The organism is Streptosporangium sp. NPDC001681, from assembly GCF_040298085.1.
GTDB lineage: Bacteria > Actinomycetota > Actinomycetes > Streptosporangiales > Streptosporangiaceae > Streptosporangium.
Window position 1 is genome coordinate 1 of the sequence record NZ_JBEOZN010000084.1, and the last position, 45,250, is coordinate 45,250.

A 45,250-nucleotide genomic window follows, 5' to 3' on the forward strand; every position below is an offset into this window, starting at 1 on the left:
TCGCGCAGCCGGCGCAGCGAGGCCACGCACCGCTCTCGCGGCCAGAAGTCGTGGCCCATCATGAAACAGGTGAGCACCTCCACCTTCTCCAGGCGGGGGTCCGGGGCCAGGTCGCGCACGTCCGCCTCGATGAAGTCGAAGCGCCCGCCGAAGCCCTCGGCGGCCACGTTCTCCGCGGCGTCGCGGAGGGCGTCGGGCGCGATGTCGATCCCGATGCCCTGGACGTTGGGATAGCGGCTCGCGATCTGCGCCAGGCGCCCGCCGCTGCCGCACCCGAGGTCCGCGACGGTGCCGAAGTCGAAGTCGAGCGCCTCCATCGCCTCCCAGAAGACCGGGTCGAACGAATGCCGGTTGATGTCCTTGCAGGCGTAGCTGATGGCCACGGCGTTGCGCCGGTAGAAACCACCGACCCTGTTCTCGTTGCGGACGATGCCCGGCATGTTCGCGAACAGCTCGGCGCAGCCGATGGTCAGCCAGTGGAAGAACGCCTTGTCCCGGTAGACCTCGGCGAACGCCGACCCGGCACGCACCGTGTCCTCGTCGTCGCGGACCACCACGCCGGCCGAGCCGAGCGCGGCGAACATGCTCCGCATGGACGGCAGATGCAGGTTGTGCTTCTCACAGAACGCGGGGACGTCGATCACGCCGCGGTCGTTCAGGACGTCGAACGCGCCCACCTCCCACGCGGCGGCGATCGCGAACCCGGCCACGGTGGAGTTGAAGATGTCGGCGGACAGCCCCGTGCCGTCGGAGGACGGGCCGAATCCGGTCGCGTGTGCGGTCATCAAGCTCTCCTTCAAGCGGGCATCGGCGAAGGCGACACGACCGTCGCGTTCAGCGAGCCGGTACAGGCGGGAAAGGTCCCGGCTCGCGGGCCGGGGAGGGGTCACACGATCCGCACGTCCGGGACGTACAGGATCCACTTGCCGCCCGCGTCCCGGAACTCCTGCTCCTTCGCCATGATCTCCTCGGCGTGGTTCCAGGCGAACAGCAGGGCGTAGTCGGGGTAGGGCCGTGAGAAGTCCGCGGGCGTCCGCACCGGGATGTGCGTACCCGGGGTGAGCCGCCCCTGCTTGGTGGGGGTGCTGTCGCAGACGAAGGAGACCAGGTCGGGCCCGATGCCGCAGAGGTTCGTCACGGTCGCGCTCTTCGCCGTGGCGCCGTACCCGACCACCGACCTCCCCTCGTCGCGAAGGCGGCGCAGCAGTGACGTGAGGTCCTCGCGGATCTTCAGCACGTTCTCACCGAACCGGCGCAGCGTGGCCATCTCGCCGAGCCCGCGCGCGTCCTCCTCCGCCAGCAGTTCGGCCACCGCGGCGGACGGCTGCCGCGACCCGGCGGGAGCCAGCGTGTAGCGGACCTCCCCGCCGTGCACCGGGAGCCGCTCCACATCCACCAGTTCCAGCCCGTGTGCGGCGGCCATCGCGCCGACCGACCGCACGGTGAAGAAGAAGAAGTGCTCGTCGTAGATCTGGTCGAACGAGGTCCGTTCGACGATGTCGGAGAGGTAGGGGTCCTCGAAGACGAACACCCCGGTCGGCGCCAGCAGCGCGGCGACGCCGGACAGGACCGACCCGATGTAGGGGATGTGGCAGAGCGTGTTGGCCGCGTAGATGACGTCGGCGTGCCCCTCCGCGGCGAGGATCTCCTTCGCGGTCGACTCCTCGAAGAACGACTTGCGGACCCTGATCCCCTTCTCGGCGGCGAGGTCGGCCACGCCTCCGGAAGGCTCCACGCCGAGGTGCCGGACGCCGGCCTCCGCGAGCGCCTTGAGCATCACGCCGTCGTTGCACCCCACCTCGACGATGAACGGGTCCTCGCCGGTGAGCTCGGTGGTGAGCAGGCGCTTGGCCAGCCCCTCGAAGTGGTCGCGCATGTAGGCCGACCCGGAGGAGTAGTACGGGTACTCCTCGTGGAACATGCGGTCCCGCGGCACCTCCTCCATGAGCTGCACCATCGTGCACGCCTCGCAGAGGCCGGTGGCGAGGCGGAAGAAGAACTCCTGACCGAGGTCGGAGCCGGGGGCGAGGAAGGCGTCGGACAACGGCTGGCGCCCGAAGTCGAAAAACTCATGAACAGTGCCACCGCACACGCGGCATTGGGATGTGTTCGGCATATGAGCTCCTGACTGACCAAACCGACGGCGAGTTGAGTGGGCCGAGTGTCAATGGGCGGACTCATCCGCGGTGTCCTCGGCCAAGGAACGGGGAATCGCTCCGTACAAGTTTCCGCAAGCAATGCTCTTTCGGCAAACACTTCGTTCCCACAGCACCCTGTGGCGATGGTGTTTCGCCTTTCTTGAGCAGGCAGGGAACTGATTTAATTTCCGGAAGTCGGGCCGGTTCGCTGTCCCGCCAGCGGGACGAAGAGGCGGTTCGCATCGGGGTTTATCTGGTACGACGGGATCGCCCTGCGGTGCCACCCGCCGACGGCCGTCTAGCATTTTGCGTTGTTAATTCGCTATCAATGGCAGGCACGGCGCAACCGCGCGACGAATGCGGAGGAGACCGATGATTACTGCCGGGCTCAAGCTGACCAAGAGCGGCGGCCTCGCCCTGATCCGGGATGGCAGGCTCGAGTTCAATATCGAGATCCAGCAACTGGACAACAACCCGCGTTATAGCGGCGTCCAGGACCTGGAAACCCTGCCGAAATTGCTGGCCGACCGGGGATACGACGTGGACGACGTCGACGAATGGGTGGTCGACGGCTGGGCGGGCACGAAAAGCGGTCGGGTGCTGGATGTCGAGGTGGCGCCGTACCTGGAGACGGGGTCGGCGCCCGACCCCGCCCTGCCCGGCCACCGGGGCACCGTCCTGCTGGGCGGGAAGTCCAGACCATATACCAGCTATCCGCATGTGACGAGCCATATCGCGGCGGCCTACTGCACGAGCCCGTTCGCCCTGCGCGGCGAGCCCGCCATGGTCCTGGTGTGGGACGGCGACGCCTTCCCACGGCTCTACCACGTCGACGAGGGCGGGCGGATCGAGGCCGACGGCGCGCTGTTCCCGCTCATCGGCGACGTGTACGCCATGGCCACCCAGCATTTCGGACCGTTTCCCCGGGAGAGCGGGGAGGGCGAACCCGGCCCCCACGCGGCGGGGAACCTCATGGCGTACATCGCGATGGGCACCGTCAAGGACGAGATCCAGGCGGTGCTCCGCACGCTGTTCCACGAGCACTTCGAGGCGGACACGCCTCGGGCGCGGGAGTACCGGCAGGCGGTCGTCGGCTGCGGCGGCGCCGCCGAGCCGTCCCACCGGTACGTGCACGCCTACCTGGGCGAGCTCCGCGAGCGGATGGACCGGCTGGGGGTCGGCGACGCCGACGTCCTGGCCGGCCTGCACGACTTCGTGGAGAAGCTCCTCATCGAGCGGCTGGTGCCGCGGATGCGGGCGTGGCGGGGAGACGGGCCGTTCAACCTGTGCTTCGCGGGCGGCTGCGCGCTCAACACCAAGTGGAACTCCGCGCTCCGTGCGGAGCCGGCGATCCGCGAGATGTGGGTGCCGCCCTTCCCTGACGACTCGGGATCGGCGATCGGCGCCGCGGCGGCCCACCTGGGCCGCGCGGACGGTCTGCGCCCGCTCGAGTGGAACCTGCGGACCGGCCCCGCGCCGGTCCGCCACCCGCACCTGCCCCCGGGCTGGTCGGTGTCGCCGTGCCGGCCGGAGGAGCTGGCCCGCCTGCTGCACCTCACCGGCAAGCCGGCGATCGTGCTCAGCGGGCGGGCCAAGCTCGGCCCGCAGGCGCTGGGGTCGCGCAGCATCCTGGCCCCCGCCGTCGATCCGGGCATGCGCCGGCTGCTGAACGAGGTGAAGCAGCGCGACGAGCACCGGCCGGTCACCCCGATATGCCTGGCCGACCACGCGCGGAAGGTGTTCGATCCGGGGACGCCGGACCCGTACGCGCTGTTCGAGCACCGCCTCCGCCCGGAGTGGGTGGATCGGATTTCCGCCGTCCAGCACCTGGACGGCACGACCCGGTTGCAGACGGTCAGCGTGGACGACGATCCGACGCTGACCACCATCCTGCGCGAATACCACAAGTGGAGCGGGATCCCGGTGCTGTGCGGCACGAGTGCCGGTCTGAGCGGGAGCGGGTTCTTCCCCGACGTCGTCTCCGCGATGCGCTGGGGCCGGATCGACATCATCTGGAGCGACGGCGTCCTGTACCGCCGCGTCCGCAACGGCAGCGAGTGAAGGAGCCGGACACATGACCCGAGAACCGCGCGCGATGGTGATCTCGCTGCAGAAGAGCGGGACCCACCTGATGCAGGAACTCATGCTGGAGCTGGGCTTCAAGATGGTCGGCGTGCCCCGGCCCGCGCCGCACACCGTGCCCGTGTTCGACGAGGAGCAGAGCAAGGCCATCGCGGCGCAGGTCCTCTCCAAGCTCGACTACGACGAGTTCCTCGAACTTCAGGGCACCGAGGCGTTCGCCGAGCGCGCCCAGGAGCTCTGGGGGACGATGGTCTGGCACTGGCAGCGCCAGCTCGGCCAGCGGGTGGTCAACCGGTACGGGCGCACCAGGTACGAGTTCGCCGAGGGGCTCGCCACCAACCCGCACCTGTCCTACAGCCGGTTCGCCGACACCCCGCCCGGCCTGTGCTGGATCTTCCACGAGCTGGACATCGAGCGGGTGGACGGCACCTTCCTGAGCGAGTGGGTGGAGACCGCGAACCCGCCGCTCATCTTCAACTACCGTGACCCGCGCGACGCCGTCGTCTCCATGATCAACTTTCTGGAGGGACGGACCAGGGAGGGGTACGGCAACTTCTTCGAGGCCGACATCTTCAGCGCGATCCTGGCCAGCAAGCCCACCTGGGAAGAGAAGATCGACTACGCGTTGCGGGACCGGTCGTTCCTCGGCCGGGACCAGTTTGAGAAGGCGCTCTGGCTGCTCAATCACCCGAAGGTCTGCAAGGTGCGCTACGAGGACCTGGTCGGGCCGCAGGGAGGCGGCTCCCGCGAGCGGCAGCTCGACGCGGTGAACCGGGTGCTGCGCCATCTCGGCTCCGACCGGGACGCCGAAGAGGTCGCGGGCCGGGTCTACAACCCCGACTCGTGGAGCTTCTACAAGGGCCGCAGCGGCGGCTGGCAGGAGCGGTTCACCGCGCGCAACCTGGCCAGGTTCAACGAGCAGTTCGGTGACCTGCTGGAGCAGTACGGCTACGAGTGAGGCGAGATCCCCAGGCCGGCGGCGATGCCAGGAGCCGCACCGCCGCCAGGCCCCCGTGCCGCGTCCTAGACTTACCCGGGATGGATGAATTCGCCGTGTCACCCGCGTCCCGGCGCAGCGTGCGCGACTGGCTCGTGGACATCGGCCTGTTCCTCTTCGCGGCGGCCTTCGGCATCATGACGGCCGCCGAGCGTATTCAGATGCCCACCCAGGACGTGTCGCCCTGGGTGTTCCAGCTCGACCAGTTGATCGGCGTGCTCGGCTGTGTCGCGCTGTGGCTGCGGCGGCGCCGCCCGGTCGAGCTGGCCCTGGCCCTCGTCGTCCTGTCGGCCTTCTCCGAGCTGGTCGGGGGCCCGATGCTGGTGGCGCTGTTCACGGTGGCGGTGCACCGGGCGGCGCGGACCACGTTCGCCGTCTTCACGTTGAGCCTGATCGCCGCGCTGGTCTACGCCCTGCTCAGGCAGGAGGTCGGCGCGCCGCGCGAGTTGCTGTTCCTGCTGGGGGTCGCGACCCAGGGCTCCGCCATCGGCTGGGGCCTTTTCGTGCACCACCGGCGCAGGCTCGTGCTGTCGCTGCGGGAGAGCGCCGCCAGGGCCGAGGCCGAGGCCCAGCAGCGCGCCCGCGAGGCGATCGCCCGGGAGATCCACGACGTCCTCGGGCACCGGCTGTCCCTGCTGAGCGTGCACGCGGGCGCGCTGGAGTTCCGGCCGGACGCCCCCGCGGAGGACATCGCCCGCGCGGCCAAGGTGATCAGGCAGAGCGCCCATCAGGCGCTGCAGGACCTGCGGGAGGCCATCGGCGTGCTGCGGGCCCCGGTCGGCGAGCTGTTACAGCCCTCCCTGACCGACATCGAGGAGCTCGCCGCCGAGTCCCGGCGGGCCGGGATGCGGGTGAACCTCACCCAGGAGGTTCCCGGGAGCGTTCCCGGCCGGAGCGCCGGCACCGCCTACCGGATCGTGCAGGAGGCCCTCACCAACGCCCGCAAGCACGCCCACGGGGCACAGGTGTGGGTGCACACGACGGGGACGCCCGGCCAGTGGCTCTCGATCGAGGTGCGCAACTCCGCGCCCGACGCCCCTTCCTCGGCCGCCCCCGCCCCTGCCCCCGCTCCCGGCGAGGGCTCGGGGCAGGGGCTGGTCGGCCTGGCCGAACGGGTCGCCCTGATCGGCGGACGATTGGAGCACGGGCCCACCGCCGAAGGTGGCTGGTGCCTGTCGGCCTGGCTACCCTGGCCGGTATGACCTCCCAGCAGCCGCGGCAGGTCGGCGTGCTCATCGTCGACGACGACCCCCTGGTACGCGCCGGGCTGGTGATGATGCTGGGCGGCGCGCCCGATCTCAGCATCGTCGCGGAGGCGGGCGACGGGAGCGAGGCGCTCTCGATGGCCGCCCGGCATCGCCCCGACGTCGTCCTGATGGACATCCGGATGCCCGTCATGGACGGGCTGACCGCGACCAGGGAGCTCCGCGCCCGCCCCGGCGCCCCGGAGGTCATCGTGATGACCACCTTCGACGCCGACGACCACGTCCTGCGCGCGCTGCGCGCGGGAGCGGCCGGCTACCTGCTCAAGGACACCCCGCCCGCGGAGATCGTGGCCGCGGTGCGCCAGGTCACCCTGGGCAACCCGGTGCTCTCCCCCGCCGTGACGCGACGCCTCATCGCCCGGGTCGCCGACGACGGCGAGAACGAGCGCCGCACCCGGGCGCGGGAGCGACTGGCCCAGCTGGCCGGCCGGGAACGCGAGGTGGCCATCGCGGTCGGGCAGGGCAGGTCCAACGCCGAGATCGGCGCCATGCTCCACCTCAGCCTGGCCACGGTGAAGACGCACGTGTCCAGCGTCCTCACCAAGTTCGACCTCAACAACCGGGTCCAGATCGCGCTGCTCGTCCACGACGCGGGCCTGCTCGACGACCCGCGGTGACTCAGCCGGCGGCGCGCTTGGACTTCCACCAGGAGGGGTTGTCGGCGTACCAGCGGATGGTCTCCGCCAGGCCGTCCTCGAACGCGGTCAGCGGCCGGTAGCCGAGAGCGCGCAGCTTGGTGTCGTCGAGCGAGTAGCGGCGGTCGTGACCCTTGCGGTCGGTCACCCGCTCGACCATGGTCCAGTCGGCCTCCAGCGCGTCCAGCAGCCGCTGGGTGAGTTCCAGGTTGGTCAGCTCGGCGGTGCCCGCGATGTGGTAGACCTCGCCGGGCTCGCCCTGTTCGGCGACCAGGCGGATGCCCCGGCAGTGGTCGTCGACGTGGATCCAGTCGCGGATGTTGCCGCCGTCGCCGTACAGCGGGACCTTCCCGCCCTCCAGCAGGTTGGTGACGAAGAGCGGGATGACCTTCTCCGGGAACTGGTACGGCCCGTAGTTGTTGCCGCACCGGGTGATCGACACCGGCAGCCCGTGCGTGATCGCGTAGGCGCGGGCGATCATGTCGCCGCCCGCCTTGGCCGCCGCGTACGGCGAGCGCGGGCTCAGCGGGGCGTCCTCGTCCCAGGAGCCCGTCTCGATCGACCCGTACACCTCGTCCGTCGAGACCTGGACGACCCTCGGCGTACCCGCGTCCAGGCAGGCCTGCATCAGCGTCTGGGTGCCGAGCACGTTGGTGCGGACGAACTCGCCGGCCCCCTCGATCGACCGGTCGACGTGTGACTCGGCCGCGAAGTTGATCACGACGTCATGGCCGGGGACCACCCGGCTGAGCAGTTCGGCGTCGCAGATGTCGCCCTGAACGAGATCGTGCGGCACCCCCTCCAGGTTGGCCAGGTCCGCGGCGTACGTGAGCCGGTCGAGCACGGTGATCCGGGCGTCCCGGGTGGTTCTGACGAAATGGGACCCGATGAACCCGGCACCGCCGGTGACGAGGATTCTCATGAGCGAGACACACCTTTCTGTCTGGGTAGGGCGCAGAGGACACGCGCTACCGGGCCAGACACCATTCCAGCACCGCCATGGCGCTGTGGAGCTTGTTACGCGCCTGCTCGAAGGCGATACTCGCCGGGCCGTCCAGCACCTCGGCGGTCACCTCCTCGCCGCGATGCGCCGGCAGGTCGTGCATGAAGCAGGCGTCCGGGTAACGGGACATGAGTGACGCGTCCACCTGAAACGGTGCGAAGACCTGCCGCCATTGCGGGTCGGGCTTGCTGGTCCCGGTGGTCTGCCAGCGGGTGGTGTAGACGACGTCGACCTGGGCGGGCAGCGACAGCATGTCGTGGCTCTCGCGGACACTGCCGCCGGATCGCGCGGCCAGCGCGGCCGCCTCCGCGAGCACGTCCGGCGTGAGGCCGTACCCGCGGGGAGTGCGGAACTCCAGTTCGACACCGGGGAACCGGGAGAGCGCGAAGGCGAGCGCGACCGCGGTGTTGTTGCCCTCACCGACGTAGAGCACGCGCAGCCCCTTGAGACGGCCGAACCTGGCCGACATCGTGGTGAGGTCGGCCAGGGCCTGCGTGGGGTGCTCCTCGGCGCTCATCGCGTTGACGACGGCGGGGCAGTGCTCGGCGAACGTCCGCATCTCCCGCTGCGGCCCGGCGGTACGGATGACCAGGCCGTCCAGCATGCCACCGAGCACCCTCGCGGTGTCCTCCAACGTCTCACCGGTGTTGAGCTGCAGGTCGCCGGGCCCGTAGGTGATCACCTGCGCGCCGAGCCGCAGCGCGCCGGTGGTGAAGGAGGTCCGGGTTCGGGTGGAGGTCTTGCTGAAGTAGACGCCGACGATCCGGCCGCGCAGCGGGGCGTCGTGCGCCTCCGGGTCCGCGGCGAGATCGACGCCGCGCTGGACGATCGACTCGATGTCGGCGTCCTTGAGGTCGCGCAGCGAGATCACATCACGGGAACCGACCATGACTCACTCCTCGGGGTTGTCGATGACCGCGGTCAGCGCGGCCGCCAGAATGGACACCTGCGGTGGGAAGAGCGCCGTCCGGTGGTCGCCGGGGACGCGGCGGACACGTACCCCCGCGGCCTGCCGCCGCCACTGGTCCAGGTAGTCGTCGAACGACCGGCCGAGAATGGTCTGGTAGCCGCCCGCGGCGAGTTCCTCGCAAACGATCAGGTCGACCGTGCCCGGGTAGGCGGCGAAACGGTAGCGGGAGCGGGCCTCCAGCATCTCCCGCCAGGAGCGCAGCCAGTGCGTCCAGCCCTCGCCGAGGTCGAGGTCCGCACCGTCGACCAGCAGGTCGCCGTCGTCGATCACCTCGCGCAGCACGGCCATGATCTCGGCGCGCGCCTCCTCGCCGCCCGGCCCGTCCTGCAGGTCCGCGAGCAGCCCCTCGGCCCGGCGCAGCACCTCCAGGTTGGCCAGCAGCGGGTTGACCCCGGCCGAGGCGTACTCGAACGGGTCGATCAGGATCAGCCTGGGCCGTTCACCGATCTCGTGGAGCTGACGGGCCATCTCCCAGGCGATACCGCTGGAGGCGCACCAGCCGAGGATGTGGTACGGGCCCTTCGGCCGTGCCTCCCGTAGTTCCGCCAGGTAGGTGGCCGCGATCTCCGGCACGCTCGTGGCGTGACCGTGGTCGCCGTGCAGTCCGGGCCACTCGAAGGCCGCCAGGGGTCGTTCCGGCGCGTACACGTCGGCGAGATGCCGGTACCAGTGGGCGCTCCCACCACCGGGGTGGACGCAGAACAGCGGCGTGCCCTCGTCCTGGTCGTTGAGCCAGAGCAGCACCGACGGCCTGGCCCGCTCCGTCGCGGCGGCGGCCGCCAGGCCGCGTACCGTGCGGTGTTCCAGGAAGTCGCGGAAGGTCACCTCGACGCGGTGCTCCCTGGCCAGCCGGGCGACGATCCGGAGCATGAGGAGCGAGTGGCCGCCCAGCTTGAAGTAGTCGTCGTCGCGGCCCACCCGCTCGATGCCCAGCGCGTCGGCCCACACCTCGGCGATCGCCGTCTCGACCGGACCGTCCGGCGGCTCGTACCGCGTGGTCACCCTCGGCCGGTCGGAACCGGGCACGGGCAGCGCGGCCCGGTCGACCTTGCCGTTGGCCAGGCGGGGGAAGGACTCCAGGACCACGAAGTGGGTCGGCACCATGTACCCGGGCAGCACCCGGTCGGCGTGGCGGCGCACCTCCTCGACCGCGGCGCCGTCGCGGAGGATCAGGTAGGCGGCGAGCCGCTGCTCACCCTGCGGCCCGGGAACCGGGTGCACCACCACGGCCCGGACGTCCGGATGGTCGGCGAGGATGTTCTCCACCTCGCCGAGCTCGACCCGGAACCCGCGGATCTTGAGCTGGTGGTCGCGCCGGCCGAGGATCTCGATCCGGCCGCCGCGGTCGCGCCTGCCGATGTCGCCGGTGGCGTACATCCTGCCGCCCGGCTCGGCGAACGGGTCGGGCAGGAACACGTCCGCGGTGGTGGCGGGCCTGCCGAGATAACCCCGGGCCAGCCCGTCGCCACCGACGAAGATCTCTCCGGCCACCCCGTCGAGCACCGGTTCCAGGTCCCGGTCGAGCAGGTACACGGTGGTGTCGGCGGCCGGCACCCAGACGGGCCCGTCATCGGTCATCCGGGTGCCGAAGGCGAAGACGGTCGCCTCGCTCGGGCCGTACATGTCCCAGACCTGGGCGTCGGTGGCGCGCAGCCGGGTCATCAGGTCGGCGCTCATCGCCTCGCCCCCGGACAGCAGCCGGAATCCGGCGGGCGGGGACCAGCCCGACTCGGTCAGCATCCGCCAGGTGGTGGGCGAGGCCTGCAGGAACCTGGCGCCGCTGCCGCGCAGCAGCCCGGCGAGGGAGACCGGGTCCCGGCCGAGGTCCTCACCGGCCAGGACCAGGTGGCCGCCGCCTGCGAGGGTGGTGAAGACGGCGAGCTGGCACACGTCGGTCACCATCGGCACGACCGCGGCCGCCACGTCGTGGACGGCCAGGCCGAGGTTCCGCCACATCGACCAGACCCGGTCGGCAAGCGCGCCGTGCCGGACCATCACCCCCTTGGGGCGGCCGGTCGACCCGGAGGTGTACACGACGTAGACCAGCTCCTCCGGATCGGGCCGGTGCGGTTCGGCGACCGGCTCGGCGTGATCGATCCGGCCGGGAGTGACCACGACGGCCCCGGCGATCTCGGTGCCGCTCACCACGACCCGCGGCCCGGCGTCGTGCACCAGCGCGGCGATCCGGTCGGCCGGGTGCCCGGGGTCGATGGGCACGTACGCCGCGCCCACGGCGAGGACGCCGAGCACGGCCGCCACCAGGTCGGGTTCCCTGGGCAGGCACACCCCGACCAGGTCCCCGGCGCGCACGCCCGCCTCCCGCAGGCCGGCCGCCCAGCGCCAGGCGCGGTCGCGCAGTTCCCGATAGGTCAGCGTGGCCCCCGCCGCCTCGACCGCCACCGCGTCGGGGATCCGCTCGGCCTGCTCGGCGAAGAGCTCGTGGACACCCCGGCGCGGCCGGGGCGCCCGGGTCCGGTCCACCCCGCCGGTCAGCAGCCGTTCCCGCTCGCGCGCCGGGAGCAGTGACACACCGGCGTCGCCGTCGAGGTCGGCGATCATCAGGGTCAGCGCCCGCCGGTACATCCGGGCGAGCAGTTCGGCGTACGGGCGCCCGACCCACGACGACTTGGTGGCGATCACCAGCCCCTGGGCGCCCCTCATGACCGCCAGCGGGAACTCGTTCGGGCTGACGTCCGTGCTGCCGGAGGTGTCGACCGTCTCCCGGTCCAGTACGTGGAAGTCGAGGTAGTTGAAAGCCACGTCGAGCACCCGCTGCCCGTCGCCGAACTCGCGCTGCATCTCGGGCAGCGGGAAGCGACGGTGCGGCCACAGCTCGACCTCCTCGGCGAACACCGCCTCGACCAGCTCGCGCCAGGTGGCCGCCCCGGTCGGCGCGACGAAGGGCACCGGGTTGAGGAACATGCCGCGGACCCGGTCCCCGCCCTCGACCTCGGTACGGCCGTTGCACACCAGGCCGCAGTAGAACGGCCCCGGGCCGGCGACCGCCCGCCACACCGCGACGTGCGCGGCGAGCAGCACGCTCTTCAGCGACGTCCCCGCCGACGTGGCCACCCCCCGCAGCGCGGCCTCGATGTCGTGGAACGGCACGACCGTCGAGTACGCCCCCGGACCGTCCGGGTCGGCCCAGGCGGCGGGGATGGTCAGCCGGTTCGCGCCGCCCAGCCGGTCCCGCCAGAACGCCCGGTCGGCCTGGCCGGTCAGGCTGCGCCGCTCCTGCGCGATGAAGTCGGCGTACCTGACGGCGCTCGACTCCCCGGCGGGCGTGGGCCGGCCGTCGCGGATCGCCCGGTAGAGGTCGAGCACCTCCGTGATGATCGAGTTGTGGCTCCAGCCGTCCAGGATCGCGTGGCACTCGGTGAGCGAGAAGTACCACCGGTCGTCACCGGCCTGGTGCGCGTGGACGCGCAGCAGCGGCGCCGCAGCGAGGTCGAAGAGCCGTGCGCGCTCCGCCGCCCGGAACGCCGTCATGCTCGCCTCCCGCTCGTCCGGCGACTCCCCGCGCAGGTCCGCGTACCCGACCTCGACCTCCACCCGCTCGTGCACGAGCTGCAGCGGCTCGGAGAAGGTCGCCAGGTCGAACGAGGTGCGCAGGATGTCGTGCCGGGCCACGACCTCCTCGGTCGCGGCGGCGAACGCCGCGACGTCGAAGACGCCGGGATCACGGATCAGGTAACTGGTGATGTTGTGATACGGGTTGCCGTCCGGGTCGGCCAGCAGCTCGTAGACCATGCCGGCCTGGACCCGCGCCATCGGATAGGCGTCCACCACTCCGGCCGGCACCTTCGCCCGGTCCTCCGCGCCGATCAGCGCGAACGGCGGCGTGCCGGCCCGCTCGACGTGGGTGGCGTCGCCGTCGCCCGCCAGGATCAGGTCGGCGATGCTCTGATGCCGGAACAGGCTCTGCACGGAGTAGTCGAGGCCGCCGGCGCGCAGCGCCCCGACGAGGCGGACCGCGCGGATCGAGTCGCCGCCGAGCTCGAAGAAGTTGTCACCCACGCCGACCCGCTCGATGCCGAGCACCTCGGCCCAGATCCTGGCCATCGCCGTCTCCGCCTCGGTCCGCGGCGGGACGTAGCCGTTGCCCTGCTCCTGCCGCGAGCCGTCGGGAGCGGGCAGCGCCCGCAGGTCGACCTTGCCGTTGGCGGTCAGCGGCAGCTTCGGGACGATCACGAAGGCGGCCGGGACCATGTGGCCGGGCAGCCGCTCGACCGTGTACGCGCGCAGCTCCGCCGCGCCGATCCGCGCGCTGTCCCTGGGGACGGCGTAGCCGATGAGCCTCCGTTCGCCGGGCACGCTCTCGTCCACGGTGACGACGGCGTCGTCCAGGTCCGGATGGCCGGACAGGCACGCCTCGACCTCGCCGAGCTCGATCCGGAACCCGCGGATCTTCACCTGGTCGTCGAGGCGGCCGAGAAAGCCGATGTCGCCGTCCGGCCGCCACCTCGCCCGGTCTCCCGAGCGGTAGAGCCGGGAGCCCGGCGGCCCGAAGGGATCGGGCACGAAACGGTCCGCGGTGAGCGCGGGATGGCCGAGGTAGCCGCGGGCGACGCCGGCGCCGCCCACGTAGAGCTCGCCCGGCACGCCGACCGGCACCGGACGCATCCGCCCGTCGAGCACGTGCAGGGTGAGATCGCCGAGGGGCCGCCCGATCGGGCTGCGGTCCCCCGCCAGATCGGCCGGGCCGAGGGGCCGGTAGGTGACGTGCACGGTCGTCTCGGTGATGCCGTACATGTTGACGAGCCTCGGCCGCTCGGCGCCGTACCTGTTCCACCAGGGTTCGAGCATGCCGACGTCGAGCGCCTCCCCGCCGAAGACCACCAGGCGGAGCCGGAGCCGGTCGAGGGCGGCCTCACCGCGCCTGGCCAGATCGACCAGCGAGCGGAACGCCGACGGCGTCTGGTTGAGCACGGTCACGCCCTCGTCGGCGAGGAGCACGGCCAGGTCCCAGGGCGAGCGCGACACCTCGTAGGGGACGACGACGAGGCGGCCGCCGTACAGGAACGCGCCCCACATCTCCCAGACCGAGAAGTCGAAGGCGTAGGAGTGGAACAGCGCCCAGACGTCGTCCGGGCCGAAGCCGTAGTCGTCCTCGGTCACGGTGAACAGGCGGACCGCGTTGGCATGGGTCACCTGGACACCCTTGGGGCGGCCCGCGGACCCGGAGGTGTAGATGACGTAGGCGAGATCGCCGGGGTGCGTCCGGAGCGCGGGCGCCTCGGCGGGCAGCGCCGCGATGCGGTCGATCTCATCGGCGTCGTCCAGACACAGACAGTGTCCGGACACCCGTTCCGCCAGCGCGGTCTCGGTGACCACGACACGGGCGGCGGCGTCACGGACCAGGAAGTCGATCCGCTCGGCCGGATGATCCGGATCGAGCGGCAGGTAGGCCGCCCCGGCCTTGAGCACCGCGAGGACGGCGACCAGCATGTCGACGCCGCGCGGCAGGCAGATCCCCACGAGATCCTCGCGGCCCACGCCGAGTTCCGCCAGCCGGTGCGCCAGCCGGTTGGCCCTGGCCTCCAGATCGGCGTAGGTCAGGTGCCGTCCGTCGAAGGTCACCGCGATCGCGCCGGGCCGCTCCCGCACCCGGGCGGCGAAGCGCTCGTGCAGGCAGGGCTCGCCGGTCGTCTCGGCGCTCGGCGAGACGACCGGCCCGCGGACCAGCCGATCGAGCTCCGCGGCGCCCAGCAGCGGCAGTTCGCTCACCCGCGTCCCGGGGTCGGCGACGGCCGCGCCGAGCAGGCGGACGTAGTGCTCGGCCATCCGCCGCGCCGTGTCCGGGTCGAGCAGCGCGCGTGCGATGGTGGCCTCGCCCGCGACCGAACCGTCCGGCCTCTCCTCCAGCGTCCAGCTCAGGTCGAACTTGGCCTGTCGCGCCAGGACCGGGACCAGCTCGCCGGAGACCGCTCCGGCCGTGAAGCTCAGCGGTTCGTTGTTCTGCAGGGTCAGGTTGACGCTGACCAGCGGGTGGGTGGACAGGTCCCGGCCGGCCGCCAGCGCGTTGACGACGCGCTCGAACGGGACGTCCTGGCGGGCGAAGGCCTCAAGGGCCGTACCGCGGGCGCGATCGAGCAGCTCGGCGAACGTCGGGTCACCGGACAGGTCGGCTCGCAGCACGAGCAGGTTGACGAACACGCCGATCAGGTCGTGCGTCTGCGCGCGGGTCCGGCCGGCCACCGGGCTGCCGACGGCGAAGTCGGCCTGGCCGGTGTACCGGTGCAGCAGCGACCAGAACGCCGCCAGGTAGACCATGAAGGGGGTGGCCTGGTGCTCCCTGGCCAGGATCCGGACCTGGTGCCCGATCTCGGCCGGGATGTCGAACCGGACGGTCTCCCCCGCCGGGTCCCACACCGCCGGGCGCGGCCGGTCCGTCGGCAGTTCCAGCGCCGGCAGGTCACGGAGGGTCTCCGACCAGTGGTCGAGGTCGCGTTCCAGCCGCTCACCGGAGAGCTGGTCGCGCTGCCAGGCCGCGAAGTCGGCGTACCGCAACCTGGGCGCGGGCAGTTCCTCGCCGGTGGCCAGCGCGGCCAGCTCGCGTACCAGCAGGCCGCCCGACCAGCCGTCGACGGCGATGTGGTGCAGCATGAGGACCAGTACGTGCTCCTCGGGTGCCAGCCGTACCAGCCTGGCGCGCAGCATCGGACCCGTGGCGAGGTCGAACGGCGTGCCGGTCTCGGCTTCCAGGAGGGCGTCGAACTCGGCCGGGGTGAGGTCGTCGAAGGCCAGCTCCACCGGGCCCGGCGGGTCGATCGTCTGGATCGGTTCGGCGTCGGGCCCTTCGGTGGTGTAGCGGGTGCGCAGGATCTCGTGACGACGTACCAGCTCGTCGAGGGCCGCGCCCAGATCGACGCCGGAGAGGTCACCGCGTAGCCGGATCACCAGCGGCACCAGGTAGTCGGTGCCGCCCGGGCGGAGCCGGTCCAGCACCCAGAGCTGCCGCTGCGCGAAGGAGAGCGGCGGCGAAACGCCGGGAGGCAGGGGCGGGATGGCGCCCTCCCGCCCCGCCGCACGCCGGGAACGCAGGCGATCCCTCAGCAGCCCGGCGCCCGCGCTCGTCTCCGGCTTGGTCACGTCAGTGCTCATCGTCTCTTCCCTCGTACGATGTGGGGGCGGCGGCCTCGGCCAGTCTTTCCAGCGCGGTGGCCTGCGCGCGGACGGTGGTGGCCTCGAACAGGACGCGTAGCGGGATCTCCAGTCCGAACAGGTCCTGCAGCAGGGCCATCAGGCGGGTGGCGAGCAGCGAGTGGCCGCCGAGTTCGAAGAAGTCGTGTTCCACGCCGACGGCGGGCAGGCCGAGCACGTCGGCCCAGGCGGCGGCGATGGCCTCCTCCACCTCGGTGCCCGGCGGGACCGCCTCCTCCGGCGCGAGGGCGGTGCCCGGGTCGGGCACCGGCAGCGCGCGGCGGTCCACCTTCTGGCCCGCGGTCGCGGGTAGCCCGTCCAGCGTCACGAACAGCGCGGGCACCATGTACTCCGGCACCCGGTCGCGCAGGTGGGCCCGGAGCTCCGGCGACGACGGCGCGCCCCCGGACCCGGATGCCGGCACGACGTACCCCACCAGCCGGCGGTCGCCCGGCGCGAGTTCCTGAACCGCCGCGGCGGCGGCCTGGACGCCGGGGTGCGCGGCCAGCGCGGTCTCGATCTCGCCGAGCTCGATCCGGAACCCGCGCAGCTTCACCTGGGCGTCGATCCGGCCGATGAACTCGATCACCCCGTCGGGACGGTACCTGACCTGGTCCCCCGTCCGGTACAACCGTTCCCCGGGCTCCTCGCCGAACGGGTCGGGGACGAAACGATCGGCGGTCAGCCCCGGCTGCCGCAGGTACCCCCGGCTGACCCGCGGGCCGCCCAGGCAGAGCTCACCGACCACGCCGACGGGCACCGGGTTGAACGCCGCGTCCACCACGTAGGCCCGGGTGCCCGGCAGCGGGCGGCCGATCGGCAGGCCCGCGTCCGGGGCGGCGGCGGCCACCTCGGCCGGGGTCACCGGGTGGCACAGGCTGCCGATGGTGGCCTCGGTCGGGCCGTACACGCAGAGGAACCTGGCGGGCAGGCCGGTGGCCAGCCAGAGCCGGGCGTCCTGGTAGCCGACCGCCTCGCCGCCGACGGCCAGCACGCGCAGCGCGGCCGGCCTCGGGTCGCCGGGCCGGATGCCGGTCATCACGTCGCGGTAGTAGGTGGCCGCGAGCGCGACGTGGGTCACCCCGGTCTCGGCCAGCAGGTCCGGCAGGTCGGCGGGGGCGACGACGCCGGTGTCGCCGATCACCACGGTGGCGCCCGCCAGCAGGGTGGCGCCCATCTGCGCCATGGCCGGGTCGAAGATGAGCGGCGCGTGCAGCAGCACCCTGTCCCCGGGGCGGATGTCGTGCGCGTCCGCGTGGACGCGGCAGTGGTGGGTGTACGCGCCGTGCGGGACGACGACCGCCTTCGGCCGGCCGGTCGAGCCCGAGGTGTAGATCATGTACGCGGCGCGCCCGGGGTCCCCGGGTGGGAGGTCGATGAGCGGGAGGTCACCGGGTGGCGCGTCCTCCGCCTCGCCGACCGTCTCTCCGACGGTGAGGACCGGGGCCGAGCCGGGGAGGGAGCTCAGCCCGCGGTCGGTGAGCACCACCGCGGGCCGCAGGTCGCCGAGCATCGCCGCCAGGCGTTCGGTGGGTTGCGCGGTGTCCAGCGGCACATACACCCCGCCCGCCCGCAGCACGGCCAGCAGCGCGGTCACCGCCGCCGGTGACCGGTCCAGGTAGACGGCCACCGGGTCCTCGGGGCGCACCCCCGCGGCGTGCAGCCGCCTGGCCAGCGTGGTGGCCCGGTCGTCCAGCTCGGCGTAGGTCAGGCGCTCGCCGGCGTACTCGACCGCGGGCGCGTCCGGGGTGCGGGCGGCCTGGGCGGCGAACGCCTCGTGCAGGGATTCGTGCGTGATCGGCGTGGCCCGCGGGTTCCAGTCCCGCAGCAGCCGTCCGCGCTCGGCGGGGTCCAGCATGTCGAGGCGGCTGACGGGCCGGTCCGGTGCCGTCGCCGCCGACTCCACCAGGGTCCGGAAATGTCCGGCGAGACGGCGGATCGTCGCCTCGGTGAACAGGTCCGTCGCGTACTCCAGCTCGGCCAGGTAGCCGCCGTCGGTGCCGGCGGTGAGACCGAAGGTGAGATCGAACTTGGCCGTCGTCCGCTCGACGGCGACCGGCCGCACGTCGAGCCCCGTCAGGCGCGGCGGCTCGGGCGCCTGCTCGCGCAGCCCGAACGTGACGTCGCACAGCGGGGAGCGGGACAGGTCCCGCTGCGGGGCCAGCCCCTCCACCAGCCGGTCGAAGGGCAGCTCGTCGTGGCTGAAGGCGTCCAGCGCGCTCTCCCTGACCCGGCCGATCAGGGTCGTCACCGTCGGATCGCCGGCCAGGTCCACCCGCACCACGACGGTGTTGACGAAGAACCCGACGACGTCGTCCAGTTCCGCCTGGCCACGACCGGCGACGACCGTGCCGATCGCCACGTCGGTGGCACCGGTGTGGCGGCCGAGCAGCGCGGCGAACACGCTCAGGAAGGTCATGAACGCGGTCGCGCCCTGCCGCCGGCCGAGCGCCAGCAGCGGCTGCGCGACCTCGGCGGGGATGTCGCAGGTGACGGTCGCGCCGCGGCCCTGGCGGACCGGCGGCCGGGGCCGGTCGGCGGGCAGTTCCAGCGGCTGCAGTCCGGCCAGCCGATCGCGCCAGTGGTCCAGCTCACGGTCCAGCACGTCGCCGGTCAGCTGGGAGCGCTGCCAGGACGCGTAGTCGGCGTACTGCAGCGGGGGTGGCCCGAGCGTCGCCGGCCGGCCCTGCACCCGGGCCTCGTAGAGCTCGGAGAGCTCGCGCGCCATGATCTGCTCGGACCAGGCGTCGGCGACGATGTGGTGCATGACCAGCAGGAACACATGCTTCCGGGCGCCGAGCCTGATCAGGTAGGGCAGCGCGGGCGGCTGCCCGGCCAGGTCGAAGGGTCGCTCGGCGAGCGAGCGGACGAACGTGGTCACCCGTTCGGAGTCCGCTCCGGACAGGTCGATGACCGGCAGCGGAACGGGGGCGGCCGGGTCCACGATCTGGACCGCGCCGCCGTCCTGCCCGGTCACGTAACGGGTGCGCAGGGCGCCGTGCCGGGCGAACAGTCCGGTCAGCGCGCCGGCCAGGGCCTCGGCGTCCAGCTGCCCGGACAGCCGGAACGCCCAGGTCACGTGATACTGGCCGCCCTGGTCGAGGAGATCGAGGAACCACAGTCGCTGCTGGGCGAAGGAGAGCGGGACCGGTCCGGCCCGCCGTTCCGCGTCCAGCGGGACGATCTCGCCGGTGGCCTGGACGCCGAGTCCGTCGACCCTGGCCGCCAGCGCGGCGGCGGTGCGGTCCTCGAACACGGCGCGGACCGGCAGTACGACGCCGAACGCGGCCCGCAGCCGGGCCGCGATCCGGATCGCCAGCAGGGAGTGGCCGCCCAGGTCGAAGAAGTCGTCGCCCGTCCCGACCACGTCGAGCCCGAGCACCTCGGCCATCACATCCGTCACGATCTTCTCGGCCGGGGTGCGCGGCGCTGCGGGGACGGCCCGGCCGGCCCGCCGGACGCCGTCCGGGTCGGGCAGCGCGGCCCGGTCGATCTTGCCGCTGGAGGTCCGCGGCAGGCGGTCCACGGTGAGGAGCACCGAGGGCAGGTACGGCTCGGGCAGCCGCGCGAGCAGGAACTCGCGGATCTCCCGCTGCTCCGGCGCGTCTCCCCGCGCCACCAGGTAGCCGACCAGCCGGGGCAGGCCGTCGGGTCCCCGCCTGGCCTCGACCACGGCCGCGGCGAGCGCGGGGTGCCGGGACAGCACGGCCTCGACCTCGTCCAGCTCGATCCGGACACCGCGGATCTTGACCTGGCGGTCGGCCCGGCCGAGGAACTCCAGCGCGCCGTCGGTCCTGCGGCGCACCACGTCGCCGGTGCGGTAGGCGCGGGCACCCGGCGGTCCGTACGGGTCGGGTACGAACCGGTCGGCGGTCAGTCCCGGCCTGCCGAGGTAGCCGCGGGCCAGGCCGTCCCCCGCGGCGTGCAGCTCGCCCGGCGTGCCGATCGGGGCGAGCCTGCCGTCCGGCGTGTAGACGACCGTGCGGGTGTTGTCCAGCGGCCTGCCGATCGGCACGATGCCGGGTCCGTCGCCCGGCTCGTACTGCCACGCGGTCACGTCGATCGAGCATTCGGTCGGGCCGTAGGTGTTGACCAGCGCCGTCCCCAGCCGGGTGGACAGGCGGGCGGCGAGCTCGCCGGGCAGCGGCTCGCCGGCCGAGAAGAGCAGGCGGAGCGTGCCGCAGCGTTCCAGGCCCGGCTCGTCGGCGAGCGTCCGCAGGAAGGAGGGGACGCCCTGGAGCACGGTGATCCGGTCCCGGACCAGCGCCTCGACCATGCTCGCCGGGTCGCGCTCGGTCCCGTCCGGCGGGAGCACCACGGTGCCACCGGACACCAGCGGCCCGAGGAACTCCCAGACGGAGGCGTCGAACGTGACCGACGTCTTCTGCAGGAGCCGGTCCGAGGCGCCGAGCCCGTGCTCGTGGACCGTCCACAGCACCCGGTTGCGGATGCCGCGGTGCGGCACGGCCACGCCCTTGGGCCGGCCGGTGGAGCCGGAGGTGTACATGACGTACGCCAACCCGTCCAGGTCGGTGCCGACCGGCGCGGATTCGCCGGGGCGGGCGTCGATACCGGCCCGCTCGGCGGCCAGGCTCAGCACCGGCGTGCCGTGGCCGCTCGCCGGAGACGGCTCGGCGTCGACGACGACCAGCCGCGCCCGGGAGTCCTGGAGCATCCAGGCCAGCCGGTCGGCCGGGTGGGCGGGGTCGAGCGGGAGGTAGGCCGCTCCGGCGCGCAGCACGCCGAGCAGCGCCACGACCAGCTCCGGTCGCCGAGGCAGGCAGACGCCCACGACGTCGTCACGGCGGATGCCGGCGGCCCGCAGGTGGTGGGCGAGCCGGTTGGCGGCGGCGTCCAGGTCACCGTAGGTGAGCGCGGCTCCGTCACACTCCACCGCGCCCCGGCCGGGGGCCAGGGCCGCCTGGCGGGCGACCAGCTCGGGCAGGCCGAGGTCGGGCCTGCTCCGGACGGGGCCGCCGGCGCCGGCGGTGAGCGCGTGCCGCTCCGCGTCGTCGAGCAGTTCCAGCTCCCCGAGCGCGCCGTCCGGCCGGGCCGCCGCCGACTCCAGCAGGGTCAGGTAGTGGCGGGCGAGCCGGTCGGCGGTGGCCCGGTCGAAGAGCGCGGTCGCGTACTCGATCTCGCCGGTCAGGCCGCCGTCGGCACGCCGGGTCAGCTCCATGGTGAGGTCGAACTTGGCGGTGCGCCACGGCACCGGCTCGGGCGAGACGTCCAGCCCCGGCAGCCGGAACCGCTCCTCGCCCTCCTCCCGGAACGCGAAGAGCAGCTGGAACAGCGGGTGCCTGGACAGGTCGCGGCTCGGTGCCAGTTCCTCCACCAGCCGCTCGAACGGTAGCCCGTCATGCTGGTACGCCTCGGCGACGACGTCCTGGACCCGGCCGAGCAGCGTGCTGAACGACGGGTCTCCGGTGAGGTCGGCGCGCATCACGACGGTGTTGACGAAGAAGCCGATCAGCCCCTCGACCTCGGCGGAGTCGCGGCCGGACATCGGCACGCCGACCGCCAGGTCCCGCCGCCCGGTGTGGCGGGCGAGCAGTGCGTAGAACCCCGCCAGGTAGGTCGTGAACGGGGTGGCTCCGGCCCGCCTGCCGACCTCCTCCAGCGCCCCGGCCAGCGTGGGCGGCACGTCGAAGCGGAGGACCGCCCCTCGGTGGTCGCCGATCGGGGGACGGGGCCGGTCGGTGGGCAGTTCGGTCGGCTCCAGACCGGTGAGCCTGCCGCGCCAGTGCGCCAGTGCGCCGTCCAGCGCCTGCCCGGCGAACCGCTCGCGCTGCCAGGCGGCGAAGTCGGCGTACTGCAGAGCCGGCTCCGGCAGGTCCCGGCCCAGGTAGGCGTCCGCCAGCTCGGCCGCGAGGATGCCGCTCGACCAGCCGTCGGTGGCGATGTGGTGGGTCACCAGGACCAGCACGTGCTCGTCGTGCTCGCCCGTGCTGGCCCGTACCAGCCGGACTCGCAGGACGGGGCCGCGGGCCAGGTCGATCGGCGTGGCCAGTTCCTCTTCGAGCACCGCGGCCGGGTCCGCGTGCTCGGCGACCGGGCGGAGCCGCGACGGCGGGTCGACGACCTGCGCGGGCTCGCCGTCGGAGCCCGCGACGTAGCGGGTGCGGAGGATCTCGTGCCGCTCGGCCACCCGGGTCAGTGCCCGCCCGAGCGCGTCGACGTCGAGCTCTCCGCGCAGCCGCAGCGCGGTCACCACGAGGTACTCCGTCCCGCCCGGGCGCAACTGGTCCAGGACCCACAGGCCGCGCTGCGCGAAGGAGAGCGGCAGCGGGCGGGACCTGTCCGCGGGGGTGACGGGCGAGGAGAGGGCGGTCGCCTGCGGCGTCTCCGGCTGCCGCGCCCCGGCGGACGCCCCGAACATCTCCTCCATCTGGGCGCGCACCCGGGCGGCGACGAGGTCCGCGAGAGTGGCCACGGTCGGCGCGGCGAACACGTCCCGCACCGAGACCGGCACCGGGAACCGCTCGCGCAGCCGGGCCACCACCCGGGTGGCGAGCAGTGACTGCCCGCCGAGGTCGAAGAAGCGGTCGTGCCGGCCGACCCGGCCGGCTCCGAGCACCTCGGCCCACACCTCGGCGATCGCCTGCTCCGCCGGGGTGGCGGGCGCGGTGTAGGTCTCCGCGCCGCCCAGCGGGGCCAGGCCGGGCAGCGCCCGGCGGTCGAGCTTGCCGTTGCCGAGCAGCGGCAGCTCGGCGAGGGTCCCCCACAGGGTGGGCACCAGGTGACCGGGGAGCCGCTCGGCCAGGTAGGTCCGCAGCTCGGAGAGCGGCACGCCGGGGCCCGCCGGAAGGATGTGGGCGGCCAGCCTCGGGTTGCCCGGGTCGGACCGGTCGGCGACCACCGCGGCGGCGCGGACGGCCGGATGCTCGGCCAGGACGCCCTCGATCTCGCCGGGCTCGACGCGGAAACCGCGAATCTTGATCTGCTGGTCCGCGCGGCCCAGGAAGACCAGGGTGCCGTCGGGTCGCTGCCGGGCCAGGTCGCCGGTCCGGTAGAGGCGCGCTCCGGGCTCGGTCGCGTGCGGATCCGGTACGAAGCGGTCCGCGGTGAGGCGCGGGCTGCCGAGGTAGCCCTGGCCGACACCGCGCCCGCCGACGTAGATCTCGCCGGCCACGCCGGGCGGCACCGCGCGCATGGCGTCGTCGAGCAGGCAGACGGTGGCGCCGGGGATCGGCCGGCCGATCGGGACCGGACCCGGCACCGTCTCGCCCGCGGGCACGATGTGCACGCAGCAGGCGACGGCGGTCTCGCTCGGACCGTAGCTGTTGACGATCCGGGTCGCCGGGGCGTGCGCGGACCACACGGCGAGCTGCTCGCCGCGCAGTTCCTCCCCGCCGATCACCAGGCACCTGGCCGTGCCGGCCAGCACGTCGGCGGGGAGCGTCCCGGCCAGCAGGTCCAGGTGGGTCGGGGTCAGCTTGACGACGCCGTAGGGACCGTCGGCCAGCGCCCGCGCCAGCTGCTCGACGCCGGCCGGCTCCTCGTCCACCAGCCGCACCGGGGCTCCGGCGGCCAGCGTCGGGTAGAGCGAGGTGAGGGCGAGGTCGTAGGCGATGGAGGTGTGCAGCGGCGATCCCACGCCGTCACCCGGCCGCAGCTCCGCGCAGGCCCAGCGGGTGTAGCCGGCCAGGCCGCCGTGGGTGACCATGGCCCCCTTGGGGCGACCGGTGGATCCCGAGGTGTAGACCACGTACGCCAGGTCGTCCGGGTGCGGCCGGACGTCCGGCGCGGTCGGCGGGCAGGCCCGTATCCCGGCCCGCTCGGCCGGGTCGTCCAGCGCCACCAGCCGGACTCCCGCGGGGAGCAGCGGAGCGGCGTCGGCGGTCGCGATCAGCAGCGGCGCGGCGGAGTCCGCCAGCGCCTGTGCCAGACGCTCGGCCGGATGGGCGGGGTCGAGCGGGATGTAGGCCGCCCCGGATTTGAGCACGGCCAGGAGCGCGACGACGAGGTCGGCGGTTCTCGGCAGCCGGACCGCGACGAGCGTGCCGCGGCTGGCGCCGAGCGCGCGGAGGCGACCGGCCAGCCGGTTGGCCTCGCGGTCCAGTTCGGGGTAGGTGAGGGTGGTTCCGCCGCCGGTGACGGCGATCCCCTCGGTGACGGCCGCGCGGGCCGCGATCAGCTCCGGCACGGTGCCGGAGTCGTCCGGCACCGGCTCGCCCGCCAGGACGGGCGCCGCGGCCTCCGCGCCGGTGAGCAGCGGCAGCCGTCGCACGGGTGTGTCCGGCGCCGCGACGGCCGCCCGCAGCAGCCGCACGTAGTGGTCGGCGAAGCCCGCCATCGACGAGGCGTCGAAGAGCGCGGCCGCGTACTCGATCCGGCCGTCCAGGCCGCCGTCCGGCCGCCGCGTCAGATGGCAGCCCAGATCGAACTTGGCACCCGGCAGGTCGGGGAGCTCCACGCCGGACGGGCGGGCCGCCGCCTCGTGCGTCGCGAACATGATCGAGAACAGCGGGTTGCGGGACAGGTCGCGCTGCGGCGCGAGCTCCTCGACGACCAGCTCGAACGGCACCTCGGCGTGCGCGTACCCGGCCGTGGCGCTCTCCCGGACCTCCGCCAGCAGGTCGGTGAAGCCGGCCCGGTCGGCGAGAGACGCCCGTACCACGATGGTGTTGACGAAGAGGCCGACGAGATCGTCCAGCTCGGGCCGGTTCCGCGCGGAGACCGGCACGCCGACGGCCAGGTCGCTCTGGCCGGTGTAGCGGGCCAGGATCGCGAGGAAGCCGGCCAGCAGCGTGATGGACGGCGTCGCCCCGTGGCCGCCGCCGAGCTCGTCGAGGCGGGCCGCCAGCTCCGGCGGGACGGCGAACCTGACCGTACCGGCCCTCGGGTCGCGGACCGCGGCGCGCGGCCGGTCGGCCGGCAGCTCGGCCGGCTCCATCCCGGCCAGCCGCTCCCGCCAGAACCCCAGCTCCCGCTCGACGAGCTCGGCGGCGGACCCCGCCATACGGTCGCGCTGCCAGATCGCGTAGTCGGCGTACCGGACCGGGAGCGGCGGCAGCGGCCTGCCCTCCAGCGCCGCGACCAGCTCGCCGGCGAGCACCTCGTGCGACCGGTCGTCGGTCGCGATGTGGTGCAGCGTGAACAGCACGGTGTGCTCACCGCCGGGCCCGCGGACCACGCGGACCCGGACCGGCGGGGCCGCGGACAGGTCGAAGGGGCGGGTCATCTCCTCGGCGAGCACCTGCCGGGGGTCGCCGTCCTCGATCCGCACCGGGACCGGCCCGGCCGGCTCGACGACCTGCGCCGGCTCGCCGTCGCCCTCGGCCGGGTAGCGGGTGCGCAGGATCTCGTGACGCTCGAAGAGCCCGGTCAGCGCGGCGCGCAGCCGGTCGGGGTCCGGCGTGCCCGGCACCCTCACCGCGAGGGGCTCCAGGTAGGAGGTGCCCTCCGGGTCGAGCTGGTGCAGGAACCACATCCGCCGCTGCGCGAACGAGAGCGGCACGGGACCGGTCCGCGGCGCGACCGGCACCGGCGGGAGGGCGCGGCCGGCGGTCTCCAGCCGCGCGGCGAGGCGCTCGACGGTACGGGCCTCGAACAGCGCGGCGACCGGCAGCTCGATCCCTCGCTCGGCGCGCAGGCGGCCGACCACGAGGTTGGCCGAGAGCGAATGCCCGCCCAGGGCGAAGAAGTCCGCCTCGGCGTCGGCCACCGGACGCTCGAGCACCTCCGCGAACGCCGCCGCCACCGCGCGTTCCGCGGGCGTCCCCGGCTCGCGTCCCGCCGGGACCGCGTCGGCGGGCATCGCCCGCAGGGCCGCCCGGTCGATCTTCCCGTTGGGCGTCGTGGGGAACTCCGCCACCCCGAGGAAGTCCGCCGGGATCAGGTACGGCGGGAGCAGCCGCGCGCAGTGCAGGTGCAGTTCCCGCGCGGAGGGCGGCGCGGCCGGGTCGGCCGGCTGGACGTGGGCGACGAGGCGCGGTCCGGTACCGGCCTCGACCGCCTGGACCACCGCGAACCGCACCCCCTCGTGCGCCGCCAGCACGCCCTCGACCTCGCCCGGCTCGATCCGGTGTCCGCGGATCTTGATCTGGTCGTCAGTGCGGCCGAGGATCTCGATCCTGCCGTCCGGGTGACGCCGGGCGACATCGCCGGTGCGGTACAGCCGTCCGCCCGGCACCGTGCCGTAGGGGTCGGGGACGAACCTGTCGGCGGTCAGCGCCGGCCTGCGGTGGTAGCCGACCGCGACGCCGTCGCCGCCGATGCACAGCTCTCCGCTCGCCCCGGTGGGCACCGCGTTCAGTCCGTCGTCCAGGACGTGCAGCGTCGTGTTGGCCACCGGGGCGAAGTCGCGCACCTCGCCGTCCGCCAGGAACGCGACCGACGACCACACGGTCGTCTCGGTCGGCCCGTACAGGTCCCACAGCCGTGCGCCGCCCGCGCACAGGCGGCGCGCGAGCTCGGCGGGCAGCCGCTCGCCGCCGCAGAGCGCGGTGAACCCGGCGGGCGGGCTCCAGCCGGCGTCGAGCAGCAGCCGCCAGGTCGTCGGGGTCGCCTGCATCACGGTCGCGCCGATGCGGGCCAGCAGGGCGGCGAGCCGCTCCGGGTCGCGGGCGTCCTCGGGCTCGGCGACCACCACGCGCCCGCCGACGACGAGCGGCAGGAACAACTCCAGCGCCGCGATGTCGAACGACACCGTGGTCACGGCCGGGAAGACGGTGCCGGGGGCCAGCCCCGGCCGCTCGCGCATGGACCACAGGAAGTTGGTGAGCGCCCGATGCGAGACCAGCACGCCCTTGGGCCGTCCGGTCGATCCCGAGGTGTAGATGAGATAGGCCGGGTCGTCCGGCACCACCGCCCGCGGCGCGGGTTCCGGAGACCGCTCGGACCGCGGCTCCGCGAGGTCGTCGATCCGCACCACGGTGGCCGCGGCCGCCCCTCCGGCGCCGGCGCCGGAGGTGACCAGTACCCTCGCCCCGGCGTCGTCGAGCACGTAGGAAAGCCGGTCGGCCGGATGGGTGGGATCGAGCGGCAGGTAGGCCGCCCCGGCCAGGTGCACGCCGACCAGCGCCGCGACGAGTTCGACGCCGCGCGGCACGGCCACGCCGACCGGTTCGCCGGAACGCACGCCGAGCCGCCGCAGGCGACCGGCGAGGGCACCGGCCAGTGCCATGAGCTCCGCGTAGCTGAGCCGCCGGTCGCGGCACTCGACCGCCACCGCGTCCGGCGTCCTGGCCGCCTGTGCCGCGATCAGCTCGTGCACCGGAAGCGCGGGGTACGGCTCCGCGGCCTCCCTGCCGCTGTTCGGAGCGTGGTCCTCTGGCGGCGCGTGCCGTCGCGAAGGGGTGGGATCCACACCGGTCTGGTCAGGCATGCTCATCGTCCCCTCGGGATGGCTCGGCGGATCGTCAGCGAGCCTCGTCGGCCATGCGCAGCCGCAGGCTGAGCGGGCGCATGTCGGTCCAGACCCGCTCGATGTGGTCCAGGCACTCCTGCCGGGTTCCGGAGGCGCCCTCGGCCCGCCAACCGGCGGGCAGCGCACGGTCGGCGAACCAGACCGAGTACTGCTCCTCGTGGTTGACCACGACCAGGTACTTCTCGTCCGCGGACATCTCTCTCCTCAACGGTCGCGTTGTTCCGCTTCTCCCGGACCCGCCTCCGGGCCCGTGGAGAAGTCGGGAAGGTGGATCCCGAGCCCCCGCGCCGCGGCCTCGTCCATGACGTGGGCGGCGAGGGCGGCGTCGAGGGCGCCGAGCCCGAAAGGCGAGAACACCGTCACGGCTCCGGCGTCATAGGGCAGCGCGGTGCCCGGGGCCAGCAGGTCGCCGAGCTCGGCGGTGACGAATCCCCGGTTCCCGGCCAGCCGCGCGGCCAGGTCGAGCGAGGTCGCCTCGCGGCAGACGTGGTCGGTGTCGTCGACCACGTTCCTGGCCGCCAGGATCGACTCGGGGGTCAGGTCGCGCAGCGACACGTGCAGCACGACGGTGCCCGGCAGGCAGGAGTCCGTGCTCAGGTGCGGCTCGCCGGCGGTGGTGGCGAGGGAGACGATCCGGTGCGCGGCCAGCGCCTCCTCGACGTCACCGGCGATCTCGACCTTCAGGTCGGGCACCCGGGACGCGAACTCCCGGGCGCGCTCGGGGTCGAGGTCGAACACCGTGACCGTCGCCAACTCGGGGAGCTGTGACCGCAGGAAGCGGAGGATCTCGAAGTTGATGACCCCGCAGCCGATCAGCGTGACCCCGCTCCGGACGTCGGCGGGAGCGTCGGCGGTGAGCGTGGCCGCGGCCACGGCCGCGCCGGCCGCGGTGCGCCTGGCCGAGATGACCGCTCCCTCCAGCAGCGCCACCGGCCGTCCGTCCGTGACGGAGTTGAGCAGGATCGCGGCCGACGCCCGCTCCAGCCCGAGGGCCAGGTTCCCGGGGAACGACGCCACCCACTTGACCGCCGCGACCGGGCGCTCGCCCCCGACATAGGCGGGCAGCGCGATGATCCGGTCGCGTGTGTTGCCGGGGAAACGCAGGAAGACCGAGTGCGGCACCGAGGTCTCCCGCCGCGAATGGGCCAGGTAGGCGTCCCTGACGGTCCGGCAGACGGCGTCCTCGGCGTCGTCCAGCACCGCCAGCACGTCGCTCCTGCGGAGGATCAGCATGCCGTTTGCTCCTTCCAGAGGTGGGCGATGTCGCCGAACCTCTCTTCCACCCAGACGTCGGAGTAGATGGTGTCCAGGTACCGCTCGCCCCGGTCGGGCAGCAGCAGGACGCAGTTGGCTCCGGCCGGGATCTCCGCGAGCCGCTGCGCGACCGCGCTCACCACGGCGCCCGAGGAACCACCGCCCAGGATCGCCTCGACACCGACCAGCCGCCGGCAGCCGACCACGCAGTCCTGGTCGGTCATCCGGGCCACGGAGTGGGCGATGCCGTCGTAGTACAGCTCCGAGCGAATCGCCGCGCCGTGCCCCGGGATGAGCCGCTGGCAGGACGGCTCGCCGAAGATGGCGCTGCCCTCAGCGTCGACGGCGACGATGTGCGTGCCCAGCCCGTGGTCCGCGACGAACCTGGCGCACCCGTGAATGGTGCCGCAGGTTCCGGTGGCCACGAAGAGGTAGTCGACGTTCCCGTCGAGCTGCCGGACGACCTCCTGCATGATCGTTTCCTGGGCGCGGGCGTTGAGCGGGTTGGCGTACTGGTTGGGCCAGAACGCGTGGGGAATGTCGTGGACGAGTTCGCGGACGCGCCGGATCCTGGCGGACAGGAAGTCGCCCACCTCGTTGTCGGGCTCGCGCACGATGTCCAGCTCCGCCCCGTACGCGGCCAGGATCGCGAGGTTCTGGGCGGTCATCTTCGGATCCGCCACGCAGATGAACCGGAGACCGAACCAGCGGCACACCTGCGCGAGCCCGATGCCGAGGTTGCCCGAACTCGACTCGACGACCGTCGACTGGTTCGGGATGAGCTCGCCGCGCTCGATCGCACCCAGCACCATGCCCATGGCGGACCGGTCCTTCATGCTGCCGCCCGGGTTCAACGACTCCAGCTTGGCGTGGAACCGGACCTGGGAGTCCCCGAAGAGGCGCGTCAGCCGCACCAGGGGGGTCGCACCGACCGCGGAGAGGACGCCGTCACCGACCCGCGCGTTCACCGCCGGAGTCGTCCGGCCGGGGGGCGCACAGTCGATGGCCTCATATCCTGCGCTCACCGTTCCGCTCCGTCAGGAAATTCAGAAGATATGCTCCGCGAGACATTGGCACCTTTCCGGACGGCTTCATTCTCATGGGTTTCCGGCAGCACCCGCCAGAACCCGCCGAACATATTTACCGGGCCACCTCGAATGGCTGTCCACATCAGCGGGCCCCAAAACGTGGCCCGACCATAACCAGGGCGCCTCGACAGGGTCAATAGCGCAGGCCCCGGAAATGGTCATTGCCGCAAAAACTCCAGCCGTGCATGATAAGTCTCGACACCGCCGAATTATCGCACCGTATTCACCGAATGAACGGGCCGCCCGGCGCATTAATGTCGCTATTAGACGATGGCTGGGAGCTGTCCCGCCGGCGGGACAGCCGGGCGACGCGGACCGCCGGGGAGCGTGCCATGGCCGCTCCGACCCCCCGCACGCGAAGGAGAAAGCCGAGATGACCACCATTTTGCCCGCTCCGGCGGGCCCGCTGAATAATGTTCGGCCGATGACCGGTGAGGAATACCTGGAGTCGTTGCGCGACGGCCGCGAGGTATATATCGGGGGCGAGCGCGTGCCGGACGTTACCACTCACCCGGCCTTCCGTAACAGCGCGCGTTCCATCGCCCGGCTGTACGACGCGCTACACGAACCGGAGGCCGCGGATGTATTGCGTGTGCCGACCGACACGGGAAACGGCGGATTCACCCATCCGTACTTCAAAACGGCCCGTTCCGCGGCCGATCTGGTCGCCTCCCGGGACGCGATCGTCGCCTGGCAACGGCTCGTCTACGGCTGGATGGGCCGCACCCCGGACTACAAGGCCGGCTTCTTCGGCACCCTGGAGGCCAACGCGGAGTTCTACCACCCGTTCCAGGACAACGCGCTGCGCTGGTACAAGGAGGCGCAGGAGCGGCTGCTCTACTTCAACCACGCGATCGCGCATCCTCCCGTCGACCGGGACCGGCCGGCCGACCGGACCGCGGACGTGTGCGTCCACGTCGAGGAGGAGACCGACTCCGGCCTGATCGTGTCCGGCGCGAAGGTCGTCGCGACCGGGTCCGCGATCACCAACGCGAATTTCATCGCCCACTTCGGCCTCCCGCTCAGGGACAAGAAGTTCGGCCTGGTCTTCACGGTGCCGACGAACTCTCCCGGCCTGAAGTTCATCTGCCGCACCTCCTACGAGCAGGCGGCGGCGGCGCAGGGCAGCCCCTTCGACTACCCGCTGTCCAGCCGGATGGACGAGAACGACAGCATCATGGTGTTCGACCGGGTGCACGTGCCCTGGGAGAACGTTTTCATGTACGACGCCGGCGCGGCCAACTCCTTCGCCGCCGGATCCGGTGTCCAGGAGCGCTTCACCTTCCACGGCTGCGCGCGACTGGCCGTCAAGCTGGACTTCATCGCGGGCTGCGCGATGAAGGGCGTGGAGGCGACCGGCGTCTCGACGTTCCGCGGCGTGCAGGCCCAGATCGGCGAGATCCTCAACTGGCGCGACCTGTTCTGGGGGCTGTCCGACGCGATGGCCAAGTCGCCGACCTCGTGGCACGGCGACGCCGTGCAGCCGAACCTCAACTACGCCATGGCGTATCGCACGTTCATGGGCGTCGGCTATCCCCGCATCAAGGAGATCCTCCAGCAGACCCTCGGCAGCGGCCTGATCTACCTGAACTCGCACGCCGCCGACTGGAAGAACCCCGACGTGCGCCCCTACCTGGACCGCTACCTGCGCGGCTCGCGGGGCATCCAGGCCATCGACCGGGTGAAGCTGCTCAAGCTGCTCTGGGACTGCGTCGGCACCGAGTTCGCCGGACGCCACGAACTCTACGAGCGCTCCTACGCCGGCGACCACGAGGGCATCCGGGTGCAGACGCTGCAGTCCTACACGGCGAGCGGGCAGGCCCAGGCGCTGAAGGGCTTCGCCGAGCAGTGCATGGCCGAGTACGACCTCGACGGGTGGACCCGTCCCGACCTGATCGGTCCCGAGGGCCTGCCCGGCCACGCGCGTTGACGCCACCGCACGGAGACATCGCCCACACCGAAGGAACCATCATTGGCCATCATCGCGCTTGAGCCGTCGGCCCGGCCCCGCCGGGAGTACCACCCGCTCGCCTGGAAACCGTTGTCGCTGATCGTCGCGGCCGTCGTCGTGCCGGTGGCGCTGCTCATCGACGGCTACGGCTACAACATCGACGAGCTCTACTTCATCGCGGCCGGTCGGCAGCCGGCCTGGGGATACGCCGACCAGCCGCCGCTCGTGCCGCTGCTGGCCGCGCTGACCGACGCCCTGTTCCCCGGTTCGCTGCTCGCGCTCCGGCTGCTGGACCTGCTCGTGGTCGCGGCCGGTGTCGTGGTCACCGCGCAGATCGCGCGGGAGATGGGCGGCCGGGGGCGGGCGCAGGTCATGGCGGCCGCCGCCTACGCGATCGCGTTCCTCGGCCAGGCGGGCAGGCTCGACACCGAGACCTTCGACGTCGTGCTGTGGATGACGGCCGGCCTGCTGGTGATCCGCTGGGTCCGGCTGCGCGGCGAGGGCAGGACCGGCCGGAGCGCCGACCTGCCGCTGCTGTGGGCCGGGGTCGTCACGGCCGTGGCGTTGCAGGTCAAGTTCCTCATCCCGGTCTTCTGGGCGGCTCTGGCGGTGAGCGTGCTCGCGGTCGGCCCGCGCGACCTGCTGCGGCGGCCGGCGCTGTGGGCGGGGGCCGCGATCGCGGTGGTCGCCACGCTGCCCGGACTGGTCTGGCAGACCGTCCACGGATGGCCGCAGCTCCAGGTGGCCGCCGCGCTGACCGGAGAGAACGAGATGCTCTGGGGCGGCCGGCCGATGTTCCTGCCGCTGCTGCTGCTGGTCACCGGTATCCCGGTCGGGACGGTGCTGTTCTGCTACGGCCTGTGGGCGCTGCTGCGCTGCCCCGACCTGCGTGACCACCGCTTTCTCGGGTGGACCGTGCTCGGCGTGATCGCCATCCTGCTCGCGGCCGGTGGCCGCTTCACCTATGTCGGCGGGGTGTTCCCCCTCGTCTTCGCGGCGGCGGCGGTACGGATGGAGCGGCACCGGCCGGCCCGCTGGTGGCGCTGGACCGTCAGCTGGCCGGTCTTCGTACTGGCGGCGCTGCTGCCGCTGGTGCAACTGCCGATCACCCCGGTCGCGGAGCTCAGGCAGCCGACCACCCCGCAGGAACGGTCGGACATGCTGGAGGCCTTCCTCCAGCTCGGCTGGCCCGAGCTCGCGAACTCGGTCACCCGGGCCTACAACGCGCTGCCACCGGCCACCCGGGACCGGACCACGGTCCTCACCCGGTACTTCTGGCAGGCGGGCGCCCTGGAGGTGCTGGGCACCAGGCAGGGGCTGCCGCACCCGTACAGCGGGCACCGCGGGTACGGCTACCTGGCGACCCCGCCGGAGGAGCCGGGCCCGGTCCTCTACGTCGGCGGGATGGACGACGAGCTGCGGTCGATGTTCTCCGGCGTCCGGCAGGTGGGCACCGTCGAGGGCAGGATCGGCCTCGGGATCGGCACTCCGATCTGGTTCTGCGAGGGCCGTACCGCGGCCTGGTCGCGGATCTGGCCGCTGCTGAAGCGGGAGGACGCCGCCCGGCGGGCCAGACCCGGCTCCTGAGAACCGCATGGGTGAGGGCGGGCCGATCGCGGCCCGCCCTCACCCATGCGATCTCAGATCTCGAAGTGCAGCGCCACCTGCCGGATCCGCTCGATCAGGGCCGCCTGCTGCAGGCTTCCCTCCTGCTGCGGCCGGACGTCGCCGCCGTGCAGCACCGACCGCACGAAGGCGCCGATCACGTTCGCGAACTGGTGGTCGGCCGGCAGGATCAGTTCCTCGCGATGGTCCTGGCGCTCGACGCGCAGCACCGGCAGGTGCGTCTCCGGCGGGGTGAACACCCGGTCCAGCAGGATCCGGCCGGTGCTGCCCGAGAGCTGGTAGTCGTTCCGGTAGGAGTGCTCCATGCCGAAGGTGAGCTGCGCGGGGACGCCCTGCGGCGTACAGAGCAGGACGTTCCCGGACATCACCACGTCCTGCTTCTGGTCGTGCCGGAAGACGGCGCCGATGACCTGAAGATCTCCGCCGAGGAAGTGCACCGCCGCGCGGACCGGGTAGCCGCCGAAATCCAGGAAGGCGCCGCCGCCGACGTCACGCTGGTAGCGGATGTCGCCCTCCGGTTTGGGAGGGATGGTGAAGGCGGCGGCGAAGCCGCGCAGCTCGCCGATCACGCCGTCGGCGACCAGCTTGCGTACCGCGGCGTGCTGGGAGTGGTGCAGGAACATGTAGTTCTCCAGCAGCACCAGCCCGCGCGAGCGGGCCAGCGCGAGGAGCCTGCTCGTCTCCGTCTGGCTGTCGGTCATCGGCTTCTCGACCAGGACGTGCTTGCCGGATTCGAGCGTCCGCTCGATCCACTCCGCGTGCAACAGCGCCGGCAGCGGGATGTAGACGGCGTCGACGTCCGGACGGTCCAGCATCGACTCGTACCCCTTGAGCGGGACGCCGCCGAACCGGTCGGTGAACGCGGTCGCCTTCCGCAGGTCACGGCTGGCGACCGCGGTGACCTGCACGTCCGCGTCGGCCACCATCGCGGGAAGGGTCCGCCGCCAGGCGATGTCCGCGCATCCCATGACTCCCATGCGAAGCCGGTCGGTGCTGACACTGATCATTGGTGCGACTCCACTCGGCATAGGACGGACAGAAGGCGATCGCGTGAACCCACCGCGGCATCCCGGTTCAGCGCTGCGGACCGGCCTTCAGCGCCGCGTAGTGCGCCAGGCAATCCTCGTAGGTGGGGAGCAGCCCCTTGGCCGCCGCCTCAGCCAGGGTGGGCGCGCCCGCGTCCTTGTCCGACATGATCGGCGGCTCGGTGAGACCCCACGGGATACCGATCTCAGGGTCCCGTGGATCGATCTCAAGCATCGTGCCCGGTTCGTACGCCTCCGAGCACAGGTAGTTCATGCAGGCGTCGTCGGTCAGCGCCAGGAAGGCGTGCCCGAGACCGTCGGCGAGATAGACCGCGATGCCGGACTTCTCATCCTGCAGCGTCGTCTCGTACTTCCCGTACGTCGGCGAGCCCACCCTCAGGTCCACCACGACGTCCAGCACCGCGCCGCGCACGCAGGTGACCAGTTTGGCCTGACCCGGCGGGAGCGCGGTGCCGTGGATGCCGCGCAGCGTGTTGCGGCGGCTCGACGAGTAGTTGGCCTGGCCGACCGTGAAGGGATAGCCGATCGCATCGGAGATCACCTCGGAGCGGAACGCCTCGTAGAAGTATCCGCGCCGGTCGTCGTGTTTGGTCGGCGTCAACCGGTAGGCGTCCGGCACCGACAGCTCGGTCACCATCATCGAGTCGAACATCCGCCACCACACTCCTGAGTGAGAACGTCACGGCCGGCGATCGGCTCGCCGGCCTTCCGATAGCTACGCGGCCCGGCCCGCACGGGAGCCCGCGATCAGTACAGGCTGTGCATGCAGGCGAGCAGGCTGCGGGCCTCGATGTTGAGGTAGTGGCCGTGCCGCAGCAGGTCCGTGAGCTGACGGACGGTCATCCAGCGGAAGTTCGCCGGCACGTCGAGGGAGAAGTCCTCGCCGACCTCGGCGATCTGGTAGCGGGTCAGGGCCTGGTAGAAGCGCCCGCCCTCCTCGGAGAGCACCGCGTCGTAGCGCATGGTCGCGTCGGCCAGGGCGTCACGCAGCAGCAGGTCCTCGATCTCGGTGACCCCCGCCCCCGGCAGCAGCTGCACGGTCGGCGCCATCTCCACCATGTCCATCAGGCCGAACTCCGGCCTGGCCTGGACCAGCAGGTGCAGCACTCCGCCGATGGGGCGCGCGACGAACAACGCGCGCCCCTCCCCGCGGGGGAACAGCAGCGGCTGGGTCCACCGCTTGACCTCCCTGGTCCCGGCCTCCACCTCGGCCGCGATGATCCGGAAGTGCCGGCCCTCGCCGTCGGTGATCTCGTCGTCGGTCCGCTCCCAGCCGCCGACCTTCGCCAGCGGCACCAGGCGGGCCGTCCAGTCGCACCGGGTCTTCGCCTCGGTGAACCAGCTCAGCACCTCGCCGGCGCCGACGTCGTCCGGCCGGTACCGGTAGGAGCGGATGAGCGCGTCCCTGAACGAGTCTCCGGTCGACGCGTCCTCATCCTCCGGCAGCTCGACCGGCAGGCAGGACAGGACCGTGCGGGCGTCCATGTTGACCAGGTTGTCGACCTGGGTGAGCTCGCGGATCTGGGCCAGGGTGAGCCAGCGGTAGTCCTCGTGCACCGGCACGTCGCCGGTCATGAGCACCACCATGTTGCGGTTGCGCTTGCGCCAGAACCAGGCCCCCTGCTCCGACTGCAGGACGTCCACCAGCACCTGACCTCGGGCCGGTCCGACGAAGCACTCCAGGTACCTGGTGCCGGCGCCGCGGTGCACCTGGGTGTAGTTGCTCCGGGTCGCCTGGACGGTCGGCGACAGTTGCAGCGTGTTGATGTTGCCCGGTTCCATCTTCGCCTGCATCAGGCAGTGCAGGACGCCGTCGAACTCCTTCACCACGATGCCGAGAATCCCGATCTCCGGCTGGTTGATGATCGGCTGCGACCACGTCTCCCGGCCGCCGTCGCGGACCTGCAGGCCCTCGATGGTGAAGAAGCGCCCGCTGGCGTGCGCCAGGTTGCCGGTGTCCGGCTCGAAGTTCCAGTCGTCCAGCCGGGAGAAGGGGATCCGCTCCACCATGAAGCGACCGCTGCGGTGCCGGTCGGCCCACCAGTCGTGGAACTCCTCGGTGGACATGAGCGCCCCGTCGTCGGCCGCCGAGGCCCGGCGCGTCGGCACGCCGGCCGCCTCCCCGGTCTGCGCGCGCGAAGCCGCGAGTCGCGTCATGATGGGTCCCTTCCCGTCCTCGGTGCGATTTTCTTCAGACCTTCGCCAGGACGTCGCGGAGCGTGTCGATGACCCGTTCCTGGTCGATGTCGGAGAGCGAGGCGTACATGGGCAGGGAGAAGATCTCGTCGGCCACCGTCTCGGTGACCGGCAGGGAGCCCTTCCGGTAGCCGAGGTGCGCGAAGCCCGACTGGGTGTGCACCGGCCACGGGTAGCTGATGTTCAACACGATGCCGTGCGCCTTGAGCGCCTCAAGGATCCTGTCCCGCTTCGGGTGACGCACCACGTGGACGTAGTACACGTGGTCGTTGCCGGGAGCGGTCTTCGGGGTCACCAGGTCGGTGCCGGCGAAGGCCTCCGCGTAGCGGGCCGCGATCACCCGCCGCCTGGCGATGTAGTCGTCGAGCCGGGTCAGCTTGCGGCGCAGGATCTCGGCCTGCACCTCGTCCAGCCGGCTGTTGTATCCGGGCGTGGAGACGACGTAGTACTGGCTCTCCATCCCGTAGTAGCGCAGGCGGCGCAGGTTCGCGTCCACCTCCGCGTCCCGGGTCATGGTGGCACCGCCGTCGCCGTAGGCGCCCAGCACCTTGGTGGGGTAGAAGGAGAACGCCGCGACCTGCCCCATCGAGCCGGCGATCCGGCCGTGGTGGCGGGCGCCGTGCGCCTGCGCGCAGTCCTCCAGGATCGGCAGGTTGTGCTCGGCGGCGATCGCCTCCAGCGGCGCCATGTCGACGCACTGCCCGTACAGGTGGACCGCCACGATGCATCGTGTGCGGTCGGTGACGAGGGCGGCCACCTGCTCGACGTTCATCAGGTAGGTGTCGGGGTCGATGTCGGCGAACACCGGCGTCGCACCGACCGCGTCGATCGCGACGACCGTCGGGGCGGCCGTGTTCGAGACGGTGATCACCTCGTCACCGGCTCCGACGCCGAGGGCACGCAGGCCGAGCACGATCGCGTTGGTGCCGTTGTCGACGCCCACGCAGTGCGGGACGCCGTGGTAGGCGGCGAACTCCTCCTCGAACGCCTGTACGCTCGGCCCGAGCACCAGCCGTCCCGAACGGAACACCGTGTCGACCGCGTCGAGGATGTCGTCGCGTTCCTTCTCGTACTCCGGCAAATAACCCCACACGAAAAGGGTCATCGGGGCACGTCACCTCCAATGCGCGAGGGCCCGTCCAGCAGCTGGCCGCGGGCTCGGACGACGGGTTTCAGACGATGTTCTTGAGCAGGTCCACTCCGTGCACGTCCCAGGCCTCGCGGTAGATCGCGAAGACGTGGACGTCCAGGACCTGGCCGTGGAAGTACGTGTGCCTGGGCAGGACCGCCTCCGCCTCGACCATCAGCGCGTGCGGCTCGGCGAACCCGAGGCTCTCGATGCCGGGATCGGTGGCGTGGAAGTAGACCTTGCGAGTGCGCCACATCGCGAAGGCGAAGTTGACCGTGAGCGCGGCCGCGTCCGTCCGGATCTCGTCCGGCTGGCCGGCCAGATGGACATCGGCCTTGAGGTGGCCCGCCGGGGCGAGTTCGGACAGCGTGCTGAACCCGACGACCTCCCCGGTGTCCTTGCGATGCACCAGGAAACAGGCGGACAACCCCTGGCCGAAGGTGTCGACGAACCTGTCGATCACCGGCAGACCGCTGTGCCCCAGTCGGAACAGGATGTCGTAGACCTTGGCGGCGTCCTTGACGCCCGCGGGCCGCAACTCGATCTGCCTGGACTCGGTGTAAGGAAACAACATTTCTTGGTCATCCTCGTTTCGGAGCCGAGCTCCGGCGACATGAAATGGCATTCACGCGCCAATGGCACAGATTTTCGGGAAACGCGCACGGAACATCACCTGTCCCGCCGGCGGGACAGGTGGACACACACCGAATCAGTACGTCGGCCGGAAATCCTTCGGGTGTTCACCAGATCTATCACATCGGCCCGGTCACCGGCACCCCGCCGATTATTTCGGGTAGCCGGATAAGAACGGTGGACGGGGCTAACGCTATTGCCCCCACCATGAGGCCGTGACTACTGTCGTCGGCGTTTAGGCGTCCGCCGACAAAGCCTCGTTTAGGAGCGGGTCCGCGAAAGCACTTCCAAGCTTTGTCGATTCGGACCTCGCGTGGACATCACCGCGACCGCACGAAAGGACGAAAGATATGTCAGACAATGACCTGGCCACCGATGTCGACCTCACCCTGGTCGACGATGTGGAGCGCATGGTCCGGGGTACCGCCGAAATGATCTGCGCCGAGCAGCCCGATGTGCCGCAGCCGGAGTCGCTGCACGACCTCGACTCCTTCTCGATGGTCCAGATCCTGCTGGAGCTGGAGAACACCACACAGCTCAAGCTGCTGGAGCGGTTCGAGGGCTTCCAGGGCGAGACGTTCCGCGACCTCGCGGAGTTCATCGTCAAGTTCACCACGGAAGACGAGCAGGAGAAGCAGCGCCAGGCCGCGGAAGCGCCCCAGGAGCAGACGTCGCCGGTTTAGCCGCCGGCCCGTGCGCTGTCCCGCCAGCGAGACAGCGCAGTGGCGGCAGAACCGGAATCTCGGATGCCGGCCGGCCAAACAGTGCGTCTGGGGGAACGGGCGCAGAATAATCCACGGAATGACACCGGAGCCACTTTTACCGGCAGGCCGTTCATTGCGCCCGGAGTACCATTGACCCAGGATGACGATATGCCTGACACATTGCACGTGATCTCTCCCGAACCGGCCCGGGAACCGCTCAGGTTGCACCCGCCGAGGCATCGGATCGAGCGGCGGTCGATCCTTATGTGGACGCTCAACGCACTGATCTGGGGAATATTCGTCGTTGGCGCTCTCAGCGTGCTGTACGCGCTGGTTCCGGACACCCGGCCGTGGCTGGGCCCGGTGATCTGGATTTTCTCGGCGATTTACGCGGTGAACGTGGCGGTCATGCCGACCTGGCGTTATCTGGTGCACCGCTGGGAGATCAACGACCAGGCCGTCTACGCGCTCAACGGCTGGATCACCCGTGAGTGGCGGATCACCCCCATCTCACGCATCCAGTCCGTGGAGACCAGAAGGGGTCCGCTGCAGAACGTGCTGGGCCTGGCCACGCTCAAGGTGACCACCGCCTCCAGGGAGGGCGGGATCACCATCGACGGGCTGGACGCGGGGGTGGCCGAGGAGTGCTCGCGCCGGCTCACCGAGATCACCCAGGCCACTCCGGGAGATGCCACGTGAGCACCACCCGGTCGGCGGACGAACCGCTCCGGACGGACCCGCCGCCACCGCCCGCCGACCCACCGCCGCCCGCCGACCCACCGCCCGCCGACCCGCCGCCGGCCGCGAAGGCGGCGGCCGAGACCGTCGACGAGGTGGTCGACGAGGTGGTCGACGACGGGGTGGGCTGGCAGCGGCTGAGCAGCCGGGTGGCGTGGGTCGACGGGCTGCGATTCGTGCTCAGCCTGATCCCCAGCTTTCTCACCATGTTCGTCTTCGACCGGGGTTTCGACGCCTGGCCGGTCCTCATCATCAGCGTGGTCGGCACCACGGTCAGCATCCTGAACCTGCGGCGCTGGCTGACCACCAGGTACCGGCTGACCACCGACCGGGTCGAGATCCGCCGGGGGGTGCTGGTCCGCAAGTACCGCTCCGTCCCCAGGGACCGGATCCGCACGGTGGACACCACCGCGAAGTTCCGGCACCGGATCGCCGGGCTCCGCGTGCTGCACATCGCCTCCGGTGAGGCGCGCACCTCTTTCAAACTCGACGCCATCCCCAAGAAGGCGGCCGAGGAGCTCCGCGACGAACTGCTGCGCGATCGGGGAAGTGCGGATCCCCGCGAGGACGTGACTCCCGAGAACGACCGCCCGGCACCCCAGGAGACCGTCATCGCACGGCTCAGCTGGTCCTGGATCCCGTACAACGTGCTCAGTATCTGGTCCTTCCTGGCCGCGGGGCTGTTCCTGCTGAGTACCAGCCTGACGCTGCAGATGTTCGACGTCGACCTTTGGGAGATCATCGGTAACGCGGTCGGCTGGGAGGACCTCGGCCTGGGCTGGTCGATCGCCATCGGGGCCACGGGCTGCTTCGTCGTGGGCACCATCGGCCTGACGATCACCTTCTTCAAGGAGAAGTGGAACTTCGAGCTGGTCCGCACCACGACCGACGACGGCGGCACGGCGCTGCTCACCCGGCAGGGGCTGTTCGGCACCCGCGAGGTGTACCGCGACGACAGGCGCCTGCGCGGGGTCCACATCAGCGAACCGCTGCTCTCCCGATGGATGGGACTGGCCGAGACGGAGGTCATCTCGACCGGGCTGCGGTGGATCCCCGGGAGCGACGCGTCCAGCAGCATCCTGCCGCGCGCGCCCATCGGCGAGGCGCGCCGGGTGGCGGTCCTGGTCCTGGGAGACGAGCACCGGCCGCTGGAGGCGAAGCTCCGCGCCCACCCGCGCGCCGCGCTGTACCGCCGGCTGATCTGGGCCGTCTACGTGCCGGGGATCCTCGCCGGCCTGCTGGCCTGGCTGGGGGCGACCGGTGCCGTCCCCGGCCGGATCTGGCTGGTCCTCGTCGCGCTGATGCCGGTGACCTGCCTTCTGGCGTTCGTGGCGTACCGGTCACTGGGGCACACGCTGGCCGGGCCGTACCTGGTGATGCGGTCCGGGGTGGTGCGGCGCAACACGGTCGTGCTGCAGTGCCGGGGAGTGATCGGCTGGACGTTGAGCCAGTCACTCCTGCAGCGCGCGCTGGGGCTGATGACCATCCGGGTGTCGACCGCGGCCGGGGCTCGCTCGTACGAGATACCGGACGTCGCCGCGGACCAGGCCGTGACGTTCGCGCACGGCGGGACCCCGGAACTGGTGTCCGAATTCCTGGTCAACGACAACCCGTCCAGCTGACCCCGCTCACCTACCTGGTGGACAGGAGGTAGAAATGCGCCAGACCAACCTCACGGATGACTTTTCCGTGAGCGCGATCGGCCTCGGCTGTAGCTCGATGTCACACGGCTACGGGCCGGCCGACCGGGACGACGAGGAGTCCGTCCGGGTCATCCACCGGGCCATCGACTACGGCATCGACATCTTCGACACCGCGGACGTCTACGGGCCGTACACCAACGAAAAACTGCTCGGGCGCGCGCTCGGATCGCACCGGGACGACGTGACGATCGCCACCAAGTGCGGCCTGGTGGTCGGGCCGGACGGCAAGTTCCGTCGCAACGGCCGGCCCGAGTACCTGCGGACCGCCTGTGAGGGATCGCTCCGCCGGCTCAGGACCGACTCCATCGGGCTGTACCAGCTGCACCGGGTCGACCCGGCCGTCCCGCTCGTCGAGACCTGGGGAGCGCTGGGCGAGCTGGTCACCGAGGGCAAGGTCCGGGCGCTCGGCATCTCCCATGCCACCTGCGAGGAGCTGGAGCTGGTCCACTCGGTGTTCCCGATCACCGCGGTCCAGTACGAGCTGTCGGTATGGTCCACGGGCACCCTCGACGACGTCCTGCCGTGGAGTCAGAAGAACGGCGTGGGTTTCCTCGCCTTTGCTCCGCTGGGCCGCGGGTACCTGTCCGGCCACGTCGACCACACCGCCCTGGGCGCGGACGACTCCCGCAGCCGGGACCCGCGCTTCAGCCCCGACGCGATGAGCGTCAACCAGGCGATCGTCGAGGGCCTGCGCGCGATAGGCGCCCGGCACGGCGTCACCTCGGCGCAGGTGGCGATCGCCTGGACGATGGCCCAGGGCGGCAACGTCGTCCCCATCCCGGGAACGAGGCGACGGCACTGGCTCGGGGACAACGCGGCCGCGGTCGACCTGCTCCTCACCCCCGAGGATCTGCGCGACATCCACAACCTCCCATCGGCGGTGGGCGAGATGAGCTGGGACCAGTTCCGTTCCACCGGCTCGCCGACGCACCGGAGCTGACCCAGATGACAGGACCCAAGAAGTTGATCTTTCCGCATACGGCGTCACGCCGCGTCGTGCTCCACCCCGCGAGCGGTACCGACCAGGCCGGCTTCGCCCAGGTCTTCGTACGTACGGGGGTGGAGAGCGTCCGCCCGGCGGTACGGCCGGCCCGGGGAACGATGCGCGCCCACGCCGCGTTCCACGTCTCCACGACCGCCACCAACGAGCGTCTGGGCTTCGCCGGCCTGCACGCGCTCGACCCGGCCGGGCATGTCAGGTGCGCCGTCTACCTGGACCCCCAGCGGGCCCGGCTGGGCGTGGGCTCCGAGGCCATCCTGCTGATGATCAACTATGCCTTCGCCACCCTGGACGTCGAGCGGGTGATCGGGCAGACCACCGAGGCCAGCTTCACCTCCTTCGGGATCACCGGGAGCGACAGGGAGATCGGCGCCCTGCGCGATCACATGTACTTCCGCGGGCGCCTGTGGGACCTGCACAACTTCGAGATCGAGCGCCCGAAGTGGGAGGAGTACATCGACCGGAACGCCACCGGCGTGCTTCCCCCGCCGCTGAGCTGGCGGGCCGCGCCGCCCCGGCCTCTTGAGGTGTCCTGACGGTCCGCTGGACGTCGCCCCGTCCCCGTCGCGATCCGCTCCGGCAACGTGAAGGAGAACACATGGCCACCACGGCCGCGAAACCGCTGATCACCGTACTCGGCGCCTCGGGCCTGCTGGGCACGGCCGTCGCCCGCGAGCTGGCGGTCAGGCCGGTCCGGCTCCGGCTGGTCGGGCGCCGCCCCACTTCCGTCCCGTCCGGATCGCGCGCCGACGTCGAGGTGCGCATCGCCGACCTGACCCACGGCGACGCCCTCACCGCCGCGGTCGACGGCGCCGACGCGGTGATTCACCTGGTCGCGCACCGGGGAAACGCGAGCACGTGGCGGGCCGCCGCGGTCGACCCCGCCGCGGAGCGGGTCAACCTGGGCCTGGTGCACGACCTCGTCGACGCGGTCCGGGCACAACGGCCGGAACGGCCACCGGTGGTGGTGTTCGCCGGCTCGGTCTCGCAGGCGGGGCGCTCGTTGTCGGCGCGGATCGACGGCAGCCAGCCGGACGAGCCGCTGACCGCGTACGACCGGCAGAAACTGGCCGCCGAACGCGCGATCGAGGCCGCCTGCGCCGAAGGGCTGATCCGGGGCAGCACGCTGCGGCTGGCGACCCTCTACAGCCGGGGTACCGATCCCACCGCCCTGGACCGGGGCGTGGTCGCGGCCATGATGCGCCGGGCGTTCGCCGACCAGCCGCTCACCATGTGGCACGACGGCTCCGTCAAGCGGGACCTGCTCTGCGTCGACGACGCGGCCACCGCGTTCGTCACCGCGCTGGACCAGGCCGAGGTGGTCTCCGGCCGGCACTGGCTGGTCGGGACGGGGCAGGCGACCAGCGTCGCCGACCTGTTCGCGATGATCTCCAAGGCCGTCGCCACCCGCTCGGGACGGCCGCCGGTCCCGGTCGTCTCGGTCCCGCCCGCGGACCACTCCATGCCGACGGACGTGCTGGATTTCGTGCTCGACCCGGCCGCGTTCCAGGACGCCACCGGCTGGGCTCCGAGGGTGCCGTTGTTCGAGGGCCTGGACGGCGTCGCCGCCGCCATCGCCAGAGAGTTCCGAGAGGAGAGCCGTGCGCGTCCTGTTCGCCGTTAATCCGGAGAAGAGCATCTTCCAGTACCACGTGCCGCTGGCGTGGGCGCTGCGCACCGCGGGCCACGAGGTCCGCGTCGCCGGCCAGCCCGCCTTCGCCAAGGTGATCACCCAGGCCGGGCTCACCGCGGTTCCGCTGGGCAACGACCGCAGCTCGTGGCGGATCACGGAGAACCGGCAGGAGGCGCTCGACGCGCTGCGCGTGGGCATCATGGCGCCGTACGACGCCTTCGACGATCCGGCGAAGGCCACCTGGGAGTACCTCAAGCCCGGGATGGTCAAGGCCGTGCAGGGCTGGCATCGGGTGAGCAACTTCCCGATCATCACGGACCTGGTGGAGTTCGCCCGGCTCTGGGAGCCCGACCTGGTCATCTGGGAGCCGCTGACCTTCGCCGCGCCGATCGCGGCCAAGGCCTGCGGCGCCGCGCACGCCCGCCTGCTCAACGGCGTCGACGTCTACGGCGGCGTCCGCCAGATCTACCGGCGGCTGAAGGCCGAGCAGCCCCCCGAGGAGCGGGCCGACCCGATCGCCGACTGGCTGGGCGGCTATGCCCGCAAGTACGGTTTCGACTTCGGCGAGGACATGCTCACCGGCCACTTCACCATCGACCAGTTCCCCGCCAGCCTGCAGATCGAGGCCCCGGACCTGGACTACCTGCGCATGCGCTACGTCCCCTACGGCGGCCCGGCGGTCGTGCCCAAATGGCTGTCGGCACCACCGGAGAGGCCCCGGGTCGCCCTCACCATGGGGCTGGACGCGACCGAGGTCTACAACGGCTACACCGTCAACGTCCAGGACATCCTCGACAGCCTCGCCGACCTCGACATCGAACTCGTCGCCACCGTCGCCGAATCCGAGCAGCAGAAGCTCGCCCGTATCCCCGACAACGCCCGCCTGGTCTCCTACGTGCCCATGCACGCCCTGGTCCCCACCTGCTCGGCCGTCATCCACCACGC

General features: G+C 71.8%; 27 protein-coding genes. 13 read left to right on the forward strand and 14 right to left on the reverse strand.

Features of this window, described 5'->3' with window-relative positions:
- On the reverse strand, positions 1 to 785 hold a 785-nt coding region (locus tag ABT130_RS31235; protein ID WP_350961390.1), incomplete at its 3' end, for a methyltransferase domain-containing protein.
- A gap of 101 nt (positions 786 to 886) precedes the next feature.
- Complete coding sequence (locus ABT130_RS31240) at positions 887 to 2,116, reverse strand: methyltransferase domain-containing protein (RefSeq protein ID WP_350929990.1); 1,230 nt, start codon at positions 2,114 to 2,116, stop codon at positions 887 to 889.
- 394 nt (positions 2,117 to 2,510) lie between these two features.
- Between ABT130_RS31240 and ABT130_RS31245 the strand changes: the two genes are divergently transcribed.
- The 4 genes from ABT130_RS31245 to ABT130_RS31260 all read left to right on the forward strand — a co-directional run bounded on the left by ABT130_RS31245 (position 2,511) and on the right by ABT130_RS31260 (position 7,099).
- Positions 2,511 to 4,199 (forward strand): carbamoyltransferase N-terminal domain-containing protein, encoded by a 1,689-nt coding sequence (locus tag ABT130_RS31245; protein ID WP_350961393.1) that lies wholly within the window; start codon positions 2,511 to 2,513, stop codon positions 4,197 to 4,199.
- Between the two features lie 13 nt (positions 4,200 to 4,212).
- Positions 4,213 to 5,178, forward strand: a complete 966-nt coding sequence (locus tag ABT130_RS31250; protein WP_350929992.1) for a sulfotransferase domain-containing protein — start codon at positions 4,213 to 4,215, stop codon at positions 5,176 to 5,178.
- A gap of 80 nt (positions 5,179 to 5,258) precedes the next feature.
- The gene (locus ABT130_RS31255; protein ID WP_350961395.1) at positions 5,259 to 6,419 is read left to right on the forward strand and encodes a sensor histidine kinase; all 1,161 of its coding nucleotides are present in this window, start codon (positions 5,259 to 5,261) and stop codon (positions 6,417 to 6,419) included.
- A complete protein-coding gene (locus ABT130_RS31260; RefSeq protein ID WP_350961398.1) occupies positions 6,416 to 7,099 on the forward strand; it encodes a response regulator in 684 nt (227 codons plus the stop codon). The genes ABT130_RS31255 and ABT130_RS31260 overlap by 4 nt, the downstream gene beginning before the upstream one ends.
- Before the next feature lies 1 nt (position 7,100).
- On the opposite strand, the gene rfbB is transcribed toward ABT130_RS31260, so the two are convergent.
- From rfbB to sbnA, 7 genes are read right to left on the reverse strand one after another with little or no spacing between them, the layout of a single operon-like run.
- Entirely contained in the window at positions 7,101 to 8,039 is a 939-nt protein-coding gene (gene rfbB, locus ABT130_RS31265; protein WP_350961401.1) for a dTDP-glucose 4,6-dehydratase, read from the reverse strand.
- Positions 8,040 to 8,085: 46 nt separating this feature from the next.
- Positions 8,086 to 9,009: an ornithine carbamoyltransferase gene (locus ABT130_RS31270; protein ID WP_350961403.1), complete on the reverse strand. Its 924-nt coding sequence runs from the start codon at positions 9,007 to 9,009 to the stop codon at positions 8,086 to 8,088.
- Between the two features lie 3 nt (positions 9,010 to 9,012).
- Positions 9,013 to 16,194 (reverse strand): non-ribosomal peptide synthetase, encoded by a 7,182-nt coding sequence (locus ABT130_RS31275; protein WP_350961406.1) that lies wholly within the window; start codon positions 16,192 to 16,194, stop codon positions 9,013 to 9,015.
- Positions 16,184 to 27,562, reverse strand: a complete 11,379-nt coding sequence (locus tag ABT130_RS31280; RefSeq protein ID WP_350961409.1) for a non-ribosomal peptide synthetase — start codon at positions 27,560 to 27,562, stop codon at positions 16,184 to 16,186. The genes ABT130_RS31275 and ABT130_RS31280 overlap by 11 nt, the downstream gene beginning before the upstream one ends.
- Positions 27,563 to 27,596: 34 nt before the next feature.
- Positions 27,597 to 27,800 carry an MbtH family protein gene (locus tag ABT130_RS31285; protein WP_326645853.1) on the reverse strand — a complete coding sequence of 68 codons (204 nt, stop codon included), beginning with the start codon at positions 27,798 to 27,800 and terminating at the stop codon, positions 27,597 to 27,599.
- Positions 27,801 to 27,808: 8 nt separating this feature from the next.
- The gene (gene sbnB / locus ABT130_RS31290) at positions 27,809 to 28,837 is read right to left on the reverse strand and encodes a 2,3-diaminopropionate biosynthesis protein SbnB (RefSeq protein WP_350929999.1); all 1,029 of its coding nucleotides are present in this window, start codon (positions 28,835 to 28,837) and stop codon (positions 27,809 to 27,811) included.
- Positions 28,831 to 29,883, reverse strand: a complete 1,053-nt coding sequence (sbnA, locus tag ABT130_RS31295; RefSeq protein WP_350930000.1) for a 2,3-diaminopropionate biosynthesis protein SbnA — start codon at positions 29,881 to 29,883, stop codon at positions 28,831 to 28,833. Before sbnA ends, sbnB begins: the two co-directional genes overlap by 7 nt.
- Positions 29,884 to 30,370: 487 nt before the next feature.
- Here sbnA and ABT130_RS31300 point away from each other — a divergent pair, with 487 nt between their 5' ends.
- Together ABT130_RS31300 and ABT130_RS31305 are read left to right on the forward strand one after the other, a co-directional pair.
- The gene (locus ABT130_RS31300; protein ID WP_350961412.1) at positions 30,371 to 31,876 is read left to right on the forward strand and encodes a 4-hydroxyphenylacetate 3-hydroxylase family protein; all 1,506 of its coding nucleotides are present in this window, start codon (positions 30,371 to 30,373) and stop codon (positions 31,874 to 31,876) included.
- A 42-nt stretch (positions 31,877 to 31,918) separates the two neighbouring features.
- On the forward strand, positions 31,919 to 33,484 hold the full coding sequence (locus tag ABT130_RS31305) for a glycosyltransferase family 39 protein (RefSeq protein WP_350961415.1): 1,566 nt from the start codon (positions 31,919 to 31,921) through the stop codon (positions 33,482 to 33,484).
- 53 nt (positions 33,485 to 33,537) lie between these two features.
- On the opposite strand, the gene ABT130_RS31310 is transcribed toward ABT130_RS31305, so the two are convergent.
- The 5 genes from ABT130_RS31310 to ABT130_RS31330 all read right to left on the reverse strand — a co-directional run bounded on the left by ABT130_RS31310 (position 33,538) and on the right by ABT130_RS31330 (position 38,468).
- A complete protein-coding gene (locus ABT130_RS31310; protein ID WP_350961418.1) occupies positions 33,538 to 34,530 on the reverse strand; it encodes a Gfo/Idh/MocA family protein in 993 nt (330 codons plus the stop codon).
- Between the two features lie 67 nt (positions 34,531 to 34,597).
- Positions 34,598 to 35,221 (reverse strand): dTDP-4-dehydrorhamnose 3,5-epimerase family protein, encoded by a 624-nt coding sequence (locus ABT130_RS31315; RefSeq protein ID WP_326645859.1) that lies wholly within the window; start codon positions 35,219 to 35,221, stop codon positions 34,598 to 34,600.
- A gap of 95 nt (positions 35,222 to 35,316) precedes the next feature.
- Positions 35,317 to 36,726, reverse strand: coding sequence for an NDP-hexose 2,3-dehydratase family protein (locus ABT130_RS31320; RefSeq protein ID WP_350961421.1), 1,410 nt, complete (start codon positions 36,724 to 36,726; stop codon positions 35,317 to 35,319).
- A gap of 34 nt (positions 36,727 to 36,760) precedes the next feature.
- Positions 36,761 to 37,870 (reverse strand): DegT/DnrJ/EryC1/StrS family aminotransferase, encoded by a 1,110-nt coding sequence (locus ABT130_RS31325; RefSeq protein WP_350961424.1) that lies wholly within the window; start codon positions 37,868 to 37,870, stop codon positions 36,761 to 36,763.
- 67 nt (positions 37,871 to 37,937) lie between these two features.
- On the reverse strand, positions 37,938 to 38,468 hold the full coding sequence (locus ABT130_RS31330; RefSeq protein WP_350961427.1) for a GNAT family N-acetyltransferase: 531 nt from the start codon (positions 38,466 to 38,468) through the stop codon (positions 37,938 to 37,940).
- 409 nt (positions 38,469 to 38,877) lie between these two features.
- On the opposite strand from ABT130_RS31330, the gene ABT130_RS31335 reads away from it, so the two are divergent.
- The 7 genes from ABT130_RS31335 to ABT130_RS31365 all read left to right on the forward strand — a co-directional run.
- Complete coding sequence (locus ABT130_RS31335) at positions 38,878 to 39,210, forward strand: hypothetical protein (protein ID WP_350961430.1); 333 nt, start codon at positions 38,878 to 38,880, stop codon at positions 39,208 to 39,210.
- Positions 39,211 to 39,399: 189 nt separating this feature from the next.
- Positions 39,400 to 39,930, forward strand: a complete 531-nt coding sequence (locus tag ABT130_RS31340) for a PH domain-containing protein (RefSeq protein ID WP_350961433.1) — start codon at positions 39,400 to 39,402, stop codon at positions 39,928 to 39,930.
- Complete coding sequence (locus ABT130_RS31345; protein WP_350961435.1) at positions 39,927 to 41,591, forward strand: PH domain-containing protein; 1,665 nt, start codon at positions 39,927 to 39,929, stop codon at positions 41,589 to 41,591. Before ABT130_RS31340 ends, ABT130_RS31345 begins: the two co-directional genes overlap by 4 nt.
- Positions 41,592 to 41,625: 34 nt before the next feature.
- A complete protein-coding gene (locus ABT130_RS31350; RefSeq protein WP_350961438.1) occupies positions 41,626 to 42,612 on the forward strand; it encodes an aldo/keto reductase in 987 nt (328 codons plus the stop codon).
- 23 nt (positions 42,613 to 42,635) lie between these two features.
- Positions 42,636 to 43,208: a GNAT family N-acetyltransferase gene (locus tag ABT130_RS31355; protein WP_350961440.1), complete on the forward strand. Its 573-nt coding sequence runs from the start codon at positions 42,636 to 42,638 to the stop codon at positions 43,206 to 43,208.
- A 62-nt stretch (positions 43,209 to 43,270) separates the two neighbouring features.
- Entirely contained in the window at positions 43,271 to 44,296 is a 1,026-nt protein-coding gene (locus ABT130_RS31360; protein WP_350961443.1) for an NAD-dependent epimerase/dehydratase, read from the forward strand.
- On the forward strand, positions 44,274 to 45,250 hold a 977-nt coding region (locus ABT130_RS31365), incomplete at its 3' end, for a nucleotide disphospho-sugar-binding domain-containing protein (protein ID WP_350961446.1). The genes ABT130_RS31360 and ABT130_RS31365, both read left to right, overlap by 23 nt.

What these genes read in the sequence shown, in the direction of transcription:
- ABT130_RS31240 (WP_350929990.1), bottom strand. Translation starts at nt 2,116, where the DNA reads ATGCCGAACACATCCCAATGCCGCGTGTGCGGTGGCACTGTTCATGAG.
- ABT130_RS31245 (WP_350961393.1), top strand. Translation starts at nt 2,511, where the DNA reads ATGATTACTGCCGGGCTCAAGCTGACCAAGAGCGGCGGCCTCGCCCTG.
- ABT130_RS31250 (WP_350929992.1), top strand. Translation starts at nt 4,213, where the DNA reads ATGACCCGAGAACCGCGCGCGATGGTGATCTCGCTGCAGAAGAGCGGG.
- ABT130_RS31255 (WP_350961395.1), top strand. Translation starts at nt 5,259, where the DNA reads ATGGATGAATTCGCCGTGTCACCCGCGTCCCGGCGCAGCGTGCGCGAC.
- ABT130_RS31260 (WP_350961398.1), top strand. Translation starts at nt 6,416, where the DNA reads ATGACCTCCCAGCAGCCGCGGCAGGTCGGCGTGCTCATCGTCGACGAC.
- rfbB (WP_350961401.1), bottom strand. Translation starts at nt 8,039, where the DNA reads ATGAGAATCCTCGTCACCGGCGGTGCCGGGTTCATCGGGTCCCATTTC.
- ABT130_RS31270 (WP_350961403.1), bottom strand. Translation starts at nt 9,009, where the DNA reads ATGGTCGGTTCCCGTGATGTGATCTCGCTGCGCGACCTCAAGGACGCC.
- ABT130_RS31275 (WP_350961406.1), bottom strand. Translation starts at nt 16,194, where the DNA reads ATGAGCACTGACGTGACCAAGCCGGAGACGAGCGCGGGCGCCGGGCTG.
- ABT130_RS31280 (WP_350961409.1), bottom strand. Translation starts at nt 27,562, where the DNA reads ATGCCTGACCAGACCGGTGTGGATCCCACCCCTTCGCGACGGCACGCG.
- ABT130_RS31285 (WP_326645853.1), bottom strand. Translation starts at nt 27,800, where the DNA reads ATGTCCGCGGACGAGAAGTACCTGGTCGTGGTCAACCACGAGGAGCAG.
- sbnB (WP_350929999.1), bottom strand. Translation starts at nt 28,837, where the DNA reads ATGCTGATCCTCCGCAGGAGCGACGTGCTGGCGGTGCTGGACGACGCC.
- ABT130_RS31300 (WP_350961412.1), top strand. Translation starts at nt 30,371, where the DNA reads ATGACCGGTGAGGAATACCTGGAGTCGTTGCGCGACGGCCGCGAGGTA.
- ABT130_RS31310 (WP_350961418.1), bottom strand. Translation starts at nt 34,530, where the DNA reads ATGATCAGTGTCAGCACCGACCGGCTTCGCATGGGAGTCATGGGATGC.
- ABT130_RS31315 (WP_326645859.1), bottom strand. Translation starts at nt 35,221, where the DNA reads ATGTTCGACTCGATGATGGTGACCGAGCTGTCGGTGCCGGACGCCTAC.
- ABT130_RS31320 (WP_350961421.1), bottom strand. Translation starts at nt 36,726, where the DNA reads ATGACGCGACTCGCGGCTTCGCGCGCGCAGACCGGGGAGGCGGCCGGC.
- ABT130_RS31325 (WP_350961424.1), bottom strand. Translation starts at nt 37,870, where the DNA reads ATGACCCTTTTCGTGTGGGGTTATTTGCCGGAGTACGAGAAGGAACGC.
- ABT130_RS31330 (WP_350961427.1), bottom strand. Translation starts at nt 38,468, where the DNA reads ATGTTGTTTCCTTACACCGAGTCCAGGCAGATCGAGTTGCGGCCCGCG.
- ABT130_RS31335 (WP_350961430.1), top strand. Translation starts at nt 38,878, where the DNA reads ATGTCAGACAATGACCTGGCCACCGATGTCGACCTCACCCTGGTCGAC.
- ABT130_RS31340 (WP_350961433.1), top strand. Translation starts at nt 39,400, where the DNA reads ATGCCTGACACATTGCACGTGATCTCTCCCGAACCGGCCCGGGAACCG.
- ABT130_RS31350 (WP_350961438.1), top strand. Translation starts at nt 41,626, where the DNA reads ATGCGCCAGACCAACCTCACGGATGACTTTTCCGTGAGCGCGATCGGC.
- ABT130_RS31360 (WP_350961443.1), top strand. Translation starts at nt 43,271, where the DNA reads ATGGCCACCACGGCCGCGAAACCGCTGATCACCGTACTCGGCGCCTCG.